This window comes from Halostella litorea (genome assembly GCF_004785955.1).
In the GTDB taxonomy this organism is placed as follows: domain Archaea; phylum Halobacteriota; class Halobacteria; order Halobacteriales; family Natronoarchaeaceae; genus Halostella; species Halostella litorea.
The window spans coordinates 212,658-265,773 of the sequence record NZ_SJER01000005.1 but is presented as its reverse complement, the minus strand read 5'-3'; the positions used below and the strand labels follow the sequence as shown (position 1 = coordinate 265,773).

Genomic DNA, 53,116 nt, shown 5'->3' with positions numbered 1-53,116 from the left:
CGTCATCGACGACGACGGCGACGGCGAGGTCACCGTCCAGTACAACACGTTCCAGGCCGGCACGGACAACGCGATCTCCGTGACGGGCGACGACGTGCTCGACTTCCAGAACGACTCTGCCCTCGATTCCGGCCTGCTCGCCACCACCACGTACGACATCTCCGTGCGTGCCGGTGACGACTACACGGCCAGTTCCGACGCACGCGCGTCGCTGAACCTCCAGAGCCGTTCGACGAACGACCTCAGCATCGGCACCGCGCCGGCTGCCGAGGACTTCTCCGAGTTCGCTGACGTCACGGACGCCGTGACCGAGGACAGCAGCATCGCGACCGACGACTACATCATCCACGAGCTTGACGCGTCCGGTCTGTCGGGTGTCGTTGAGGACCAGGGCAGTCTGTTCACCCTGATCAACAACAACGACAACGTCAGTCTGACCGTCACGCAGGACAATCCGAAGCCGAACCGTCAGGCGAAGAGCTTCACTCCGGGTCCGAACAACAGCACGGTCTACGCTGACGGCGCCAACGACACCTACTACGTCGTTGTCGACACTACTCAGCTCAACAGTGCTAGCCCGAGCGACGGTAGCTACACGACCGAGTTCCTCATCTCCGAGGACTCCGCCCTCACGGGCGACGAGGACGAGTCCGTCAGCGACTCGTTCAACCTCGTGAACAAGGAAGCGACCGTGACGCCGCCCGAGGTCGAGGCCGCCGCTGGCCAGACCATCGAGGGCACCTCGACGCAGGCCGCCGGCACCGAGCTGACGGTCCGCGTCGACAGCGCTCAGGGCGTCAGCCCGCCGTTCCTCCTGGAGGACCAGGTTACGGTTCAGGAAGGCGGCACTTGGTCCGCTGAGCTCGACTTCAGCGAGGACGCGTCCGCCGGTGACAACTTCACCGTCGACGTCCTCTACGAGGGCGAGTCCCAGCTGGACGATGCCCAGACCGGCACGGTTGGTGACGTCCAGCCGTCCCAGGTCTCCTTCAGCGGTGAGATCAGCGACGACGGTACGGTCGTGACGGTCGACGAGGTCTACCTGCCGAACGGCGGCTTCGTCACCATCCACGACTCCACCGTTGGCGACGACGCCATCGGTAGCGTGCTCGGTACGTCCGAGTACCTCGAGGCCGGCCAGCACACCGACGTGCAGGTCGAACTCGACAGCGCCGTCGAGACCGACCAGACCCTCGTTGCCATGCCGCACATGGACTCCAACGACAACCAGGAGTACGACTTCGTCTCCTCCGAGGGTGACGCCGACGGTCCGTACACGGCTGACGGTTCCGCCGTGACGGCCGGCGCCGAGGTCGACACGCCGCTCGACGACGAGGACGACACGACCACGACGACCACGACGACCACGACGACGACCACGACGACGACCACGACGACGACCACCACCACCGACGACACCACCACCACGACCACCACCACCGACGACGGTGGCGACGGCACGACGCCGTCCGACGGTGACGGTGACGGTGACGGTGACTCCGACTCCGGTGGTCAGCCCGGCTTCGGCATCAGCATCGCCATCGTGGCGCTGCTCGCCGCCGCCATGCTGGCCCTGCGTCGTCGCGACTAACGTCGCACGAACCACCGGCTAACGCCGGCTCTTGCCGATTTCATTTCTTCGCGCGCTACGCCCGATAGCGACTGCTGTCCGCGGACGCGCTCCGTAACCACACACCGCTACTACTGCAACAACAGAAGTGAAACTCAGTCCAGCAGTTCGGACGGTGCGCCGGCCAGATCCCGGAGGGCGTCGCGTTCGACGTGATGGAGTTCGCCGGGGACGACCAGTAGGTGCAGCGGGCCGCCGAAGGACTCCGACGCGAGGTCGGCAACGCGGTCGGCCCGGACAACTGGCTCGGGACTGCCTGCGCGGGCCACCACGACGGCGAGGAGTTCCGGGTACTCGCCGGCGAGATACTCGGCGGCCGTGTCGGCGGTCATGTACTCGTCGAGTTCGGCGTCGCCGGCGCGGGCGACCGCGGCCTCGTTGTCGACCTTGATGTCGAGGTAGACGAGGGTGTGGAGGCCGCGTTCGCGGTTCTCGTCTATCGTCTCCGTGACGCTGGCCGGGAGGCCGTCCGCGCCGTGGGCGTAGTCGAACGGGAGCGTCGTCGCCTTCCCGAAGCGGTAGTTCTGGAGGCCGGTCAGCGCGCTGGCGGCGGCCTGCGCGGTCGTGCCGTGGACCACCCGCGTCTCGACCCCGCGGTCGTGCGCGCGAAGGCGGAGGTCGACGTGGGTCGTCGAGATCATCGTGTCGCCGGCGGTGAGGAAGGCGACGTCCTCCGACTCGGCGGCCGCCAACACGCGCTCGGGGCGCTGTTCGACGTCCGCACGCTCCAGCACCTCGATCTCCGTGTCGTGGTACGCCTCCAGTTCGGCGACGCTCGTCCCGACGAGCGTGCTGGTGTAGAACTCCGCGAACGCGCGGTCGGCGTCCCGCAGGGCGTCCCGGCCCTCGACGGTGATCGACCGCTCGTCGTAGAGGCCGAGGCCGATGAACGTGAGCATACCCGGACTCGGCGGGCCGGGCGCTTAACGGCCGGGGTTCGGAAGCGTCAGGCTTACCCCCCGCAGGCGTCCACGTTCGCGGTATGGAAGCGCCGTGTGTGCGCGTCGCGCGGGAAGAGGGCGAGGCGACCCGCCGCGCGCTCGCGGACGACGACCTCGTCGCCGAGGACCTGGAGATCGAGTTCGAGGACGGCTTCCTCTACCTCCCGGTGACGGACGCGGCGGCCGTCCCCGGCGAGTACGACGTGGTCGTCCGCGACGTGCCCGAGCGGGAGACCCAGACGACGCCCGCGGACCTGCTCGACGACGCGCCGAGCTACGGCCGCCTCGGCGACATCGTCGTCATCGACGAGGACGACCCCGAGCGCGCGCGGACGGTCGCGGACGCCGTCGTCGAGTCGGACCTGCCCGTCGAGACGGTCGTGAATCGCGCCTCGAAGGTGCAGGGCGAGCTACGGGTCCGCGACTGGGACGTGCTCGCCGGCGACTCCACGGAGACGGTCCACCGCGAGTACGGCTGCGAGTACGCCGTCGACATCGCGGAGATGTACTTCTCGCCGCGCCTCGCCACAGAGCGCCACCGCGTCGCCGAGCAGGTGGAGTCGGGCGAGCGCTTCTTCGACATGTTCGCCGGCGTCGGCCCGTTCGTGATCCCCGCGGCGAAACGCGGTGCGACGGCCGTCGGCGTCGACCTGAACGAGCGCGCGGTCGAGTACCTCCGGGAGAACGCCGAGCGAAACGGCGTCGGCGACCGCGTGACGGCCGTCGCCGGCGACGTGCGCGACGTGGCGGCGGACTACGAGGACTGGGGCGACCGGATCGTGATGAACCTCCCCCACAGCGCCGACGACTTCCTCGACGCCGCCGTCTCGCTGGCGGGCGAGGACTGCGTCCTCCACTACTACGACATCCAGCACGAGGACGACCCGTACGGGCCGGGCGAGGCGGCGATCCGCGCGGCGGCGGAGCCGACCTACGAGGTCGCAGTCGAGACGCGCCACACCGTGCGGTCGTACGCGCCCCACGAACTGAACGTCTGTCTCGACGTGCGACTCACTCGCGAGGGCGGGTGAATTCGCAATCCTTAAACCGATTATCGCGCCTATCAGTAAATGCGCGAGGCACCGCGAACGTGCCGGTGTAGCTCAGACTGGCTAGAGCGAATCCTTCGTAAGGATTAGGCCGAGGGTTCAAATCCCTCCACCGGCTCTTTTTGCCGAACGAAGTGAGGCTGAAGAGCTCGTGGAGGGATTTGAATCAGGGAGGAGATTGCTCCGACCGTGGTTCACGATCCCCTCCACCGGCTCTCTACCGCGAACTGCTCTCAAGCTGCGGAGGCACTTTCCACTGAACGTCCTCACCCGCCGGCCAGCAGCTTCTCCTCCCAGCGCGGCACGGCCCGCCGGTAGAGGCCGACGCCGACGGCGGCGAGCGCGGCCGCCGCGACCGCTAACCCGCCGAGCAGCGACGTCGGCACCGGCGACACGACGAGCGCGACGATCAGCGTCGGGACGAGCGCGAGGGCGACGGCCGCGCCGAACGCGGCGAACAGCACGCTGTCGAAGAGGAACTCGTTGGGCTGGAAGCCGGCAAGGTACGTCGTCAGGCCGAACAGGTACAGTTCGACGCCGACGAGCAGGAGCGCGCCGACGGCGACGTGTGCGGGGTCGCCGCCGAGCCACGCCACCGCAACCGCGAGGTAGACGAGGCCGTTGGGCACGGCCAGCAGCAGGAACGCGCGGAACTTCGCGGCGAACAGGTCGGCGACGGAGACGGGGTAGGATAGGTGTTCGTCCGGGTCGTCGAACTGCGTCAGCCAGTTGTACGTGGTGAAGCCGGTCAGCCCGAGCAGCGCGCCGAAGGAGAGGCCGGTCGACGGCTCGACGCCGGTGACGGTCTCCGTGAGGCCGACCAGGGCCGCGCTGACGCCGAACAGGACGCCGCCGGAGAAGACCACCTTCCAGAGGCCGCCGCTGCTGCGGGCGACGTCGATCAGGCTCCGGGTGAGCAGGCCGTTCTCGTCGCGGAGGCGGCGACGCCACCGGCCGAACGACGCGGTGGCCGTCCGCGCGCCGCTGCGACTCGTCGGGTCGTACGCCGCGAGGCCGACGGCGGCGAGCGCGACAGACGGCAGGATCGCCGCGGCGACGGCTGTCGGGGACGGCGAGCGGTACAGCGCGTAGGGGGTGAGCGAGAGCAGGTCGAACTCCGCGGCGACGCCCAGGCCGACGGCCGCCGCGGCCGCGAGGCCGAGGATCCGCGCGGAGAGCCCGCGGGTCGACAGGCCGACCAGCGCGAACGTGACGGTCATGCCGAACAGGAACGTGAGCGTCGTCGTCGCCCACAGCACCGGGAGCCGGGCCGCCAACGCGGGGTCGCGGACGTACGCAAGCGGCGCGACCGACAGCGTCAGCGGCAGGAGGAAGGCGACGGCGTAGAACGCGAGGTCCTTCACGAGGAAGACGGCGAGCAGCCGACGGCGCGAGAGCGGGAGCGTCCGCGCCGAAAACACCAGCAGCGTCATGTCGCCCAGCAGGTTCTCCAGCGCGTCGCGCCCGACGAAGCCGACGGTTCCGGTGTGCAAGCCGAAGGCGAACGCCAGCGCGTGCAGGCCGGCGGCGACCGACGCGACGGTCACGTCCGTCAGCGAGAGGAACCACATGGTGCCTGCGCCGAGTGCCGCGATCAGGAGGGGGAAGCCGACGAAGCGCCGGCCGCCGAACAGGTCCGCGTGGAGCCGGTACTCCTCGCGGACCATCGCCCCGAACAGGGTTCGCGTCAGGCTCATGGTTCGGCCGCGACCTCCTCGCGGGCCTCCGGCGCGTCGACGTTGTCGAGGAACGTGTCGAGCAGCGACTCGTCGTCACCCAGTTCCCGCGGGTCCCGCTCGGCGAGCAGTTCGCCGTCGCCGACGATGCCGACGCGGGTACATATCTCCTCGGCCACCTCGACGTGGTGGGTCGAGAAGAACAGCGTGTTCCCGTCGGCGGCGTAGGACTCGAAGAACCGCTTCGTGCGCTCCTGGACGATGGGGTCCAAGTTCGCCAGCGGCTCGTCGATGAACACCAGGTCCGGCTCGTGGAGGAACGCGCCGGCGATCATCGCCTTCTGCTGTTGGCCCCGCGAGAGGTCCGTCGACAGCGTGTCGAGCTTCTCGGTGAAGGAGAGCCGGTCGGCCCACTCGGCGACGCGTCGCTCGCGGTCGTCGTCGTCGATCCCCCGCACCGCGCCGACGAACTCGAAGTACTCCCGCGGCGTGAGGAAGCTCGGCGGCGACTCCCGCTCCGGGAGGATGCCGACGCGCCGCCGCGTCTCGACGGGGTCGGTCGTCGGGTCCGTGCCGAGCACCGACACCTCGCCGGCGTCCGGCCGGAGCTGTCCGGTGAGCACGCCGATGGTCGTCGATTTGCCCGCGCCGTTCGGGCCGAGCAGCCCGAACAGCTCGCCGTCGTCGACCGAGAGCGTGAGGCCCGCAAGCGCCGTCAGGTCGCCGTAGGACTTCCGAAGCCCCTCGGTGCGTATCGCGGTCATCGACCCGACAGTCACGTGGCGGACACAAATTCCTGTCGCCGGACGGAGGGCTTGCCGGCACCGCCGTCGCGTGCGTCCGGGGCCCCGTAACGGCCGCTCGCCGCCGCACCTATGCCGCCGGCCCGCGTAGGGAGCCCATGGGCCTCTACGACGAACTCGCGGACCTCCCGCTCCGGGTGGAGGGGGTCGACCTCGTCCGAGCCGAGCGGGACACTTCCTCGGACTTTACGCGCGTGACGACGACCGTCGAACTCCACGGGCCGGACGCCACGGGACGCGGCGAGGACGTGACCTACGACGCCGCGGCACACGATGCGATGGACGCGGGTGACTACGACGTCGCCGGCGAGTACACGATGGAGGAGTTCTCTGCGGCGGTCGGCGACGCCGACCTGTTCCCGGCGGGCGACCCCGAGCAACAGGCGGCACGGAACTACCGCCGGTGGGCGTTCGAGAGCGCCGCCCTCGACCTCGCCCTGCGGCGGGCCGACGAGTCGCTGGCCTCGGCGCTCGGCCGGTCGTACGACCCGGTCCGCTTCGTCGTCTCCACGCGGCTGGGCGACCCGCCGACGACCGACCGGATCGAGGCGCTGCTGTTGGTCCACGACGACCTGGCGTTCAAACTCGACCCCACGTCGGCCTGGGACGACGCGCTGGTCGCCGACCTAGCGGAGATGGCGACGGTCCGCATCCTCGACCTGAAGGGCCGGTACGAGGGGACGGAGGTCGACCAGCCCCCGGACCTCGACCTGTACCGCCGCGTCGCCGAGGCGTTCCCCGAGGCCGCCATCGAGGACCCGGCGCTGACCGACGCGACGGAGCCGTTCGTCGACGACGTGGCCGACCGCGTCTCGTGGGACTACCCGATCACCGGCGTCGAGAGCGTCGAGGCGCTGCCGTTCGAGCCGAACTGGCTCAACGTCAAGCCCTCCCGCTTTGGCTCCGTCGAGGCGCTGCTCGACACGATCGAGTACGCGCTCGAACGCGACATCACGCTGTACGGCGGCGGCCAGTTCGAACTCGGCGTCGGCCGCCAACACCTCCACGCGGTCGCGTCGCTGTTCTACCCGGACTCGCCGAACGACGTCGCGCCGGGCGGCTACAACGACCCCGAGCCGTCGTCGGACCTGCCCGCCAGCCCGCTTGCCCCGCCGTCGGACCCGTCGGGGCTCTCCTGGGCGTCGCCGGACGCGAACGCCCCGCGGTAGTCGGCGGCGAAGGTCCGCAGGTCGCGGGGCGGCCGCCCGAGGACGCGCGCCACGTCGTCGGTCACGCGCCCCGCGAGCCCGAGGCGGGCCGTCGTGTAGATGCCGACCATCACGAACACGAACGGGAGCGGCGCGTCCCGGCCCAGCCACCGCCGGACGAACGCGACGACCGACGGGGCCGGATAGCGCACGTCGCGGTCGAGTTCGGCGGACAGGGCCGCTGCGACCTCCTCGTAGGTGAGCGCGGCCGGGCCGGTGAGGTCGTAGGCGCGGTACGCGTGGCCCGGCTCCGTCAGCGCGGCCGCACCGACCGCCCCGACGTCCCGCGCGTCGACGAAGCTCGTCTCCCCCTCCCCAGCGGGGACGAACAGTTCGCCGCGCTCGACGAGGTCCACGCGGTGGACCTCGACGAGGTTCTGCATGAAGAAGGAGGCCCGCAGGAACGTGTAGGGGACGCCCGACGACTCGACCCGCCGCTCGATGCGGCGGTGCGGGAGCAGCGGGTTCCGGTCCGCACCGAGCACCGAGAGGTACGCCAGCCGTTCGACCCCGACGCGGGCGAGCGCGTCGACGGCCTCCCGCATGCGGTCGACGCCGACGCCCGGCGGCCGGACGAGGAAGGCCCGCGAGACGCCGTCGAGCGCCCCGCCCCACGTCTCGGGGCGCTCGAAGTCGAACTCGACGGCGGCCACGTCGCTCCCCCACCGCTCCCGCGCGGCCGCCGGCCGCCTGACCGCCACCCGCGGCGTCGCTCCGCGCGCGACCAGTTCGTCGACCACCGCGGAGCCGACCGTGCCGGTCGCCCCCGTGACAAGCGTCGCCACCTTACGCACCCCCGATCTTCGGCAGTTCCCGGGCGTGCCGTCCCTCCTCGACGCAGTCCAGCAGGAAGTCGGCGACGTCCGCCCGCGACACCGACTCGAACCCCAGTTCGATGTCGCCGGCCCGGTACTCGCCCGTCCGGGGACCGTCCGTCAGCCGCGGCGCGCGGACGACGGTCCAGTCCGTCCCCGACGCCCTGACGAGGTCGACGTGGCGCTCGGCGTCGGCCAGCACCTCCCCCTGCAGCAGCTTCAGCAGGACGCCCATCACCCGCCCCGACAGCGGGACGGATTCGCCCTCCGTCCGGACCCCCGCGCCGGTGAGCGTGACGAACCGGTCGACCCCCTCGGCCTCCATCGCCGCGAGGATGTGCTCCCCCGCGACGGTCAGCAGGTCGTCCGGGCCGTCGTCGGTCTGCCCGAGCACGCTCACGACGGCGTCCGCGCCCGCGACGGCCTCCCGGACGCCGTCACCGCCGTAGGCTCCGCCGGCGACGAGCGTCAGGCGGTCGTCCTCGAACGGGAACCGGTCCGGGTCGCGGACGAACCCGACGACGTCGTGGCCGCGGTCTATCGCCTGCCTGACGAGGGGCACGCCGGTCCGTCCGGACGCGCCGAATACGGTGATGTTCATGCGCGCACCTACGGGCCGGACGGTGATATACGGGCCACTTCGAGAACCAGTAGTAACGGCGCTCTCCGGTAATCCTGCGCTACGCTTGCAAAACAGAAGTATTTCCCCGTGGCGGCCGAACCGACGACCATGGACGACCGGAGCTCACTCGACGCGGGCGGCGGCCGGCAGGAGGCGGCGGCGCTGCGGGAGGCGCTCGACCCGGCGGAGCGCGAGCGCGTCGAACGGACCGTCGCCGACCTGCTCGACCTGCTCGGGAAGGCACACGCCATGGCGGTGCTCAGGGAGTTCGCGTTCGCCGACGGGCCGCTCCGGTTCTCGGACCTGGAGGACGCCCTCGGCGTCTCGCCGAACACGCTGTCGGAGCGACTCGCCGCGTTCACGGAGGCCGGCCTCCTCCACCGGCGGCAGTACGACGAGATCCCGCCCCGCGTGGAGTACGAACCGACCGAGCGGGCGGAGGCGCTGTTCCCCGTGTTCGGCCACCTGCACCGCTGGGCGGTCGACTACGACCTGTAGCTACTGAATCCGTAGCGGCGACCGGTCCGGGGAGTCACACGCATTTACCGCCCGACCCCGTACGACGTGCCATGAGCGAGACGGTCGCAGACGACGCCGAACGGCCGCCCGCCGACGCGCCGCTCGCGGTCGACGTGGACGGGCTCCGACTCACCTACGGCGACGGCACCGAAGCCGTCCGCGACGTGTCGATGGCGATCCCCGAGGGGGAGTTCTTCGGGTTCCTCGGGCCGAACGGCGCGGGCAAGACCACGACGATCAAGGTGCTCGCGACGCTGCTCCGGCCGACGGGGGGCGACGTCCGCGTCAACGGCTTCGACGTCGTCCGGGAGGCGCGGGCGGTCCGGGAGTCGATCGGCTACATGGCCCAGGAGACCAGCATCGACCCCGAACTCACCGCCCGGGAGAACGTCCGGTTCGCCTGCGAGGCCTACGGCGTCCCGCGGGGCGAGCGGGGCGACCGCATCGAGGAACTGCTGGAACTGGTCGACCTGGCCGACGTCGCCGACAAGCGCGCCGACGGGTTCTCCGGCGGCATGAAAAAGCGCCTCGACGCCGCGACGGCGCTGGTCCACCGGCCGCCGCTCGTGTTCCTCGACGAGCCGACGACCGGGCTGGACCCCTCCGCGCGCAACCGGCTGTGGGAGTACTTCCGGCGGATCAACGACCGCGGGACGACCATCTTCCTGACCACGCAGTACCTGGAGGAGGCCGACCAGCTCTGTGACCGCCTCTCGGTGATCGCCGACGGGGGGATCGTCGCGGAGGGGTCGCCCGCCGAACTCAAGCGGGAGGTCGGCGGCGAGATACTCGACGTGAACGTGGCGGGCGGCGAGGACGCCCGGCGGCGGGCCGCCGAGGTGGCCCGCGAGGGCGACGTGTTCGAGGCGGCGGCCGTCGAGACGACCGCGGACGGCATCGCCGTCACCTCGCCGGCGGCGCGCCAGCGCGGCACGGACCTGCTGGTCGCCCTGCGCGACGCCGGCGTGTCGGTGACGGGGTTCAACGTCCGCGCGCCGACGCTCGACGACGTGTTCCTCGCCATCACCGGCGAGCGCGCGGACGCGGAGGAAACGGCGGCGACGGAGGCGAGCCGATGAGCGCCGACGCCGGCGACGACCGGTCGGTGCGGCGCTCCGGCAACACGTTTCTCGGGGACGCGTGGATCAACTTCAAGCGCTGGAACCTGAAGGCGGTCCGCAACCCGTTCGTGCTGGTGGTCTCGCTGGTCCAGCCGGTGATCTTCCTCGTGCTGTTCACGCAGGTGTTCGGGCAGGTGGCGACCGGCGCCGTCAACCGGGGCGGCGGGGGGATCACCTACGAGACGTATCTCGTGCCGGCCATCGCGATGCAGGTGTCGCTGGCCGCCGCCGCCACCTCGGGAATCGGCCTCGTCAACGACATCGAGGAGGGGATGTTCGAGAAGGTGATGGTGTCGCCGATGAACCGGACCGCCGTCTTCCTCGGGAAGACCGCCGCGGAGATGGTCCGGATCGTCGTCCAGATAGCGATCATCCTCGGACTGGGCGTGTTGCTCGGCGCGGAGATCGCGACCGGGGTCGTCGGCGCGCTCGGCATCGTGGCGGTCGGGATCCTCTTTTCGGTCTGGTTCGTCTCGCTGTCGAACGCGCTCGCGGTGGTCACCCGCGACCAGGAGTCGACGATCATCGGCGCGAACCTGCTCCAGTTCCCGCTGCTGTTCGTCTCGACGGCGTTCCTGCCGCTCGCGGTGCTCCCCGACTGGATCCGGACGGTCGCGACCTACAACCCCGTCACCTACGGCGTCGACGCCGCGCGGGCGCTGATCCTCGACCGCGACGTGATGACGGTCGTGGAGGTGACGGCGTTCCCGACGACCGTCGGCGGTGTCGAGTTCGGCGCGGTCTGGAACACGCTGTTCCCGGCGCTCGCGGTGCTGGTCGTACTCGACCTGGCGCTCGGGGCGGTCGCCGTCGCGGCGATCCGCCGGGCGTCGAGTTCCGACGTGCGGTAGTCACGGCTCGTCGAGGGCCGCGCCGACCTCGACCTCGTACCGGCGGAGCGACTCGCCGCCGTCGGCCAGCACGAACTCGCCGGCGAACCGCTCGCCGGCCAGCAGGTGCGGGAACCACACGCGGTCGTCGACCCACATCTCGCCGTACGGCGGGTCGTCGGCGGGGTGCCACTCCGGCACCGCCTCGGGGGTCGCCCGCGGCTCGCCGTCGACGCCGTCGGCCGCGAACACGTGGACGTACATGGAGTCGTCGTCGACCTCGCCGTCCCGGAAGTGGAAGGCGAACTCGCCGCGCTTCGCCAGGCCGACCGGGTCGACCCGCAGTTCCTCCCGCACCTCGCGCCGCGCCGCCTCGCGGGGCGTCTCCCCCTCCTCGACCTTCCCGCCCGGCCCGACGAGTTTCCCCTCGCCGACCCCGCGCTGTTTCCGGATGAGGAGCAACTCGCCGTCGACGACCGGGTGACACAGCGTCGCCTCCTGCATGCGCCGGCGTTCTCGGCAGTTCGGTATAGGTCTTCCCCGCCGGCCGCCGCGGGCGGCCCTCCGGGCGTCGCCGCCATCGCGGCCCCCGCCCGAAGCCGAAGGAATATAGCCGCCACCCGCCGTTACCGCCGGTATGAACCCGACGTTCGTCGAGCTACTGGAACGCAACGCCGACCACGCCGAGGCGTTCCGGGACCGTTTCGACGACGTGCAGGACGCCCAGCGCCCGGCGGCGGTCACGGTCTGCTGTTCCGACTCCCGCGTCCTGCAGGACCGCATGTGGGGCAACGACGAGCCGGGCGACGTCTTCACCTGCGGCAACATCGGCAACCGGGTCGTCCAGCGGACCGACGCCGGCGAGGCGGTGTCCGGCGACGTGCTGTACCCCATCGCACACACGGGGACGGAGACGGCGATCGTCGTGGGCCACACGGGCTGCGGTGCCGTGACGGCGACGTACGACGCGATCACCGGCCGCGGCGCGGGCGACGAACCCGCCGGCATCGACCACTGCATCGACCTGTTGCGGGCGCGGCTCGAACCCGGCGTCGAGGCGCTCCCCGACGGCCTGAACCGCGCGGCGGCGATAAACCGGCTCGTCGAGTACAACGTCGACCGGCAGGTCGAGTTCCTGTTGGAGAGCGACGACGTCCCCGACGAGGTGGACGCGTTCGGCGTCGTGTACGACTTCCAGGGGATCTACTCCGGGCGGCGCGGCGAGGTCCACGTGATAAACGCCGACGGCGAGACGGACGTCGGGGCGCTCCGGGAGGCGTCGCCGTCGGTCGCGGGCCGGGTCGAACGCCTCTGGACGTACTGACCGAACCTGTCGCCCACCGCCACGTCCGTGTCGGCCGGACCGACCCGTCGGCGTCCGACGACGCCGGCGCGGCAGCCGAAACTCCTTGTGTTCCCGGTGGCAAGCACGAGGCATGGCCGACCACGAGCTCGATGATATCGACCGGGAGATCCTCTATGCGCTCCAGGAGGAGGCTCGGAACCTCTCGTCCTCCGAGATCGCCGACCGCACCGAGGCGTCGTCGAGCACGGTGCGAAAGCGCATCCAGCGGCTGGAGTCCGAGGGGGTCATCAAGGGCTACAGCGCCGACGTGGACTATCAGACGTCGGGCTACCCGCTCCGGATGCTCCTCTTCTGTACGGCACCGATCCCGGAGCGGGGCGACCTCATCGACGAGATCCTCGCGATCCCGGGGGTCATCTCCGTTCAGGAGTTGGTCACCGGCGAGAAGAACCTGCTCGTGACGGCCGTCGGCGAAGCCGACGACGATATCACGCCGGTCGCACAGGAACTCCTCGAGATGGGGCTGACCGTCGCCGACGAGGTGCTCGTCCGCAGCCACGAGCGGACGCCCTTCGACGACTTCTCCTCGCGGCCGAAAGCGGACGACGAGTAGTCGCTCCGCGTCCGTCCCGGCGAACTTCTGGGGGCTACGTTGGTTCTCCCGGCGTTTCCCGCTCAGTCGTCCGAACGACGATCAGAGGGGTCCAGCCCGCAGTTCGCCAACCGGGATCCATCATGATCGACCATTCTGTTCTTCAATCTCTGGATCAAGAACGATTTGGTAATACCGAAGGCTATAATAACCGCACTGTTCGTAGAAGTGTGTAAGACCGGCCAGCTCGGTTGCAGTGTCGCCGGGGATTTCGGTGCCCCGGCGCTCCGCGCTGGCGGGTAGCGACTCGAACGATGACTGGACAATCCCACACGAACGGCCCGGCACAGCTCTCAGAGACGTCCCCGTCGTCCGCGGGGGTGCCGCGAGCGACGACGGCCGGCGTCTGGGCCCTCTTTGCGCTCAGTCTGGCGACGGTGGCGGTTTCGGACCTCGGGGGGTACGAGTGGCACCTCCCCGGCTACGTCGTCGTCGACGCGCTGACGACGGTCGTGTGGGTCGTCGTCACCTTCTTCAGCGGGATCGTCCACTCCTACTCCCGGCGCTACATGGCCGGCGACGCCGCCGTCGACCGGTTCTTCGGTCGGACGTTCGCCTTTACGCTCGCGGTGATGGCCATGGCCGCGGCCGACCACGTCGCGCTGTTCGCCGCGGCGTGGCTGGCGATGGGGCTGACGATGGCCTCCCTGATCGGCCACGTCCGCGGCTGGGACCAGGCGCGGGCCGCCGGTTCGCTCGCCCGCCGGTACTTCCTCGCGAGCGGCGGCCTGCTGGGCGGTACCCTCGCGCTGCTCGCCTGGGCGACGGAGACGACCGCCGTCTCCGGCATCGTCGCTCGGGCCGGGAGCCTCCCGGCCGACCTTGCCTGGCTCGCCATCGGGGGGCTGTTCCTCGCGGCGATGATCCAGTCGGCGCTGTTCCCGTTTCACGGCTGGCTGCTGTCGTCGATGACCGCACCGACGCCGGCGTCCGCCCTGATGCACGCCGGGTTCGTCAACGCCGGCGGCATCCTGCTGACCCGCTTCGCGCCGCTCTACGCTGACGTCCCGGCGGCGATGTCGGCGCTCGTCGTGGTCGGCGCGGCGAGCGCCCTGCTCGGCCAGGCGCTGTTGCTCGTCCGCCCCGACGTCAAACGCAAGCTCGGGGCCTCCACCGTCGCGCAGATGGGCTTCATGATCCTCCAGTGCGGGCTCGGGTTCTTCGCCGCCGCCATCGCCCACCTCGTCCTGCACGGGTTCTACAAGGCGTACCTGTTCCTCTCCGCCGGCGAGACCGTCGAACGGACGGCACCGACGGCGTCCCCCCGCTCCGACCCGGGGCTGCCGGGGCTCGCCGCCAGTTTCGGCGCCGCGCTCGCCGGCGGCGCGCTCTTCGTCGCGATCACCGGCAAGGGGGCGAAACCGGACTCCGGCGTTTTGCTCGCGCTCGTGGTGGTCCTGACGGCGCTGCAGGCGGCGCGCGACGTGCTCGCGCGGTCGGGGATCCCTGCGCGGTTCAAACTCGTCGGCCTCCCGGTCATCGTCGTCGTGCCGGTCGCCGTCTACGGGTTCCTGTTCGAAGCCGTCTCGGGGCTGCTGGCGGACGTTCCGATGACCGCCGCGCCGACCGACCTGACGGCCGTCCACCTCGCCGTCGGTGCCCTCTTCGTCGCCGCGTATCTCGCGGTCGACCGCGGCTGGCACCGGTCCAGCAAGCGCCTCTACGTCGCGTTGCTGAACCTCTCGCAGCCGGCCCCGGAAACGGTGCTGACCACGAAGGAGGACTACAATGACGCTTGAAGGCGACTACCTCACGAACAGTATCGAACGCGCTGCGGAGCACGTCGGCTCGGCCTGGCCGCTCCACTCCTTTGTCACGGCCAACCCGCTGTCCGGGTTCGAGGACCGGCCGTTCCACCGGGCGGTCGCCGAGGCCAACCAGCTGTACGGCGGGCAGGGGTACCCGTCACCCGCCACCTTCCGGGACGCCTGGGAGGCCGGGCGGATCGACCCGGAGGTGCTCTCCGCCGAACTGGAGGCCCACGGCTTCGACGAGGACCCCGAGACGTCGCTCGACGGGATGACGGCGAGCGACGCCGCCGCCTCCGACGGGACCGATCCCCGCACGGAGGGCGTCGACCGCGTCCTCTCGAAGTGGCTCACCGCCTTCCTCGACCAGGGCAACGCCAAGTGGCCGATGCCCGACCGCGAGGAGGGGTTCTACGCGGCCTGGCGGGAGGTGGCCCCCTACGACGGCGAGATACCCGGTTGCGACAGCCCGTCGGACCTCCCGGAAACGCCGCTGGCGGCGCTGGAGGGGGTTCTGGCGGACTTCCCGCAGGGGGAGTGGGAGACGATCTTCGAGCAGCAACTCGCGGCGCTCCCCGGCTGGACCGGCTTCGTCAAGCGGCGGGCCGACGACGACGACGACGCCGACGCGTGGCAGTCGACCTACCCCGTCTCGCTCACCGAGTACGTCGCGGTCCGGCTGCTGCTCGCCGACCGCCTCGGCGCCCCCATCGAACCGGTGGACCGCGCCGCCGACCCGGCCGGGACCGACGGCGCTCCGCGTCGGGAGGCCTGGCTGACCGCGTGGGAGAAGAGCCACCGCGACCGGCTGCTGGAGTCGGTGTCCGACCCTGACCCCGTCCCCGAACCCGCCGCGGACGAGTCCGGCCGGCGGGCCGCACAGCTCGTGTTCTGTATCGACACGCGCTCGGAGGTCATCCGCCGCCACATCGAGGCGGTCGGGCCGTACGAGACCCACGGCTACGCGGGGTTCTTCGGCGTCCCGATGCGCCATCAGGCCTACGACGCGGACGTCGCCGTCGACGCCTGTCCGCCGGTCGTCGACGCCCAGCACCGCATCACCGACCGCCCGGCCGGCGGCGCGGACGGCAAGCGGGAGCGCTACGACCGCTGGCACGGGGTCCTGAACGCCGGCAAGGGCGTGCTGAAGTCGCTCAAATCCAACGCGGCGACGGCGTTCAGCTTCGTCGAGCACGCCGGGCCGGGGTACGGTGCCGCGCTCGCGGCCCGGACGCTGCTCCCCGCCCGCGTCTACGACGCCGTCCACGACACCGACCGTGCGCCCGCCGAACGCGTGTTCTGCGAGCCGTCGGTCGACTACAACCCGGATGCCGTCCGCGACCTCCGGGAGGGCCTCCACCTGGAGGAGAAAGTCGAGTACGCCCGGTCGGCCTTCGAACTGATGGGCTGGGAGGAGTTCGCCCGCCTCGTCGTCTTCACAGGCCACGCCAGTCAGACGGCGAACAACCCGTTCGATTCGAGCCTCGACTGCGGGGCCTGTGCCGGCAACCCCGGCGGCCCGAACGCCCGCGTCCTCGCGGCCATCTGCAACGACGAGGACGTCAGGGCGGAACTGCGCGAGCAGGGGTTCGACGTCCCCGCCGACACCGTGTTCCTCGCCGCCGAGCACAACACGACGACCGACGAGGTCACCCTGTTCGACGGCGCGGTGCCCGAGAGCCACCGGGAGGACCTCGAACGGTTGCGCGACGACCTCGCGGAAGCCCAGGCCGGCGCGGCCGCGGAGCGGACGGACTCGATGGCGGACACGACCGCCGACGGCGTCCGCGAGACGCAGCGCCGGGCCGCCGACTGGGCGGAGACCCGTCCCGAGTGGGGACTGGCCGGCAACGCCTCGTTCGTCGTCGGCCCACGCGAGTTGACCGCGGACGAGGACCTCGGCGGGCGCACGTTCCTCCACTCCTACGACTGGCGCACCGACCCGGACGGCGACGCGCTGGAGTCCATCCTCACCGGCCCGCTCGTGGTCACCCAGTGGATCAACAACCAGTACTACTTCGCCACGGTCGACAACGCCGTCTACGGCAGCGGGTCGAAGGTGACGCAGAACCCGGTCGGCAACGTCGGCGTGTTCCAGGGCAACGGCGGCGACCTGATGACCGGCCTCCCGCTCCAGTCGCTCTACGCCGACGCCGACCGGCCACACCACCAGCCCCTGCGCCTGACGGCGCTGATCCACGCGCCCGTCGAGCAGGTCACCGGGATCCTCCGCCAGCACGAGCAACTCCTCCGGCTCCTCGACAACGGCTGGATACAGCTGACGGTGATAGACCCCGAACAGGAGAACGCGGCGCTCCACTACCAGGGTGACCTGGAGTGGGAGCCGGTCCGGTCGGAGCCGTCCGCCGCCGAGCCGCCGACCCCGACGGTTTCGAGCAGCGCGGACGACTGAGGCGGGACGCGAGTCACGTCGGTAGCATATCGTTCGACCGTCTCAGGAGAGCCCCTCCGAACAGTGTACGGCTACCTGTTCTCCCGCTGTTCGACCTTGTTTAGGTCTCAAACTGACGTTACGGACTTCGTCTACTTTGCTGCGTTTTCGGCCGAAGAAAACAGAGAACGCGACTACAGAGCACTCCAAAGGCCGAGCAGCCCGAAGCCGACGATGATTGCACCTGCCAGTTGATTCACCCGACGCATGACCGGGCGAGTGAACCGCGAACGGAAGCGGCTTACACCGATACTCAGGGCGAACCACCAGAGCGCTGAGCCAACGAAGACACCGCAAACCAACACGGCGGCATCGGTGTAGTCTCCCGTGACGCCGACCCCCAGTCCGGTGAAGATGCCGATGAAGGCGAGAATGGTCACGGGATTGGTTATCGTCAGTAGGAACGTCGAACCGTAGTCCCTGACGAGCCCCTCCACGTCCGACGGGGACACCGCCGTCTCTGCTGGCTCGGCACGGAACGACTGAGCGCCGAGGTACAGGAGAAGGAGGCCACCGCCGATACGGATAGCCGTCCGATGGTCGAGCAGGAGCGACGATAACACCGTGATACCGAACCCCGCAATCGACCCGTACACGGCGTCCGCAGACGCCGCTCCGAGGCCGCTGACGAACCCCGAGAGCCGGCCTTTAGAAAGCGTTCGCTGGATGCACAGGACTCCGATCGGGCCGACCGGGGCCGCAATCGAGAATCCGAGAACGATACCCTGAATCAGGATGCCGATTGTCGCTGTCGTTAATACGCATCACCTCACAATTAGCCGGAAGCGACTCCCGAGTATGTACTTTCCGATGGTGTGCTATTTGCTAACGACTCTCGCGCTGTTCGACCTTGTTCAACTCGATCAGCAGCCGGAAGATCGCCTTCACGAGGTTCGCGTCCACGCCGAACTGCTCGGCGTTCTCGCCGGCGCGTTCCATCACCGCCGCCTCCTGGGCCTCGTCGGTGGTCGGCAGGTCGTGCTGTTCTTTTACCTCCGCGACGGTGTCGGCGACGTAGGTGCGCCGCGCGATGAGTTCGACGAGTTCGCGGTCGATGCTCTCTATCTCCTCGCGGAGTTCGTCGAGGCTCATCTCGTCCGGCCGCCGTCCGTCCGTGTCGTCGTCAGCCATGTCGTTCCCGGTCGTGTCTCCCATTGGTCTCGTAGTTCCTCCAGTTGGTCGCGTTCGCCGACCGCCGTAAAGCTGGGGCCTGTGCCGGACAGCGACACGCCGGTCACGTCCGGCAGGGCCTCCAGCATGGGCTCCGTCGGGGCGTCGAGCGCCGCGCAGAACGCGAAGCCGTTGACGGTCATCGCCTCGCCGTAGCGCCCGTCAAGGGCCAGTTCCGCGACGAGTTCGGCGACTGGGGCGATCCGGCGGCACCGCGCGGCGTCCGCGTCCGCCGAGAAGGACTGCTCGGGCGGGGTCCAGACCAGCACGTTCCAGTCGACTTCCTCGCGGGCGAGCAGTTCGTCGGACTCGTTGTCGGTGACGGTGACGCCGCCGAGCATGCTCGCGCTGGCGTCGTCGAACGCGCCGGTGACGGTGACGCCCACGTCGCGGGCGGCCGTCACGCCGACCCGGCAGGCGGCCTCGCGGTCGACATCGTTGACCCCGAGCGCGTCCAGCGTCGCCAGCACCGTCGCGTTGGCGGCGGCGCTGGAGCTTTTCAGCCCCGAGGCCATCGGCACGTCGCTCTCGGTCCGGACGGTGCCGCCCTCGCCGTCGCCGAACTCGGCGGTCACCAGTTCGACGCAGCGCTCGATCAAGCGGGTGTCGGCGTCCGGCGCGTCGGCTATCTCGCCGCGCACGCCGTCGGCGTCCGCGTCGAGGCGCACCGTCGCGGTGGTGTCCTCGTCGATGGCGAACGCCGCGCCCGTGCCGCAGGCGAGCGCGTTCAGCACCGTCCCGGCCGCCGGAGCCGCCGCCCGACCGTCCATACGGGGAGAGAGTCAGATCACGCACTTACCGCTGGCGGTCCCCGCGGATTTGGCCGGGGCGGTCGCCGGCGTGGCGGCGGGCCGACGGCGGACCGCGCTGCGGCCGGGACCGCGAGAGCGGGCCGCTTTTGGGCGCGCCGCGCGAAACGCCGGGTATGAGCGCTCGCAACAACGTCTCGCCGTCCACCATCGGCGTCCGCCTCGTCGAGGAGGGGGTGTACGTCGAGTACGTCGACGGCCGCGAGGTCCTGTACCACGGCGTCCCGGAGAAAGTCGAGGGGGCGGTCCGAACGCCGCCCGGCAAACTCGTGCAGGTGCTCGTCACCGACCCCTCGGAGACGGAGGGGGTCATGATGTACGTCAACGACCGCAACACGCACGACGACATCCTCGAAACGACCGGCGTCGGGCGGATCTTCGTCGAGGACGAGACCGAACTGTTCCCGGGGGTCACCGCGCGGATGGACGGCCACGCTATCGTCGTCGAGGCCGACCCGGAGGTCGCCCGCGGCCGCGTGTTCGTCTTCGCCGAGGACGAGATGAGCGAACGCTCCTACGAGATCGTCTGATGGCGCTGCGCAAGCAGTGGCGGCCGCTGACCCGGGAGACCGTCGGGCGAGCGCCGGAGCGGTACGGCGTGTACGAACTCGGCGAGGACGGTGAGGTGGTCGAGGTCGGCCACGGCGTCCTCCGCGACGAACTGAAGACGGCGCTTTCCTACGGCGACGGGTCGCAGGTCCGCTGGAAGGAGACGAACACCGCCGAGCGGGCGGCGGAACTCGCGGCGGAACACCGCGGGTGACCGCGACGGGCCGTCACTGCGGCCGGTCGGCCGTCACTGGATGTACGACGGCTCCTCGGCGTCGCAGTTCTCCTCGTGTTGGCGCGCGTCGTCCCGGTCGTCGAACAGCAGGCCACAGGCCTCGCACTCGTACCAGGTCATGTCGTCGCGCTCCGTTTGTACGACCATGTGATGACTTCGAACGCCCGTCGCCATATGCGTTTCTCCGGACCGGGGCGGGGGTGACGCGCCGCCGACGGGCCGCCGCGGGCGGCGGGCGCCGGAAAAGGTCAAGGCCGTCGCCGCACTAGCCGCGGGCATGAACTCGCAGGGGTCCGCCGCCGTCGAACTCACGGTCCGGGGCGCGGAGAAGCGCGACGCCGGCCGGGGCGTCGCCAGGCTCCCCGAGGCGGCACGCCGGAAACTGGGCGTCCTCTCGGGCGACACAGTCGTCGTCCGGGGGGAGCGCACGACGGTCGCCAAGGTGTGGCCGGCGGACGGCGACGTGCCGAGCGACGCGATCCTCGTCGACGCCGACACGCGGGCAAACGCCGGGGTACAGATCGGCGACACGGTCGTCGTCGCAAAGCGCGCCGTCGAGGACGCGCTGTCGATCACGGTCGCGCCGCCGCCGTCGCTGGACGACGTCGACGCGAGCGTCGTCGAGCGGGCCGTCACCGGCGACCTCCACGACCGCCCGGTCAGCGCCGGCGAGCAGGTGCGGCTCGAACGCGTCGCCGACGCGCCGTTCCGCGTCGTCGACACGGAGCCGGACGGCCCCGTCCGCGTGACGCGGTCGACGACGGTGTTCACGGCCCCCGACCCCTACGAGCCGGACGCGCCCGGGGTGCGCGAGGAGGCCGGCGGCGACGGCGAGGCCGTCGTCACCTACGAGGACATCGGCGGGCTGGACGACGAACTGGAACTGGTCCGGGAGATGATCGAGATCCCGCTCTCTGAGCCGGAACTGTTCCGCGAACTGGGCGTCGACGCGCCGAAGGGCGTCCTGCTGTACGGGCCGCCCGGCACCGGGAAGACGCTCATCGCCAAGGCCGTCTCGAACGAGGTCGACGCCGAGTTCGTCACGGTCCACGGCCCGGAGATCATGTCGAAGTACAAGGGCGAGAGCGAGGAGCGCCTGCGCGAGGCGTTCGACCGCGCGGCCCAGAACGCGCCAGCAGTCGTGTTCTTCGACGAAATCGACTCCATCGCGGGCGACCGCGACGACAGCGACGGCGCGGAGAACCGCGTCGTCGCCCAGCTACTGAGCCTGATGGACGGGCTCGACAGCCGCGAGGACGTGGTCGTCATCGGCGCGACGAACCGGCCGGACGCCATCGACCCGGCGCTCCGGCGCGGCGGCCGCTTCGACCGCGAGATTGGGATCGGCGTCCCGGACGAGACGGGGCGGGAGGAGATACTGGCCGTCCAGACCCGGGGGATGCCGCTGGCCGAGGACGTGTCGCTGGGGAAACTCGCCGCCCGGACCCACGGCTTCGTCGGCGCGGACCTCCACGCGCTCGTGACGGAGGCGGCGATGCACGCGCTGCCGCGGTTCCGCGAGGCCGACGACGACGTGCCCCGCGAGGTGACCCGCGCGGATTTCGACGCCGCGCTGGCCGCCGTCGAGCCGTCGGCGATGCGCGAGTACGTCGCCGAGACGCCGTCGACGAGCTTCGACGAGGTGGGCGGCCTGCAGGCGGCCAAGGACACGCTCACCGAGGCCGTCGAGTGGCCCCTCGCCTACGAGCGCCTGTTCGAGGTGACCAACACCGACCCCCCTAGCGGCGTCCTGCTGTACGGCCCGCCCGGCACGGGGAAGACCCTGCTCGCCCGCGCGCTGGCCGGCGAGACGGACGTGAACTTCGTCCACGTGAACGGCCCGGAGATCATCGACAAGTACGTCGGCGAGAGCGAGAAGGCCGTCCGCGAGGTGTTCGACCGCGCCCGGCAGGCCGCGCCGAGCATCGTCTTCTTCGACGAGATAGACGCCGTCACGGCCCGCCGGGGCGAGGGCCACGAGGTGACCGAGCGCGTCGTCTCCCAGTTGCTGACCGAACTGGACGGCCTCGCGGAGAACCCCAACGTCGTCGTGCTGGCGGCGACGAACCGCCGGGACGCCATCGACCCGGCGATCCTCCGGCCCGGTCGCATCGACACGCACGTCGAGGTGCCCGAACCGGACGAGGCCGCGCGCCGGAAGATCCTCGCCGTCCACGCCCGCGGGAAGCCGCTCGCCGACGACGTGGACCTCGACGCGCTGGCCGCCGACCTGGCGGGCTACACCGGCGCTGACCTCGAAGCGGTCGTGAGAGACGCCACGATGCGGGCGATCCGCGAACTCGCGGACGAATTCGGCCCCGAGGAGGCGAACCGACGCGCCGAGGAGATAGCGGTCACGCCGGCGCACTTCGACGCGGCGGTCGAGGCGGTCGACCCGAGCGGCCGGTAACCCGGCGACGCTCAGCCCGGCTACCGCGGCTTACGGCCAGTACACGTCCGTCGCGCGGTGGCGCTCGTTGTACGCCTCCACGCCCTCGCCGAGCAGGCCGGTCACGTAGAAGTCGTCGTACAGCGTCGAGTGCGTGTAGTCGACGAACGTGACCGGGATCACGAGGTCGCCGTCCTCGCGGACGACGCTCCCGACGCCGGTGTACACGTGCTTGTGGCGCTCGTCGAGCATCTTCAGGCCGACGGCGGGGCGACGCTGTCGCCACGCCGGGACGGCGTGCAGCGCCTCCAGCGAGCGATTGGTGAACTCCCAGCAGAACATCCCCGTGCCGTCGTCCTCGCGCACCGCGTCGAAGTCCGCGGGCGTCCGGAAGTGCTGTCGGAGGTCGACGCTGCCGAACAGTACGTTGTCCTCTATCGACCCGGCGACGTACCGCGCCACGTCGTACGAGGAGTGCTCCCGGAACGCGTCCACGAGCCCGGAGAGCACCGCCCGCGGCCGCGCGGGGTCCGCGTCGGCGAACGCCCGGACCGTCTCCGGGTCGGCGTCGTCGTAGTACGGCCCGCGGAGCGCGCCGGCCGTGAACGGCCGCGGCTCGGCGGCGTCGACCCGCTCGAAGAAGGGGTCGCGCTTCGAGAAGGCGTACTCGTAGTTCCCGTCGAGCAGGTCCGAGAGGTCGGCGACGAGCTGTTCGACCGGGGCCTCCCCGAACCCGAGTTCGTCGTCGACCGCCGCGCCCTCCGACGGGTCGGCCGGGAGCGCGACCGAGGCGGCCGTCTCGTCGCCGTCCAGTACGAACAGCGTCCCGTCGTCGACGGCGCCCCGGTAGCCGCCGGGCAGCGGCGAGTCGCCAAGCGACGGGTCGAGCCGTTCGTCGACCAGCGCCGCGAGGTCCTGGGTCACGAGGTTCTCGCCGACCACGACGCCGTAGCCGATCAACACGTTGTCAGCGGCCTTGCCGGCGCCGAGCGCCCCGACGCCGCCCGCGCCGGCCAGCGCCTGCCGCCGGGTCACCTCGACCTCGCCGATCCGCTCGCGGACCGACGGGGTTTCGTCCTCGCCGCTCACGCCGGACCGCCCTCCTCGTCCGGGTCGGTTCCGGTCGGGTCGACGCCGTCCGCCTCGTCCTCGACGCCGAGCACCGTCTGGCCGCCGACCGGCGGCGTCGCGTCGCCCGAGTAGGCGATCACGCTCTCGCCGGCGGTCACCTTATCCCCCTTCTCGACGGCCAGATCCGCGCGGTCGACGTCCGGCGGCAGGAGCACGTCCGCCCGGCTACCGAAGGCGATGTGGCCGATGCGGTCGCCCCGCGAAACCGCGTCGCCCGCCTCGACGTAGGGGTGGATCCGCCGCGCGAACGCGCCGGCGATGAGGCTCACCTCGCACTCGCCGAACTCGATCCACACCCGCTCGTTCCGGTCGGACTCCTTCGAGAACGCGGGGCGGTGTGCGCCCGGGCGGTGTTCGACGGACTCGACCGTGCCGGCCATCGGCGCGCGGTTGACGTGGACGTTCCAGACGTTCATGAACACGCCGACGCGGAGGCGGTCGCCCTCCTCGCGGATCACCGACACCTTCCCGTCCGCGGGCGAGAGGACCCCGGTCGGCGGCGGCGTCCGGTCGGGGTCGCGGAAGAACGCGACGACGCCGACGGCGAGCGCGACCAGCGCGGCGCTCAGGCCGACCGAGAAGATGAGCGCGGGCACCGCGGCCAGCGCCGGCGGCACGGCGTAGCGCCAGCCGCCCGGGGCGAGAGTCATATCCGATCACGGGAGTGCCGGGAGTATGTGCGTTACGGACGCCGCGACCCGTCGTCCCGGCGGCCGCGGTCGCGTCCGTCGCGGCGCTCGGCCGGCGGCCGCTCCGAGCGCCCCCGACCCTGGCGCTGCTGACCGCCCGTGTCCCGCCGCTCGTTTCGAGGCTGGCCGCCCGCTCGTTCGTTCCGTCCGCGCGCCTGCTGGCCTCGCCGCTGTTGGCTCCGTCCCTGCTGGCCGCCGCGGGGCGTTCGCTGGTCGCCACCGGGGGCTCGCCGGCCGGCGGACGGGGCCGCCGACGCGGTCCGCCGACACGCAAGATAGCCGCCGAGCAGCCCGAAGACCAGCGGGTATGCCACGCCCATCTGGAGAACCGCAGGCAGGAGGTCGGCCCCGTAGCTGACGGCGACCGCGCTCTCGGAGGCGTCGCCGTACGTCCCGCTTTCGTTCCACGCGAACGCCACGAGCAGCGCCGCCGTCCCGACGGCGTAGCCCACCGCGACCGCGCCGCCCGCCTTCGCCGACCGGTCAGCCGGGTCCATGCGGGCGACGACGAGGTAGCCCGCCGCCGTCAGGACGAGCGGCGGGACGGCGAGCAGCCACGTCTCCACGCCGACGTTCAGCGACAGCGCGTACGTCGCGCTGCCGTCCGGCAGCGTTATTTCGATCGTGCCGCCGGGGTCGAGCCCGTGCATGCGCTGGTACAGCCACGACACGACCGTCTCGTCCCCGGGCGCGTTAACGCCGTAGAAGGCGAACGTCGACTCCACCCCCTCGGTGGGCGCGTCCGGCGTCGTGACGTTGAACTGCTCGACCCACCCGTCCGTCCCGGGGGTCTGCAGGACGGCCTCGAACATGCCACCCTCGTCCCAGGTCCGGGCTCTGGCATCCGCTATCGCGCCCGACTTGGCCAGGTACGTCGCGGCCAGGCCGGCCACCAGCGCGCCGACGCCGGCGACGACCCCCGACACGACCGGTATCGATCCACCCTCGTCCGCTCCGCCCCGCCCGTCGACAGCCATGTTCGCGTCATGTTCCCTCCCCGGTAAATAGGTGTCGGGAGGCTATCACGAACGGCCGCCCGCGCGGGCCGGTCGGCCGTCCCCGGTCAGTCCCAGAACGACTGCGTCCGGGCGTACTGGCGCTCCTGCGCGAGGATGTCGCGGTAGAACTCGTCCTCGTCCTCGCGGAGTTTGTTGATGATGCGGGCGGCGTTGTGCGGGCCGACGCCGCGGGCGGCGAGCGCTATCACCGCCCGCTTCCCGTGGCTCTGGACGAGGCTGGCCGACCGGTACGCCCGCTCGGTCTGTTTCTCCTGCTCCTCGTCTTTCTCCGGGGCGCGGACGGCCTTCACCACCTCGTCGGCCCACGGGTTGAGCGCGGCGACCCGCGTCGACCCGCACTCCGGGCATTCGGGCTGGTCGCGCACCCGCCGGACCGGCTTCTTGCGCTTCCAGTCCTGACAGTGGAGGCAGAACAGGATCACGCGGTCGTTCCGGATGCGCTCGCGGACGGTGTCGATGACGCTCGCGTCGGCGTTCTCCGGGGCGAGCAGTTCGCGCCCGCCCGAGCGGCCGCCCGTCCCGACGCTGGTGCGCCCGCCGACGGAGACGAGTTCGAGGTCGCCGTCGCGGACGGCGGCCAGCACCTCGGCCGCGCCGGCCACGTCGAGTTCCTCGTGGAACACCTCGCGGACCGCCTCGTCGTAGACGGGCGTGTCCTCCAGCGCGGCGAGCAGGCGGTCGGCCGAGAAGCCGCCCGACCCCTGCCAGCGCTTCAGCGCGCCGAACTTCGCCGCCACCTGCGAGAGCTTGAACTTCAGCGCGTCCGAGCGCTTGAGGCTCAGTTCGATGATCGCCTCGACGTGGTCCGGGTCGGTGTCCTCCAGTACCTCCACGACGTCCGGGCCGGTGACGCCGCTCGGTACCTCCAGTTCGATCCGGTAGGGGTCGACGTCGAGGCCGACCGACGACCCGGTCCGCTGGCCGACCAGCGACGAGAGGACGCGCCCGAGCGTCTCGTTGACCTGGTGGCCGAACGCGGCGTTGACGACGACGGTCCGCCCGCGGTGCTCGACGACGATCCGGTCATCGGTGGGCGTCGGCGCGTCCGCCTCGACCTGCCGCTCGACCTGTGCCAGCGCGCGCTCGGCGGTCCGCTCGTCGGTCGGATACCTGCCGGCGAACTCGCGCGCGACCCCGGCCGCGTCCGCCCCCGCCGCGAACTGGGGTGCGGCGACGCCGCGCATCTCGCCGACCTCGCCGGCCACGGCGCGGGGCACCGGTATCTCCTGGCCGACCCACGTTGGCACCTCGCCGGCGGGGTCCTCGATGGGCGTGACAAGCACCTCGCTCTCCTCGTCGTCTATCTCGGTGATCCGCCACATCTCGCCGCGCTGGATGAACACCTCGCCCGGCGCGGCGAAGTTGACGACGAACCGCTCGTCGAGCGTGCCGATGCCGCGCCCGCTGGCCACGTCCTCGACGGTGTACGTCTCCTCGTCGGGGATCATCGAGAGGTTGGCGTACACGTACTGCCAGGTGCTCCCCGAGGACTCGATCCGGTCGGCCTCCTCGTCGACCCAGACGATCCGGTTGCCCTTCAGTTCGCGGAGGACCGCCCGGAACTCCTCCCGTGTCAGGTCCCGGAACGGGTACGCGTTCGTCACCACCTCGTAGGCCCACATCGCGCCGACGCCGTCCTCGCTGGCCATCACCATCCCCGGCACCTGGTTGGCGACCACGTCGAGGCTGCCGTCGTGGATCGCCGTCGGTTCCACCTCGCCGGCCTTCGCGCGGCGGGCGATCGCCAGCGCCTCGAACGTGTCGTCCGGCCGGGTGGTGATCACCGTCCCCTCCGAGACCTGGTCCATCCGGTGGCCGGCCCGCCCGACCCGCTGGAGGAGGCGGGTCACCTGCCGTGGGCTACCGTACTGGACGACGTGGTCGATGTGACCCACGTCGATGCCCAGTTCCATCGACGACGTACAGAGCAGGGCGTCCAGTTCGCCGCCCTTGAACCGGTCCTCGACCTCGATGCGGGCGGACTTCGACAGCGACCCGTGGTGGACGCCGATCGGCAGGTCGAGTTCTTTGAACCGCGAGCCAAGCGCCTCCGCGGTCTGGCGCGTGTTGACGAAGATCAGCGTCGACTCGTTCTCGGCCACCACGTCCCGGATCGCCCGGACGTGGCTGGCCGTCGATGCGTCCGTCATCAGTTCGCCCGCGAGGCGCTCGTCCTCGTCGGTCACGGTCGGCTCGCGGACGGTCACGCTCACCTTGCTCCCCACGTCGACCGAACGCACGGTACAGCCGCGGCCGCCGGTGAGAAAGCGCCCGACATCCGCCGGGTCGCCGACCGTCGCCGAGAGGCCGACCCGCTGGAACGGGCCGGCCAGTTCGCGGAGCCGTTCGAGGCCGACCGTCAACTGGGCCCCGCGCTTGGAGGCGGCGAGTTCGTGGACCTCGTCGACGACGACGTGTTCGACGTCTTCGAGCGCGCGCCGGAGCTTCGACCCCGTGAACATCGCCTGCAGGGTCTCCGGCGTCGTCACCAGCACGTCGGGCGGGTCCTCCGCCTGCTTGCTCCGCTGGTAGTCGGTCGTGTCGCCGTGGCGCACGTCGATGTCGATGCCGAGTTCCTCGCCCCACCAGTCCAGGCGCTCGCGCATGTCGCGGTTCAGTGCGCGCAGCGGCGTGACGTACAGCGCCGACACGCCGAACCGCGGCTCCGCCCGGGCAATGGCGTCGAAGACCGGGAGCATCGCCGTCTCGGTCTTGCCAGTCCCCGTGGGTGCCACGACCAGCGTGTCCTCGCCGGCCGAAAGCGGCGGGATCGCCCGCTTCTGTGGCTCCGTCGGCGTGTGAAACCCCCGATCCGAGAGCGCCGCCCGGACCTCGTCGCCGAGTCGCGTGAACGCGGCAGAATCCGGTGCGACGCCGCTGTCGCTCATCGATCCACTCTAGCGGTTCGACCGGATTAAGCGCGTCGTCCGCGGCCGACGCGTCGAAAAATGGGTGGCCCGTCGCGTTTCCCGCGGTCGCGTCAGTCGGCTTCCGCAACTCGCCCGACTTCCAGCTCCTCCCCGTCGTCGATGTACTGCTGCTCCCACTCGCGCCGGGCCTCGATCTCGCGCTCGCCGCGTTGGGTCAGCGCGTAGTAGTTCGTCCGTCGGTCCACCTCGCCCTTGTCGACGATCCCCTTCTCGACGAGCGTGTCGAGGTTCGGGTACAGCCGACCGTGGTGGATCTCGGACTCGTAGTAGTCCTCCAGTTCGTCCTTGATCGCGAGTCCGTGCGGATCGTCTTCGCCGGCGATCACGTACAGCAGATCGCGCTGAAATCCTGTTAGGTCATACATTGGTTTCCCCCCAGATGCCCCCCGCTGAGGCGAATTCCTCTACCACGGTCACGCGGGTAAACCCTTCACCCAAACAGTTTGGTCGCGTCGCGGACAGTGTCCGCGGACGACGAAGAGGCCGCGTGTCGCGCCCGGTTCAGACCCGGTCGTACGTGCCGAGGCGAGTGCCGTCCAGCAGGTACGCCTGCCCGTCGACCAGCCCCTCCGGCAGGAACGGCGAGAGGAAGGACTGGCCGGCGACGTTCACCCACGTCCCGCCCGACAGTTCGTTGAACGCCGGGAACACGACGAGGTCCGGGGCCGTCCAGTCGAGGCCGTCGTGGCGGGCCGCGAACGGTTCGGCCGCCGCCGGCCCGCGGAGCCAGACGCGCTCGACGCGGCTCCCGCCGACCTCGTCCTCAAGCCGGACGCACGGGTGCTCGTGGGCCGTACACACCACGTCCGCCGCGAGCACGTCCGGCGAGGGCCACGTGTGGCCGTGCGCGAACCCCACGTCGCCGATCCGGACGCCGTCGCCGTCGGTCACGTCGACGCCCTCGACCCACGACTCCGCGTCGCCGTCGTGGTTCCCCTTGACAAGCGTCACCGGCAGGTCCGCGGGCAGGGACTCCAGCAGCACCTCCACCTCGCCGCGCTCCGCGCCGCCCGGATCGCCGATGGAGTGCATCAGGTCGCCGAGCACCACCAGCCGGTCGGGGTCGGTCTCGGCGAGTAACCCCCGCAGGCGCTCGCGCCGCCGCTCCGCGCGGCTGTCGATCTCGACGCCCCGCTCGTAGCGCAGTCCGGCTTCGATGCCGGCGTGGTAGTCCGCGACGACGAGCGCCCGCCCGTCGCCGTGGTCGGCCACTGCGGCGGGCGCGCCCGGGACCGGCTCGACCGCGGCCATCAGATCGGCTTCAGCGTGTCCTCGCCGGACTCGTAACACTGGCCGCCCATCAGGGCGTCCTGGATGGCGTCCTCCACGTCGCCCGGGGCCGCGCCCGTCCGGTCGACGACCGCCGCGACGAGGTCCTCGCGCGGCACGCCGTCGCCGTCGTCGAGTTCCTCCATCGTGTCGATGACCTGCGCGTCGAGGTCCACGTCGGCGGCGGGTTCCGCGTCGGCCTCACCGTCCGCGCCCGCGGAGTCGCCTGCCGGCTCGGCGGCCGCCTCGTCCGCCCCGTCGGCGGGTTCGCCTTCCGTCGGCTCGGGGTCGGCCGCCTCCTCGCCGGGTTCGACGATGTCGATGTCGGCCTCGCCGGGTTCGTCGACTTCGGTCCCGGTAGTGAACTCCGTGCCGTACTCCTCCTCTATCTGCTCGCGTTCCTCCTCGTCGAACTCGTACATCTCGTCGCCGGCGTCGGCCGTGCCCACGTCCGCCGCGGCGTCGGCCTCGGATTCGGACTCCTCGTCGGTCACAGCGTCCCCACTCGGCTCCGCGTCGGCCGTGTCGTCCCAGTCGCCGAGCGCCTCCTCGCCGTCGTCGTCCTCGACCGCGGGTTCGGCCTCCCCGTCCACCTCGGCGTCGGCGGCCGTCGCCTCGTCGACGCCCGCCTCGGACGCGGCGGGTTCGGCGGCGTCGTCGTCCGATTCGGCGTCCGTCGTGGATTCCGCGTCGGCCGTGGTGGGTTCGGTGTCCGTGGTCGATTCGGCGTCGGCCGCGGGGTCGGCCGCTTCGGCAGCCGATTCGGTCGCTTCGGCGGCCGGTTCGGTCTCCCCGGCGGCGGCCCCGGCGTCGTCCGTCGCCGGCTCCGCGGGGTCGTCGGTCGCGGTATCGCGTTCCGCGTCGGGCTCCGCCGTCGCGGTCGTCGTCCCGTCCGCCTCGCCGACCTGCGACCGCGTGAACTCGACGCCCGCCTCGTCGCCGCCCTCGCCCGGCGCGAGCGACAGCGGCCCGACCTCGTCGGCGTCTATCTCGCCGGCCACGACGCGGGCCGCGTCGACGGCCACGCCGTGGAGTTCGCCGAGGTACTCACGGGTCGTGCCGTAGTGGTCCAGCGCGATGGGGATCCCCTGTGCGAGCGCCGGGTCGACGCCGCGCTCACGCAGGGCCGCTTCGAGCGCGTCGCCGGTCTCCCCCAGATCCAGCGCGTCCGCGAACGTGCCGACGCGGTCGAGCGTCTGCTCGGCGGTGGCGACGACCCACCGGTCGCGGGTGTCGGCGTCGACCTCGTTGATGCTCTCCGGGCGGATCGAGGTGAACACGCGGTCCGAGTCGTCCGGCTGGAAGGTGTTTGCCTTGCCCGTCACCGCGACGAACGCCGGCGGGTTCATCCGCTCCAGGGCCGCCATCTCGTCGGGCTGGTACTGGCCGGCGTACACGACGAACGCGCCGGTCGGGTCGACCACGCGTGCCCGCAGCACGTCCTCGTTGACCTGCTCTATCTCCGTGAGCACGCCCACCGCGAACAGGCGGTTGACCCGCGCGCCCGTCGGCGTCACGACGTAGTTGGGGGCGCGCTCCTCGTCGCTCTCGGAGAACTCCAGTTCGGCGTCGTCGAACGCCGCGGCGAACAGGCGGTAGGCGACCTCGCGGTTGCCGGGGCCGCCGTCGTCGCTCTCGCTCATGCCGTCACCTCCTCGACGAGGTCGCGAGCGCGGTCCGCCGGCTCGTCGTCCGTGCGCTCGAACTCTGCGGCGTCCAGGTTCGCGCCGTACTCGTCGACCGAGAGGTGGCCCCGGACGCGGTACTCGCGCCCGACGACGTTCTCCCGGATGGTGTCGGCCACGACCTCCTGGTCCATCGCCTCGCGGGCCTGCTCGCGGGCGTCGTCGACGTCGCCGCCGTACACGTCCTCGGTGAGCCCTTCGTCGAGCACGGCGGTGAGCGCGCCGGTGCCGTCGTCGACGATGGCCTTCACGCGCAGGTCGTCCTCGCCGTCGACCTCGCCGTGGGTCCGGCACTGCCCCTTCTGGATGACCCGGCCACACTCCGGACAGCGCTGGATCAGGCCGGAGCCGTCACGCACCGCGATGACGTTGCCGACGACCTCCACGTCGTACACGCCGCCGGTCTCGATGGCCTCGCCGACGCCCATCCGCGGGGCGGCGGCGCTCACGTCCACCGGCCGGTCGAGCGCCTCGACCGTCGAGAACTCCGAGACGTTCACGGAGGGCACGCCGCGGTACTCGCGGACGTAGACGTTCCCGATCCGGAGGTCGGCCCCCTGCTCGATCTCGGGGTGGGGGTCCCAGTCCGTGAACGGGAGCCGCGCGGTCTCGTCGCCGAGCACGCCCGAGAGGATCTCCGTCTCGCCGTCCCGGCCGTCGATCGTGCGGGTCTCGACCTCGACGACGCGCGCCTCGACGTTGACGCCGCGGTCGCCCACGGCCACGTCGATCAGGTCGGCGTCGCCGCCGACCTCGTAGTCGACGGTCAGGTCGTCGTCCGCGCGGGCGACGGTCGTGCTCTCGCCGACGTTGAGTTCGGGTTCGCCCTCCCACTCGCGCACGCCGGCGTTGCCGAGCGTGACGGTGTCGCCGGGCTCGAACCCGACCTCGGTCCAGGCGGTGTAGTCGATGACGCCCGTTTCGTCGGCGAGCCGTCCCTCGTAGATGACGTTGTCCTCGCCCTGGTACCGGATGGAGCGTTTGCCTTTTGTCAGCACTTTGGCGGTCACCGTGACGTTTCCGTCGTCGGTCCCGATGTCGGCCACGTCGGTCTGGTTGGGCGTCCCGCCGCCCGTGCTCCCGTCGCCGTACTTCCGGCGGAGGCTCTGTTTGGCCTCGTCCATCGGCACGCTGTACGACACCAGGTTCTCAAGGTCCTCTTTGACCTCCTCTTTGTCAACACCGAGGTCGGAGGCGAGTTCCTCGGCATGATCGTCCAAGCTCATCACCGGTACTTCGGCAGGGGCCCCTAAAAACCATTCCGTGGAAACGGGGATTCGACCGCGTGCCGGCGGTCAGCGCCCCGACTCCGGGGTTCCGCCGGGCGTCTCGAACTCCAGCGCGTCGAACTCGCCGAGCGGAATCGTCGCTCGGGCGGAGGCGAAAGCGGTTACTCGCCCGCTCCGAAACGCTCCCCCATGCACGTCGTCGTCAACGCCGCGATGAGCGCCGATGGGAAACTCTCCCACCGCGGGCGCGAGCAGGTCGCCATCAGCGGGCCGGACGACTTCGACCGCGTCGACCGCGTGCGGGCCGACAGCGACGCGGTCGCGGTCGGCGTCGGCACGGTGCTCGCCGACGACCCGCACCTCACGCTTGACGACCCCGAGCGCGTCGAACGGCGGCGCGACCGCGGCGAGTCGGGCCACCCCGCCCGCGTCGTCGCGGACTCCCGGGCGCGGACGCCGACCGACGCCCGCGTTCTGGACGACGCGGCGACGACCTACGTGCTGGTGAGCGACGCCGCCCCGGCCAACAGGGTCGCCGCGCTCCGGGAGGCGGGCGCGGAACCCATCGCCGCCGGCGGCGAGCGGGTCGACCTCCCGGCGGCGTTCGACGCGCTGGCGGACCGGGGCGTCGACCGCCTCATGGTCGAGGGCGGCGGCGAACTCATCTTCTCGCTGTTCGACGCGGGGCTGGTCGACGAACTGACCGTCTTCGTCGGGCCGACGGTGATCGGCGGCCGCGACGCGCCCACGCTGGCGGACGGCGAGGGGTTCGTCGAGGAGTTCCCGGCGCTGTCGCTCGACGGCGTCGAGCGCGTCGACGACGGCGTCCTCCTGCGGTGGACGGTGGAGAAAAGCGACTGACCGCGTCAGTGGTCGTGGCCGGTCAGCTCGCCGAACGTCGCGCCGAACCGCTCCTCGAAGATCTCCATCGTGTCCTCCTCGACGGCCTGGACGGCCTCGCTCGGCTCGCCCTGACCGTGGTGGATCGCGCCGTGGATGCGCTGGGCGCAGCCGAACAGGGCGATGTCGCCGACGACCGTCGCGGCGTCCTCGCCGTCCTCCGCGAGCATGTCGACGAGGTTCTCGGGGAGTTCGATCTCGTCTGTGCCGTCGTCCGACGACTCTATCGTCACGGAAATAGTGTCCGTCATGCCGCCACCTTCGCGGGTCCGACTAATCCGTCTTTGGGTCCGTCCGTCGCCGGCGAGCCGTTTCGGGAGAAGTTAGCCGCTCAGTCGTCGGCAAACCGAGGCCGAGACTGCAGCCTCGCGATGAAACGCTCGGCCGCTCAGTCGTCGGCCTCGACCGCCGCGTCCGCGGACGCCTCCGCTCCGGCGCTGCCGAGCGTTTCGAGGTAGTCGTCGGCGTCGAGCGCCGCCTTACAGCCCATGCCGGCCGCGGTCACGGCCTGCTGGTAGTGGTAGTCGACCACGTCGCCGGCCCCGAAGATGCCGGGGACGCCCGTCCGCGTCTGGCCGCCGCCCTTGCCGCCCTCGGTCTTGATGTAGCCGGCGTCGTCCATCTCGACGTCGGTGCCCTCGAGGTACTCCGTGTTCGGCGTGTGGCCGATGGCGAGGAACACCGCGCCCACGTCCATCGTGTACTCCTCGGTCTCGGGGTCGTCGCGCTTCTCCGAGGGGTGGCCCTCGGGGTGCTCGACCAGCGTCGCCTCGTCGACGCCGTCCTCGGCGCTGCCCTCGATGCCGACGAGTTCGGTGTTTTTCAGGATCTCGACCTCGCCCTCGTCGACCTTCTCCTGGATGCGGTCGACCCAGTAGTCCTCCGCGCGGAACTCCTCGCGGCGGTGGGCGATGTACACCTTCGAGGCGAACTTGGTGAGGAAGTCGGCCTCCTCCATCGCGGCGTCGCCGCCGCCGACGACGAGCATCTCCTCGCCGCGGAAGAACGCGCCGTCGCAGGTCGCACACGTCGAGACGCCGTAGCCCATCAGCTCGTCCTCGCCGGGGACGCCGAGCGTGCGGGCGCTCGCGCCGCTGGCGGCGATGACGGCGTCGGCGGTGTACACGTCGCCGTTTTTCAGCTCCACCCGGTACGGGCGCGAGGAGTCGTCGACGCGCTCGATGACGCCGTTTATCAGATCCGACCCGAACTTCCGGGCCTGCTCTTTCATGTTGTTGATCAGCTCCGGGCCGCCGATCCCCTCGGGGAACCCGGGGTAGTTCTCCACGTCCGTCGTGAGCGTGAGCTGGCCGCCCGGTTCGTCGCCCTCGATCACGAGCGGGTCGTTGTTCGAGCGGGCGGCGTAGATGGCCGCCGTCAGCCCGGCGATGCCGGTGCCCGCGATGACGAGCTTGCGGTGCTCGACGGCGTCGTCGGCCCCGTCGTCCGCGATGCCGAGCTTCTCGTCGAGTTCGCCCGTCTCGTTCAGCGCGCTGGTGTCGTCCCAGCCCCCGATCAGCTCGTCGTCGATGAACACCTCGGGAGCGGTCTGTCGCCCGTCGGCTCGCTCGACCATCTCGTCGAACAGTTCGTCGTCGCCGGTGACGTTGTACTCCTCGTACTCGATGCCTTTCGCGTCGAACAGGTCCTTCGCCTTCTCGCAGTACGGGCAGTCCTCCTTCGTGTATATCTCCACGCGCGGCTGGTCACTCATGCCCAACAGTTCGGCTGGGCGGCGTATTTAGCTTGCGTTGTGTTCATGGATTTCCGACATCGCGGACGCGGGACGCCCGCCGAAGGGCTTACGGGCGGGTCGGCCCTCCGGCCGGCTATGGCCGCCGACATCGACGAGAAGACGGACCGCTACGAGCGCCTGCTCGCCGAGGCGCTGGACGCCGCGGAGCCGGTCGCACCCGCCGGGACGCCGCTCGACGACGCCAGCGCGGAGTGTCTGGAGATGGCCGAGTCGTACCTCGACGACGGCAGGCACTTCCGGGAGAACGACGACCTCGTCAACGCGCTCGCGGCGTTCTCGTACGGCCACGCCTGGCTGGACGCGGGCGCGCGAATCGGCCTGTTCGACGTCCCGACGGACGGACACCTGTTCACCGTCTGACCGGGGCCGCACGACGCCGTCGCCCGGCGGGGCGGGCCGCGGTTTCGTCGGGGCGAGACCGCCGGACGCCAGTCGGGTGGCTTTACAAGCGCCGCTCCCGTCCCCCTACCAAATGGAGGCCGTCCTGTGGTACGTGTTCACCGGGACCCGCGGGGGCGAGAACCGCGCCCGGATCCTCCGTGCCCTGGACGAACGACCCCGGAACGCGAACCAGTTGGCCGACGACCTCGACCTCGACTACAAGACGGTCCGGCACCACCTGGAGGTGCTTGGCGACAACGGGATCGTCGAGAACAGCGGCGACGACTACGGCGCGGTCTACTTCCCGACCGACCGCGTCCGGGACCACTGGGACGCCGTCGAGGAGATCGTCGAACACGTCGAGTGACTACGGGCGAAAGTGGGAAAGAGTATATCGTGACCCCGGCGAAAGGTGAGGGGAGATGACGCTCTGGTACGACGTGGCCCGCGTCGCCATCGCGGTCAACCTCCTCCTGTTGCTCGGCCTGGGTTACGTCTGGGCCGGCAACTACAGGCGGTTCCGCTCCAAGCACGCGCTCGGCCTGTTGCTGTTTGCCGTCATGCTGTTCCTGGAGAACGCCGTCGCGCTCTACCTCTACATGCTCGACCCGGTGATGAGCGCCTGGATGGCCGACGTGCCGGTCGCGCCCCAGCGACTGTTGACCCTCCTCCGCGTGTTCGAGGCGGTGGCGCTCGCGTTCATCGCGTGGGTGACGTGGGACTGACGCGGGCGTTCCGGCGGCCGTCCGTCCACGGCCAGTCGAGTCGCACACCCGTCCGCCGCATCTACCTTCCGGCCGCCGACCTCCGACAACCTCTTAACCGAGCACAGCACCTCATTTAAAGGTAAGGGGAAGGCTTATATGGTTTGCGGTCTAACCTATAGTTAGGAAGCACCCGGGTTCTTTTGGTTTCCCGCCCCCGGTAGCCGGTTCCGTCCCACCCCATCATGACAGACACCACGATACGAACGATACACGGCGAATCCGAGCGAGAGCGGCCCGACGAGCGCGACGAGACCGAGGTCTGCCCGGAGTGTTCGGGCTCCGTCCGCGCGGACACCGAGCGCGGCGAGACCGTCTGCGAGGACTGCGGCCTCGTCGTCGAGGAGGACGAGATCGACCACGGCCCCGAGTGGCGCGCGTTCGACGCGGGCGAGCGGGACCGCAAGAGCCGCGTCGGCGCGCCGACGACGAAGATGATGCACGACGAGGGCCTCTCGACCAACATCGGCTGGCAGGACAAGGACGCCTACGGCAACTCCCTGTCCTCGCGCCAGCGCCGGAAGATGCAGCGCCTCCGCAAGTGGAACGAGCGGTTCCGCACCCGCGACTCCCAGGAGCGCAACCTGAAGCAGGCGCTCGGCGAGATCGACCGGATGGCATCAGCGCTCGGCCTGCCCGAGAACGTCCGGGAGACCGCCAGCGTCATCTACCGCCGCGCGCTCGAGGAGGACCTGCTGCCGGGTCGCTCCATCGAGGGCGTCGCGACCAGTTCGCTGTACGCCGCCGCCCGCCAGGCCGGCACCCCGCGGAGCCTCGACGAGATAGCCGCCGTCAGCCGCGTCGACCGGATGGAACTCACCCGGACGTACCGCTACGTCGTCCGCGAACTGGGCCTTGAGGTCCAGCCCGCCGACCCCGAGAGCTTCGTCCCGCGGTTCTGCTCGGATCTGGACCTCTCGGAGGAGGTCGAGCGGCAGGCACGGACGCTCCTCGACGACGGGCGGACGACCGGGCTCCACAGCGGGAAGTCGCCGGTCGGCCTCGCGGCCGCCGCCGTCTACGCCGCCTCGCTGCTCGCCAACGAGAAGGTGACCCAGTCGGAGGTCGGCGAGGTCGCCAACGTCAGCGAGGTCACCATCCGCAACCGCTACAAGGAACTCCTCGAAGCGGCCGGGTCGACCGCCGCGACCGCCTGATCCCCGACAAAGTTTTTCACGGTCCCGCGTGACGTGCTACGGCATGGAGGAAGCGTTTGTGCAGCTGGTCTGTCCCGAGTGTGCGAAAGACTGGCAGTCGTCGCCGAGCGACCTCCCGAAACACGACGACATGTTCCACTGCCCGAACTGTCACGCGTCCCGTCGGACCGCCGAGTTCACGCGGACGAACCGCGACCTGGAGACGCTGAAGACCTTCCAGTAGCTACGAACTCGTGGCCGACCGCGCGCCGCAGGCCTCGCAGCGCAACACGAGCACGCCCTGCTCGCGTTCGAAGCGGGTATCGGGCAGTCCGCACTCGTCACAGAGGACGAACTCCTCGGTGTACTCCCCTATCGCCTCGTCGATCCGGCGCTCGCTGAACTCGCCGGTGAGCCGCGCGCGGCCGCTCTCGTCGATGTGGCCGCTCGTCCCGAGGTCGTCCTGCAGGTACTTCATCACGTGTTCGTCGTCCCGGCCGAGGCGGTCGACCGTGTCCTGGAAGTTCTCGTACACGGTGGCGTTGCCCTCCTGACGAACGTCCGGGTCCGGGACGTCGAAGCGGTCGCTCGTCCCTTCTATCTCGGGCGTCGCCTCGATCGCGCGGTCCAGTTGCTCGTCGTAGTCCATATCCGGCCAAAGCCGATCGCCGACCAAAAAAGTTCAGACTCCAACCGTCCCCTCGCTCGCCCCGCGAACCCGTGTCAATAGCTCTCACAACCCCGATATGAGGGGATGTGTGTTAACGGGACTCAAGATAATAATATAACCCTCCAGTCGTAAGAGATTGCTGTCCATGAAAAAGCAGGAGCTTATCCACCTTCACGGCCTGCTTGCAGAGATTTCCAACCACTACGAGGAGCGAAACGGCGTTCCCGTGGACCTCGACGAGTACGAGTCCCTGGGCGTACGACCCACATCGATCCACAAGTCGAAGACCGACCACAAGGCCGCGGTCTTTGCACTGGCGACCGGAATCACCTCCGAGATGGAGGACGAGGAGACGTCCGAGACGGTTCCTGCCGCCGCAGACTGAAACGGGACCTCGCGTTCTGCCGGATCTCACATTGCCCAGCCGCTGCGCCGTCGTTTCTCTCGCGTCGGAGCCGTCCCGCACCTGCCGCGGAGAAGTGAAAACTGCAGAGCGACCGCGGGCTACTCGATCAGGTCCTCGAACTCCGGGAGGACCTCGTCGTCGTCGGACTCGTCGCGGTCCGACCCGTCCTCCGTCGACTCGCCCTCGTCGGCCGACTCGTCCTCGATGTCCTCCTCCTCGACGACCTCGACTTCGAGGACCTCCAGCGGGATGTTCTCCAGCCGCTGGCCGATCTCCTTGCGGGCGATCCGGGAGGCGTGTTCCTCCCGCTCGACGTTGAACACGGTCATCTCGAGTTCGAGCGCAACGAGGCTCTCGTCGGCCGCGATGAACGCCGGGTCGAGCCCCTCGCCACAGTGGGGGCAGTGTCGCTCGCCCATGTTTATCTCGACGTAGTTGAGGTCCGGGTTCAGCATCTCGCCGGTCTTCGAGATGGCGATCCGGACCGCCTCGTCGGGGTTTTCCACGTCGTACACCGGCACCGCGGCCTCGACGACGACTCTGCAGTTCATGGCCATACTGTTCTTCGATGGCCAACAGTATGAAGCTTAGCCCCAACACGAAACGGCCATAACGCCGCCAGCCCTGCCCGGAAACGATGGAAACGGGTGCTATCGACGTGGCGTCGCTCCCCGGCGGCTTCGACCTCCAGTCGACCGTCGAGAGCGGTCAGTCGTACCTCTGGCGGCGCGAGGACGGGCGGACGTACGAGACCGACGGCCTGTACGGCGGGTCGGCGTGGTACGCGACGGTCGTCGACGGCGACGTGATCCGCGCCCGGCAGGTCGACGGGCGACTGGAGTGGGCGTCGACGACGGACGCCGAGCCGAAGCTACGGGAACTGCTCCGCCTCGACGACGACCTGCCGGCCATCGTCGACGCCTCGCCGGACGACGACCTGATCCGCGAGGCGTACGAGCGGTTCCGCGGGATGCGCCTCGTCGACGACCCGCCCTTCGGCTGCCTGGTCGCCTTCATCTGCTCGGCGCAGATGCGCGTCTCGCGCATCCACTCAATGGTGACGGCGCTCGCGGAGGCGTACGGCGACCCCGTCGAGTTCGACGGCCGGACGTACCACGCGTTTCCCCGTCCCGAACAGCTCGCGGCCGCGACCGAGGCGGAACTGCGGGACCTGGGGCTTGGCTACCGCGCGCCGTACGTCCAGCGCACCGCCGAGATGGTCGCCGACGGCGAGGCCCACCCGGCCGAGGCGCGGGATCTGCCCTACGAGGAGGCCCGAGAGTACCTGACGCGGTTCGTCGGCGTCGGCGACAAGGTGGCCGACTGCGTCCTGCTGTTCTCGCTTGACTTCCTCGAAGCCGTCCCGCTCGACACCTGGATCCGGACGACGATCGAGGACTACTACCCCGACTGCGACCGCGGCAACTACGCCGACACCTCCCGGGCCATCCGCGAGCGGTTCGGCGGCGAGTACGCGGGATACGTCCAGACGTACGTCTTTCATCACTTGCGGACCGAGTGAGGTCGCACTCCCGGCCACTGGGCGCACCGCGCGTCCCGGCCTCGCGACACCTTCTTGCCCGCGGCGGTCGATCCGCCGCACATGAGCGAGCGCACGCGTGCACACGTGTTCGTCTCCGGCCGCGTCCAGGGCGTCTACTTCCGCGCGACGACGCGGGAGACCGCCGAGGAGGCGGGCGTCGACGGCTGGGTGCGGAACCGGCAGGACGGCCGTGTCGAGGCCGTCTTCGAGGGGGCCGAAGAGGCCGTCGAGTCGATGGTCGAGTTCTGCCACGAGGGCAGCGAGATGGCGACCGTCGAGGACGTGGAGGTGGAGTACGGCGAACCGCAGGGCGAGGACGGCTTCCGGATCCGGCGGTGACCGGCCTCAGCCCTCGGACTCGCGGGCTCCGATCGCCTGCGTGACGTGGGTGAGCGTGACCAGGCCCAGTCCCCCGACGACGTTGCCGGCGGTCACGACCGCCGTCGTCACGGCCAGCGCACCGAGGCCGACCGGCGCGCCGAGGAAGAGGCCGAAGCAGACGTGCAACACGGTGACGATCACGTGGTCGAACGGGCCGAGCGCCAGCAGGACCCCCACGGCGTAGGCGACGGCGATCCGACTCCCGACGCTGTCGACGGCGTTCAGCATGAACGACAGCAGCGCCACCAGCGCGCCGCCGGTAAAGGCCCGCGAGAACTCGGCGACCGACTCCCGGCGGACGATCCCGACGGCGGTCGCGTCGAGCACCTCCACCGCCGGCGTCGGGAGCGCGCCCTTGACGGAGAGCAGGAGGACGAACGGGACCCCGCCGACGAGGTTGAACGCGAAGGTGAGCGTCCACAGCCGGAGGAGCGACGCCGCCCCGACCCCGCCCTTCTCGACCGCCGTCGCGGCCGGGTCGAAGAAGTTCTCGTTGAACAGTTCCGCCCGCCCGACGATCAGGAACACGACGCCGACGCCGAACGCGAGCGACCCGGCGACGTGGGCGAACTCGCCGAACTGGGGCGCGGCCAGCCCGTCGACGATCCCCAGCGCGATGTGGCCGAAGACGACCGTGAACCCCGCGATGACGCTCGTCGAGACCAGTTCCAGCGTCGACTGGTCGAGGCGGCGTTCGCCCTCGTCCGCCGCGCGGTGGAACACCTCCGAGGGGTCGGGCGCGATGGACACGCCGGATCGACGGCGGCGACGCTGAAAAGGCTCGGACGGCGGGAGGTTACATGTCGAGGGGCGGACGGATCGGGGTCCGCTATCAGCCGCGAGCGGCCCCAGGGATGCCGACGCCGCCCGCCGTTCCGCAACTGCAAAGGCCCGCCGCGCCCCTCGTCGGGGCATGTACGAGGCCGTCCACGCCCGCCCCGACGGCGAGAGCACGGTCGCGCGGCTGGCCAGCACCGCCGCCGACTACGGGTTCGACGGGGTGGTCGTCCGCAACGGCGGCGACGCTCGCGCCGAGTACGACGCCGAGCGCGTCCGCGAGGCGTACGGCGTCGACGTGGTCGACGGGCTGACGGTCCGCGCCGACGGCCCGGAGGCGGCGAGCGGCGCCGTCGGCAACTACCGCCGCGACGCGACGCTGCTGCTCGTCGCCGGCGGAACGCCGGAGCTGAACCGCTTCGCCGTCGAACAGCCCCGGGTGGACGTGCTGGCCCACCCGATGCGGGGCGACGGCGACTTCAACCACGTGCTGGCGAAGGCCGCCCGGGCGAACGGCGTCCGCGTGGAGTTCGACCTCTCGCCGGTCCTCCGGGAGAGCGGCGGGCAGCGCGTGCAGGCGCTGTCGAAGCTCCGGAGGCTCCGGGAAGTCGTCGACCATTACGACGCGCCGTACGTCGTCAGCGCCGACCCGTCCTCGCACCTCCAGCTCCGCGCCCCCCGCGAACTCGTCGCGGTCGGGGAGGCGGTCGGGTTCTCCGCCGAGCAGGTCCGGACGGGGCTCCGGGAGTGGGGCCGGCTCGCAAAGCGCAACCGCGAGCGCCAGTCCGAGGCGTTCATTGAGCCGGGGGTCGAACGTGGTCGGTATGAAGAAGAGCCTTGAGGAACACGCCGAGCGCTTCTCGGAGAAGGCCGACGAGTACGACGACGACGAGTCCCCGGAGTACCGCGCCTGCGCGGACCTCGTGGTCGAACACGCCGCGCCGCGCGACGGCGACACCGTTCTGGACCTCGGCACGGGCACCGGAGCCATCGCGCTCGCGCTCGCCGACGACGCCGGCCGCGTGATCGGACGCGACATCAGCGAGGGGATGCTGGAGCAGGCCGAGGCGAAAGCCGCCGAGCGAGGCCTCGACAACGTCGAGTTCGGCGAGGGGCGCTTCCGCGAGCCGAACGTCCCCGACGACGCCGACGTCGACGTGGTCACGACGAACTTCGCGCTCCACCACCTGAGCGACGACGAGAAGCGCGAGGCGATAGACGCGGTCGCCGCGCTCGACCCCCGGCGGTTCGTTGTCGGCGACGTGATGCTGTTCGACGAGCCGGACCCGGATGCGCCGTTCTACAGCCCGGAGGTCGACGACCCCGCGACCGTCGGCGTGCTCGCGGACGCGCTGACCGACGCGGGCTTTGCCCTGACCGCCGTCGAACTGGTCGACGAGCAGGTCGGCGTCCTCGCCGCCGAGCGCGGGCCGGAGCCGGCCGGCGTGACCGGGGCCGACGCCCCGGTCGACGGCGACCGCGACGAATGAAGCACCTCCCGAAGCACCTCCGGCCGCGCTGGCGCTACCTCGCGGTCACCGTCGAGAGCTGGCCGGACGCCGACGTCGACCGCGGCGCGTTCCAGCGCGAACTGTGGTACGCGGGCCAGAACCTGCTCGGGGACGCGGGCAGCGCCGACGCCGACCTCACCGTGCTCGATTTCGACTTCGCCGACGGGTACGGCGAGACGGTGGTGCGCGCCCGGCGGGGCCACGCCGACGCTGCGCGGGCGGCGGTCGCCTGCGTCGACGAGGTGAACGGCCACCCGGTCGGCGTCGCCGTCCGGGGGACGAGCGGCACCGTCCGGGCCTGTGAAGAAAAGTATTTAGGACGCCGTGGGGAACTTTTCGAGCAGAGAAAGGTCGCGTTCGAGAACGATCGGCGGGCCGCCCACGCCCGGAACGGCGACGTCGACGTGCGGCTCGACGGCTCGTTCGTCGGCGCGACGGAACTCGATTTCGAGTGATACTATGCAGGGACAAGCCCAACAGCAGGCCTACGACCGCGGGATCACGATCTTCTCGCCGGACGGCCGGCTGTACCAGGTGGAGTACGCGCGAGAGGCGGTCAAACGAGGCACGGCGAGCATCGGGGTGCGAACCAGCGACGGCGTGGTGCTTGCGGTCGACAAGCGCATCCGGTCGCCGCTGCTGGAAGGCACGAGCGTCGAGAAGCTCCACAAGGTCGACGACCACGTCGGCATCGCCAGCGCGGGCCACGTCGCCGACGCCCGCCAGCTGATCGACTTCGCCCGCCGCCGGGCGCAGGTGAACCAGGTCCGCTACGGCGAGCCGATCGGCGTCGAGACGCTGACGAAGGAGGTCACCGACCACATCCAACAGTACACGCAGGTCGGCGGCGCGCGCCCGTTCGGCGTCGCGCTCATCGTCGGCGGCATCGACAACGGCGAGCCGCGCCTGTTCGAAACCGACCCCAGCGGCACGCCCTACGAGTGGAAGGCGCTGGCCGTCGGCGCGGACCGCGGCGAGATCCAGGAGTACCTGGAGGAGAACTACGACGAGGACGCCGACCTGGACGGCGGCATCACCCTCGCGCTGGAGGCGCTCGCCTCCGTCAACGACGGCAAGCTCTCCCCGCAGGGACTGGGCCTCTCGACGGTCGACGCGGAGTCCGAGAGCTACATCCCGCTGACCGACGACGAGGTCGAGGAGTACCTCGCCGAGAACGACCTGCTGGCCGACGAGTCCGAGGCCGACGAATCCGAGGCCGACGACGCGGACGACGAGCAGAGCGAGGAGTAACCCCGCTCCCGCGGGCCGCCGCGACGGCTCCGTCCCCGCGACGGGTCAGCGCGGGAAACACCTTTTAATCGGGCCGCGTTACTGCCGGACATGATATCGCTGGAGGACGCGGTGACGGCGCGGCTCGAATCCCACGGGGCGCGCTTCGAGGTGCTCGTCGACCCCGACGCCGCCTTGGAGATAAAGCGCGACGAGTTCGAGGGCGACCTGGAGGACGTCATCGCGGCCGAGGACGTGTTCGAGAACGCCAGCCGCGGCGACCGCCCGGCCGAGAACGACCTGGAGGACGTGTTCGGCACGACCGAGCCCATAGAGATCATCCCGGAGGTCATCAAGCGCGGGGAGATCCAGATCACCGCCGAGCAGCGCCGCGAGATGCAGGAGCAAAAGCGCAAACAGCTGATCCAGCGGATCGCGCGCAACGCGGTCAACCCACAGATGGACGACGCCCCCCATCCGCCCGACCGCATCGACAACGCCCTGGAGGAGGCCGGGTTCACCGTCGACCCGATGGAGCCGGTCGAGAGCCAGGTCGACGAGGCGTTAGACGACCTCCGCCCGGTCATCCCGATCCGGTTCGACGAGGTGACCGTCGCGGTGAACGTCCCGCCGGACCACGCCGGCAGCGCGCAGGCGAAGATCCGGTCGTACGGCGACCTCGAACGCGAGGAGTGGCAGCCAGACGGCTCGTGGATCGGCGTGTTGACGTTCCCGGCCGGGCTCCAGAACGACTTCTACGACACCGTCAACGAGATCACGAGCGGCGAGGCCGAAACCCAGATCGTCCGGGACGAGGACGAGATAAGCACCCGTTAGACCGGCGCTGCTCTATCCCTTCTTGAACCCGACCAGGAACCCGCCCGTGAAGCCGACGCCGATCGACAGCGTCGAGAGTATCGGCGCGATCCAGCCGGGGTCCTGTACCTTCTCGCCGGTCTGCAACAGGCCCGCAGACAGGCGGTTCCAGTCGACCGTGAGGATGCCCTTCGATTCGAGGAACTTGAACAGCGCCAGTTCGAGCCCGACGATGACGGCCAGGAGCTTGGCGATCTTCTTCGCAGCGAAGCCGATGATGGCTCCGATGAGGGCCCCGCTCCCGAACTCGAGGCCCAGTTGCTGCGGATCGATTGCTACCATATCCGATAGGACGGGAGCTAGATGTTATGAGCTTTGTGGCATGCGCCGGGAAAGCGCGGTGCCGGCTTGCGGTCGAACGTCGCCCGAAGCAGTCTCTGAGTTGTTATGATAAGAACACCAACCAGTCTTTCGGGGCGGCTCGGGTTTAAATGGGTCGAGTGCGTAGCTGGGTGAAAGGGTGACAGCGACATCGCAAGCACCAGCATGAAAGCGATAATCGCCAAACGCGTCGACTCCGGGACGGCCGACACCGGCGAGATCCGCGACCTCGCGCGGGCCGCCGGCTACACCGTCGTCGACGAGGTGACCCAGACCAGGGAGGAAGACCCCGCGCTCGAACTGGGCGAGGGGAAAGCCGAGGAACTGGCGGGGAAGGTCTACCGGACCGACGCGGACGCCGTCGTCTTCGACAACCGGCTCGGCCCGTACCAGACGTTCAACCTCGGGCAGAAGCTCCCCGAGGGCGTCGAGGTCGTCGACCGGTTCACGCTCATCCTCGACATCTTCGGCCAGCGCGCCCAGACCCGGAAGGCCCAGCTCCAGGTCGAACTCGCGGAACTGCGCTACGAACTGCCCCGCGCCGAGGCGAAAGCCAGCCTCGCCAAGCGCGACGAGCGCCCCGGGTTCATGGGGCTTGGCGAGTACGATGAGAGCCGCGAGCAGGACATCAAGGCCCGTATCAGCCGCATCAAGGACGAACTCGACAAGATCGAGCGGACCGAGGAGCAGCGCCGCGCCCAGCGCCGCGAGTCCGGCTTCGACCTCGTCGCGCTCGCGGGTTACACCAACGCCGGCAAGTCGACGCTGATGCGCCGCCTCGCCGAGGACCTTGACGTCGACGAGAACGAGGACCTCCACCCGGACCTCGACGAGACCGCCGAGTCCGAGGACCGCCTCTTTACCACGCTGGGCACCACCACCCGGCGGATGGACATGGAGCGCCGCGACGTGTTGCTCACCGACACGGTCGGATTCATCAGCGACCTGCCCCACTGGCTCGTCGAGTCGTTCAAGTCGACGCTCGACGAGGTGTACCAGGCCGACCTCGTCCTGCTCGTCGTCGACGTGAGCGAACCCGTCGAGGCGATCCGCGAGAAGCTAGTCACCTCCCACGACACGCTGTACGAGCGCAACGAGGCGCCCATCGTCACCGTGCTGAACAAGATCGACCTCGTGGACGACGACGAACTCGCCGAGAAGCGGGAGGCGCTGTCCGCGCTCGCCCCCAACCCCATCGCGGTCAGCGGGAAGGAGGGGATCGACGTCGACCGCCTGCGGGACCGGATCGACCGCGAACTGCCGGACTGGGAGCGCGAGACGCTCGTCATGCCGATGACCGACGACACGATGAGCGTCGTCTCCTGGCTCCACGACCACGCCCGCGTCGACGACGTCACCTACGGCGACGGCGACGTCGTCGTCGAGTTCGAGGCCCGCCCCGCGGTCGTGGACCAGTCCCGGGCGAAGGCGGCCGACCTGTCGCTCGCGGAGTCGGCCTAATCCATCTCCGCCCGCTCCATCTTCCGGGCCGCCGCCAGCAACTCCTCGCCCCGCTCCGAGTCGACCGAGAGCTCCGGCACCCCCGACGGCGACCCGTCCTCGTCGACGGCGACGAAGACGAACCGCGACTCCGTGGTCTGCTGGCGTTCCCCCGTCTCGGGTTTCTCGCGGTACGCCCGGATCCGCGTCTTCACGCTCGTCTTCCCGGCGTCGTAGACGTAGGCCTCGACGACCACCGTGTCGCCGGTCGGCACCGGCCGCTGGAAGTCCATGTGGTCGATGCTGGCCGTGACGCAGGACTGCCCCGCAAAGCGGATCGCCGACATCGCGCCCACCTCGTCCATCCACTTCATCACGTTGCCCCCGTGGACCGTCCCGAGGTTGTTGGCGTGGTTCGGCTGGACGCGGTTCCGGTTCTCGATGTACGTCTCCATCAGGTTCGGCATACCGGACGTTCGCCGGGACCGCGGAAGAGTGTTGGTCCGGCCGTCGCTGCCTTCCCTCGCCCGCTCAGGTCCGGAGTTCCGAGACGCGGTCTATCGCCGCCTCCGTCTCGTCGACCAGGTCGCCGACCACGTCGGCCGCGGGCGAGACCTCGTCCGTCAGTCCCGCGCTCTGCCCCGCGAACAGCGCCATCGCGCCGACGTCGCCGTCCACGTCCGGCGTCGCGAGCGCCTCCGAGTAGCGTTCGACGGGCTCCCCGCTGCCAGTTCTCGCGACCACCTCGTCCTCGTCGGGCCGGTCGCCGGGGGTCGGCTCACCCGCCTCGCGCCACCGGTCGACGGTCCCGTTCTCGACGACGCGGTGGGGGGTCCCCGGCCACCCCTTGTCGAACAGGTCCGTGTACACCGTTGCCGTTTCGTCGGCGTCCGTCACGCGCCGGCGGTACGCGCGGTGGACGTTCGCCTCCGCCGTCGCCACGAAGCGCGTCCCGAGCCACGCCGCGTCGGCCCCGAGCGCGAGCGCCGCCGCGATCCCCCTGCCGTCCGCGATGCCCCCGGCGGCCACCACGGGGACGTCGACGGCGTCGGCGACGCGGGGCACCAGCGGCATCGTCGCCACCTCGCTCTGGACGTGGCCGCCGGCCTCCCAGCCCTGCGCGACCACCGCGTCGACGCCCGCGTCCGCGGCGTCGTGCGCCTCGGCGGCGCTCCCGACGGTCTGGAACACGACGCCGCCGGCGTCGTGGACCTGATCGACGTGGGGCGCGGCGTCGCCGAACGACAGCGAGACCACCTCCGCGCCCGCGTCGAGGCAAACCGCGAGGTGTTCCTCGGTCGGTCGTTGCGTCGTCGCGTCGTCGAGCACGACGTTGACCGCGAACGGGCGGTCGGTCAGTTCGCGCGTCCGCGCTATCGCGTCCCGCGTGTCGTCCGGGTCGCGCCACGTGACAGCGAGGTGGCCCAGTCCGCCGGCGTTCGACACCGCGGCGGCCAGTTCCGGGCACGTCGCGCTCCCGATCGGTGCCTGCACGACGGGGTGGTCGACGCCGACCAGATCCGTAAACGGCGTGTCCATACGCCGTCCGAGAACCCCCGCCGCGGAAAACGTTCTCCCTCGCCGTGGGTTTATCCCGGAAAACACGGCCAGTCCCGCCGTGCCCTGACCGCCCGCCGCGGGGCGTCAGCGGTTGCGCGACGCGCCGCCCCGCGGACCGCTAGCGTCGCCTGCTCGCCCTACTCCAGCGGCCGCTTCGTCTTCTCGACGACGCGCACCTCGCCGATCCCGGTGTCGGGGTACTCCCCGTCGGCGTCCTTCTCGGCGGCCTTCACCATGTCCCAGACGACGTTCAGCCCCGTCGTCACCCCCTCCAGCGCCTCCATCTCGCAGCCGGTCTTGCCGGTCGTCTCGACGGCGACCGTCAGGTCGATCCGGTCCTCCCGAACGTCGAACTCCGTCTCGACGTTCGTGATGGGGATCTGGTGGCACATCGGGATCGTCTCCCAGGTGTGCTTGACGGCCTGGACCGCGCCGACGCGGGCCGTCGCCAGCACGTCGCCCTTCCCGATCCCGTCCTCGCGGACGGCGTCGACCGTCGACGCTTGGAGGCGGATCGTCCCCTGTGCGACTGCCCGCCGCGCCGTGTCCGGCTTGTCGCCCACGTCGACCATCTGCACGTCCCCCTCGTCGTCGGTGTGGGTCAGGTCGTCGCTCATTCGTCGTCACCCCACATCGCCTCGGGGATGCCGTCCAGCAGGTCTGTCGCCAGCAGGCCGTACCCCTGCTCGTCGACGACCAGGTCGCCGGCGCGGCCGTTGACGTACGCCGCGATCCCCGCCGCGGTCACCGGGTCCCGGATGCTCGCCAGCGCGCCGGTGATCCCGGCGAGTACGTCGCCGGTGCCCCCGACGGTCATGCCGGGGTTGCCGGTGCGTCCCACCCGCGTCCGGTCGCCGTCCGAGACCACGTCGTAGGCGCCCTTCACCAGCAGCGTGTGGCCGAGGTCGGCGGCGAAGGACTCGACGAGGTCCATGCGTTCGCGCCAGTCGTCGGCCGTCTCGCCGCCCATCGCCAGCAGTTCTCCCTGGTGGGGCGTGCAGATCAACTCGGCGTCCGTCTTCACGTCCGGCACCTGACGGAGCGGGTCGGCGTCGACGACGCAGGTGCCGTCGAACGACGACAGGAACTCCCGCGCGGCCGCGCCCGTCTCCTCGGCGTCGCCCAGCCCCGGCCCGAACACCACGGCGTCGTGCTCGTCCGCGAGATCGAGCAGCCGGTCGACGTGTCCGGCGCGGAGGCGCTCGCCGGGCAGTTCCCGGACGATGAGGCTCTCCTCGTATCCCTGCACTTCGCGGGCGACCGTCTCGGGGCACGCGACTCGAACGAGGTCCGCGCCCGCCCGGAGCGCCGCCTGGCCGGCGAGCGCCGGCGCGCCGGTGTACGGCCCGCCGCCGACGACGAGCACCTCGCCGTGGTCGCCCTTGTGGCTCAGTGGGTCCCGCGAGAGCGACTGCAGGTCGCCGCGCTCGACGAACAGTTCGGCTGCGGGCGGGATGCCGATGTCCGCGACCCGAACGTCGGCGTCCAGTTCCGACAGCCCGGGCTTCTCGTCGTGGAACGTGACGACCCGGTCCGCCTCGACGGCGACGCCCTCGCTCCCGCCGGTGTCGGCGTCGACGCCGGAGGGGACGTCCACCGCGACGACGGCCGCGTCGGCGTCGTTGATCGCTTCGGCCGCCGTCGCCGCCGGCTCGCGGAGCGCGCCCGTGACGCCAGTGCCGAGCATCGCGTCGACGATAACGTCGCACTCGGGCAGTGCGAAGTCCGCCGAGTCCGTGACCTCGTGGGCGTCGGCCTCGGCGGCGGTCAGCGCCGCCCAGTTCTCCCGGGCGATGTCGGTGCCGATCCGCTCGGCGCGGCCGAGCAGCAGCGTCGTCACGTCGAACTCGTCGAGAAAGCGCGCGGCGACGAACGCGTCGCCGCCGTTGTTCCCGCGCCCGGCGACGACCGCCACGCGGTCGCCCGGGTCGGCGACCGCCCGGACCTCGCGGGCGACGGCGTTGCCGGACGACTCCATCAACTGCTTCCGCGGGACGCCCAGCGCCTCGGCGTTGGCGTCCACGACGGCCATCCGCTCGCTCGTGATCATGGCCGACGGTTCGGCTGCCGCGGGCGTTAACGTTGCGGGGTCACTCCCGGGTGAGCGCCTCGCGGGCGTTCTCGACGGCGGCCTCCTTCTTCGCGGGGTAGGCCTCCACCTTCGCGCGGAAGGTGATCCCCTCGCCGAGTTCGATCCGCCCGTTGAACGCCGCCTGCTTGTCGAGGTGGACGAAGAACTCGCAGTTCTCGGTGACGCGCTCGTCTAGTTCGTCGACGAGCCGGTCGATGTCTTCCAGTTCCATCACGCGGTCGAGGACGTGCCTGATCCCGTCGGCGTTCTCGACGCGGGCCGACAGCACGACGATGCGGTCGCCGTGGTGGCCCTCGCTCTGGGCGCGCTGGACGGGGAACTCCTCGGGGAGAAAGCTTCGGAGCGCCCCCTCGACGCGCTTCTCGTCCTCGGTGGCATAACAGAACGCGCGGAGGTCGACGTAGTGGAAGGGGACGCTCGCCATCGGCTCGGGTTACTCCTCGGCCGCTTCGAGCGAGTCCTCGGGGACGCCCGTCTCCTGGCCGTCCTCGAAGCTGATGGTGTAGGTGCTGTCGCCGAACATCGTGTCCATCACCTGGGTGATCGTCCCCTCCTCGCCGTCGTGCTCGCTGTGCTCGTCGTGCAGAACCACGCGGTCGTCCTCTTCGAAACTCATGCTCCCCAGTTCCGTCGGCGCGGGTAAAAATTGATCTATTCAGTCGTCCGCCGAGCGGGACGGCACCGAACTGCGCCGGCCGATCCCCCAGAGCCGATAGTTGACGCAGGCGGCCAACACGATCAGGAGCCCGTACAGCGTCACGGTCCCGACGGACAGGACGGGCGTGACCACGCGCATCACGTTCGACGTCACGACCGCGGGGACGTCGCTGACGGCGAACGCCCGCTGGATCTGCGCCGGGAGGACCGGAAACAGCATGAACAGCGTGCCGAGACAGAGCAGCCTGCGCACGCCCGGCCGCTCGATCCCGTACAGCAGCGGGAGCAGCGGCACCAGCAGGTACACCGCGTGGTGGATCATCGTGGCGGGCGTCACCAGCAGCCCCGCGGCGACCGTCGCGAGGAACGCGACGAGGCGGTCGGTGACCGTGGCGGACTGCAGGCAACAGACCGCGACGATCGGAAAGGCGGTGACGACGGCGAGGGCGACGTAGGCGAGCGGCGACAGTTCCGGGAACAGCGCCGAGAGCGGTCGGTGGAGGGTCAGCGCGGAGTAGTTGGGGTCGAGCCCGGCGGCCGCGTCCGACAGCCGGCTGCGGTCGTGCAGGATGAGGTCGAGATACGCGCGGTGGGTGTCGACGCCGAACAGGGCGAAACTGGCGGCGACCGCCGCGAGGCCGGTTCCGACGGCGGCGGCCACGGTCCGGTACGCGCGCCGGTAGAGGAGCCAGACGCCGACCACGACGGGAAAGAGCTTGATGACGGCGGCCAGCCCGAAAAGGACGCCCGGGAGGATCTCACGCTCGCGTTCGAGCGCGAGCACGCCGCCCGCGAGGCAGGCGGCGACCAGCGGGTCGACCTGTCCCTGGCCGAGGACCACCGCGGCGAACGTGTTCCCCATGACGAACAGCCACAGGAGCGTGCGGTCGAGGCTCGGGAGCCGCTCCCCGCGGACGCGCTCCGCGATTCGGACGATGAGCGCCGCTGTGAGCGCGAGCAGGCCGACGTTGACGACGGTGAAGGCGACGTACGCGCCCGTCCACGTCGGGAACGCGGCCAGGGGGGCAAACAGCACCACGACGATCGGCGGGTACACCCACTCGCCGCCGCCGACCGGCGGCTCCACGCCGACGAACGGCTCCCCGCTGACGAACAGTTCGGCGGCGTGTCGGTACGCCCGGAAGTCCCAGGCGAGCGGCGTCACGTCCGCGAGCAGGAGGTAGTACACGGGGACGAGCGTGCCGCCGACGATGCCGGCAAGCAGGACCGCCCGGACCCCGACGCGGTCGGGGAGCCGGTCCGTATCGTTCGCGATCATCGTCTCACGCCCCCGGGGAGGGGCCAAAGGAGGGGGGGACTATCAGGTCGCGCGTTCGGCGAATCCATCATCGCTACGATGGGGTAGTCGTATCATTACTATCAAAGTTGCTGGGTGTTGCTGGCTCTGAGAAAGTGCGGTTGTGGCGGTCGACGGCCGAGCTACTCGCCGTACTGCTTCCCGTCCTGCGCGTCCGCCCGCATGCGGCGCACGGCGGCGCGGGCGTTGCTGGCGTCGTAGCCGAACAGCACGGACTCGCCGTACTCCGCGGCGACGTCGGCGGCGTGGATCAGGTTGTCGATGTCGACGTCGACGGCGTACAGTTCGACGCTGAACGGGGCGTCGAGCAGGTCGGCGAAGCCGCTCGCGATGGTCTCCAGCCAGTACGTCGTCTCGTAGGCCATGTCGTACAGCGGCACGACGAACTCGTCGACGTGGGCGGCCAGCGCGTCGAGGTCCAGGCCCGCCCGCTCGTGGAGGTGGCCGGGGTACGGGTCGGGGTACAGCGTGAGGTACGTGGTCCCCGGGATCCGGTCGGCAGCGTCGGCGACGAACTCGGTGATCACGTCGGCGCGCCAGGCCGACCGGTCCTCGAACTCGCTGTCGGCGAACCGCTCGTTACAGACCTCGCAGTGGCAGTAGCCGGCCCGCGGAAAGCCCACGTCGTCGAGTCGGACGTCGGGATTCGCCGCGGCGCAGTCCTCGACCATCTCCAGCAGCCCCGCCCGGTACTGCTCCCGGGAGGGACAGACGTAGCCCCAGTCGAAGTACGGCTGGTCCCGGGTGGCCCGCTCGCCGTCCTCGCTGACGGGGACGAGTTCGGGGTCGGCCTCGCCGGCCGCCGTGTCGCCGAAACACGAGATCATGTTCACGCCGGTTTCCAGCGGCTCCGCCGCGCGGCCGGTGACGTCCTTGACCTCGTAGAACCCGCGGTCGAACTCGCCCCACTCCAGCTCCTCC

At 70.5% G+C, this 53,116-nt stretch carries 60 protein-coding genes and 1 tRNA gene (2 of these 61 only partly in view); 29 read left to right on the top strand and 32 right to left on the bottom strand.

The window, feature by feature from the left end:
* Positions 1 to 1,591: the 3' portion of a DUF7282 domain-containing protein gene (locus EYW40_RS16255; protein WP_135822708.1), read on the top strand. 836 nt of this gene lie to the left of the window's left edge; 1,591 of the gene's 2,427 nt are visible here — the last part of the coding sequence; the start codon falls outside the window, past its left edge; the stop codon is at positions 1,589 to 1,591.
* A 134-nt stretch (positions 1,592 to 1,725) separates the two neighbouring features.
* Here the strand turns inward: EYW40_RS16255 and dph5 are convergent, their stop codons facing one another.
* The gene (gene dph5 / locus EYW40_RS16250; protein ID WP_135822707.1) at positions 1,726 to 2,529 is read right to left on the bottom strand and encodes a diphthine synthase; all 804 of its coding nucleotides are present in this window, start codon (positions 2,527 to 2,529) and stop codon (positions 1,726 to 1,728) included.
* Between the two features lie 83 nt (positions 2,530 to 2,612).
* Here dph5 and EYW40_RS16245 point away from each other — a divergent pair, with 83 nt between their 5' ends.
* Together EYW40_RS16245 and EYW40_RS16240 are read left to right on the top strand one after the other, a co-directional pair.
* Positions 2,613 to 3,602 carry a class I SAM-dependent methyltransferase gene (locus EYW40_RS16245; protein ID WP_135822706.1) on the top strand — a complete coding sequence of 330 codons (990 nt, stop codon included), beginning with the start codon at positions 2,613 to 2,615 and terminating at the stop codon, positions 3,600 to 3,602.
* Between the two features lie 61 nt (positions 3,603 to 3,663).
* Positions 3,664 to 3,738 (top strand) — tRNA-Thr (locus EYW40_RS16240).
* A 148-nt stretch (positions 3,739 to 3,886) separates the two neighbouring features.
* On the opposite strand, the gene EYW40_RS16235 is transcribed toward EYW40_RS16240, so the two are convergent.
* Together EYW40_RS16235 and EYW40_RS16230 are read right to left on the bottom strand one after the other, a co-directional pair.
* The gene (locus tag EYW40_RS16235) at positions 3,887 to 5,317 is read right to left on the bottom strand and encodes a hypothetical protein (RefSeq protein ID WP_135822705.1); all 1,431 of its coding nucleotides are present in this window, start codon (positions 5,315 to 5,317) and stop codon (positions 3,887 to 3,889) included.
* Positions 5,314 to 6,060, bottom strand: coding sequence for an ABC transporter ATP-binding protein (locus tag EYW40_RS16230; RefSeq protein WP_135822704.1), 747 nt, complete (start codon positions 6,058 to 6,060; stop codon positions 5,314 to 5,316). Before EYW40_RS16230 ends, EYW40_RS16235 begins: the two co-directional genes overlap by 4 nt.
* A 137-nt stretch (positions 6,061 to 6,197) precedes the next feature.
* On the opposite strand from EYW40_RS16230, the gene EYW40_RS16225 reads away from it, so the two are divergent.
* Entirely contained in the window at positions 6,198 to 7,268 is a 1,071-nt protein-coding gene (locus tag EYW40_RS16225) for an enolase-like domain-containing protein (RefSeq protein WP_135822703.1), read from the top strand.
* Here EYW40_RS16225 and EYW40_RS16220 read toward each other — a convergent pair.
* Together EYW40_RS16220 and EYW40_RS16215 are read right to left on the bottom strand one after the other, a co-directional pair.
* Entirely contained in the window at positions 7,160 to 8,092 is a 933-nt protein-coding gene (locus tag EYW40_RS16220; protein WP_202614572.1) for an SDR family oxidoreductase, read from the bottom strand. The two genes, EYW40_RS16225 and EYW40_RS16220, sit on opposite strands and share 109 nt — an antisense overlap.
* A 1-nt stretch (position 8,093) precedes the next feature.
* Positions 8,094 to 8,723 carry an NAD(P)-dependent oxidoreductase gene (locus EYW40_RS16215; RefSeq protein ID WP_135822701.1) on the bottom strand — a complete coding sequence of 210 codons (630 nt, stop codon included), beginning with the start codon at positions 8,721 to 8,723 and terminating at the stop codon, positions 8,094 to 8,096.
* Between the two features lie 129 nt (positions 8,724 to 8,852).
* On the opposite strand from EYW40_RS16215, the gene EYW40_RS16210 reads away from it, so the two are divergent.
* From EYW40_RS16210 to EYW40_RS16200, 3 genes are all read left to right on the top strand, one after another.
* The gene (locus tag EYW40_RS16210) at positions 8,853 to 9,242 is read left to right on the top strand and encodes a winged helix-turn-helix transcriptional regulator (RefSeq protein ID WP_135822700.1); all 390 of its coding nucleotides are present in this window, start codon (positions 8,853 to 8,855) and stop codon (positions 9,240 to 9,242) included.
* Between the two features lie 71 nt (positions 9,243 to 9,313).
* Entirely contained in the window at positions 9,314 to 10,342 is a 1,029-nt protein-coding gene (locus tag EYW40_RS16205; protein WP_135822699.1) for an ABC transporter ATP-binding protein, read from the top strand.
* Entirely contained in the window at positions 10,339 to 11,235 is an 897-nt protein-coding gene (locus EYW40_RS16200) for an ABC transporter permease (RefSeq protein WP_135822698.1), read from the top strand. Before EYW40_RS16205 ends, EYW40_RS16200 begins: the two co-directional genes overlap by 4 nt.
* On the opposite strand, the gene EYW40_RS16195 is transcribed toward EYW40_RS16200, so the two are convergent.
* Entirely contained in the window at positions 11,236 to 11,718 is a 483-nt protein-coding gene (locus EYW40_RS16195) for an 8-oxo-dGTP diphosphatase (RefSeq protein WP_135822697.1), read from the bottom strand.
* 133 nt (positions 11,719 to 11,851) lie between these two features.
* Here EYW40_RS16195 and EYW40_RS16190 point away from each other — a divergent pair, with 133 nt between their 5' ends.
* The 4 genes from EYW40_RS16190 (at position 11,852) to EYW40_RS16175 (ending at position 17,333) form a co-directional block, all read left to right on the top strand.
* The gene (locus EYW40_RS16190) at positions 11,852 to 12,538 is read left to right on the top strand and encodes a carbonic anhydrase (RefSeq protein ID WP_135822696.1); all 687 of its coding nucleotides are present in this window, start codon (positions 11,852 to 11,854) and stop codon (positions 12,536 to 12,538) included.
* A gap of 112 nt (positions 12,539 to 12,650) precedes the next feature.
* Positions 12,651 to 13,133 (top strand): Lrp/AsnC family transcriptional regulator, encoded by a 483-nt coding sequence (locus EYW40_RS16185; protein ID WP_135822695.1) that lies wholly within the window; start codon positions 12,651 to 12,653, stop codon positions 13,131 to 13,133.
* 293 nt (positions 13,134 to 13,426) lie between these two features.
* Positions 13,427 to 14,911 (top strand): proton-conducting transporter transmembrane domain-containing protein, encoded by a 1,485-nt coding sequence (locus tag EYW40_RS16180; protein ID WP_135822694.1) that lies wholly within the window; start codon positions 13,427 to 13,429, stop codon positions 14,909 to 14,911.
* On the top strand, positions 14,901 to 17,333 hold the full coding sequence (locus EYW40_RS16175) for a DUF2309 domain-containing protein (protein WP_135822693.1): 2,433 nt from the start codon (positions 14,901 to 14,903) through the stop codon (positions 17,331 to 17,333). The genes EYW40_RS16180 and EYW40_RS16175 overlap by 11 nt, the downstream gene beginning before the upstream one ends.
* 173 nt (positions 17,334 to 17,506) lie before the next feature.
* Here the strand turns inward: EYW40_RS16175 and EYW40_RS16170 are convergent, their stop codons facing one another.
* From EYW40_RS16170 to EYW40_RS16160, 3 genes are all read right to left on the bottom strand, one after another.
* The gene (locus EYW40_RS16170) at positions 17,507 to 18,040 is read right to left on the bottom strand and encodes a LysE family translocator (protein WP_237560626.1); all 534 of its coding nucleotides are present in this window, start codon (positions 18,038 to 18,040) and stop codon (positions 17,507 to 17,509) included.
* A gap of 157 nt (positions 18,041 to 18,197) precedes the next feature.
* Positions 18,198 to 18,503 (bottom strand): chorismate mutase, encoded by a 306-nt coding sequence (locus EYW40_RS16165; protein WP_135822691.1) that lies wholly within the window; start codon positions 18,501 to 18,503, stop codon positions 18,198 to 18,200.
* Positions 18,461 to 19,312 (bottom strand): shikimate kinase, encoded by an 852-nt coding sequence (locus EYW40_RS16160; RefSeq protein WP_135822690.1) that lies wholly within the window; start codon positions 19,310 to 19,312, stop codon positions 18,461 to 18,463. Before EYW40_RS16160 ends, EYW40_RS16165 begins: the two co-directional genes overlap by 43 nt.
* A gap of 155 nt (positions 19,313 to 19,467) precedes the next feature.
* On the opposite strand from EYW40_RS16160, the gene EYW40_RS16155 reads away from it, so the two are divergent.
* The gene (locus tag EYW40_RS16155) at positions 19,468 to 19,881 is read left to right on the top strand and encodes a DUF5796 family protein (protein WP_135822689.1); all 414 of its coding nucleotides are present in this window, start codon (positions 19,468 to 19,470) and stop codon (positions 19,879 to 19,881) included.
* Positions 19,881 to 20,114, top strand: a complete 234-nt coding sequence (locus EYW40_RS16150; protein ID WP_135822688.1) for a DUF7508 domain-containing protein — start codon at positions 19,881 to 19,883, stop codon at positions 20,112 to 20,114. The genes EYW40_RS16155 and EYW40_RS16150 overlap by 1 nt, the downstream gene beginning before the upstream one ends.
* Before the next feature lie 33 nt (positions 20,115 to 20,147).
* Here the strand turns inward: EYW40_RS16150 and EYW40_RS20340 are convergent, their stop codons facing one another.
* The gene (locus tag EYW40_RS20340) at positions 20,148 to 20,282 is read right to left on the bottom strand and encodes a DUF7128 family protein (protein WP_259370033.1); all 135 of its coding nucleotides are present in this window, start codon (positions 20,280 to 20,282) and stop codon (positions 20,148 to 20,150) included.
* A gap of 130 nt (positions 20,283 to 20,412) precedes the next feature.
* Between EYW40_RS20340 and EYW40_RS16145 the strand changes: the two genes are divergently transcribed.
* On the top strand, positions 20,413 to 22,545 hold the full coding sequence (locus EYW40_RS16145; RefSeq protein WP_135822687.1) for an AAA family ATPase: 2,133 nt from the start codon (positions 20,413 to 20,415) through the stop codon (positions 22,543 to 22,545).
* A gap of 30 nt (positions 22,546 to 22,575) precedes the next feature.
* Here the strand turns inward: EYW40_RS16145 and EYW40_RS16140 are convergent, their stop codons facing one another.
* The 8 genes from EYW40_RS16140 to EYW40_RS16105 form a co-directional block, all read right to left on the bottom strand.
* The gene (locus tag EYW40_RS16140; protein ID WP_135822686.1) at positions 22,576 to 23,613 is read right to left on the bottom strand and encodes a hypothetical protein; all 1,038 of its coding nucleotides are present in this window, start codon (positions 23,611 to 23,613) and stop codon (positions 22,576 to 22,578) included.
* On the bottom strand, positions 23,610 to 24,305 hold the full coding sequence (locus EYW40_RS16135) for a protein sorting system archaetidylserine decarboxylase (protein ID WP_135822685.1): 696 nt from the start codon (positions 24,303 to 24,305) through the stop codon (positions 23,610 to 23,612). Before EYW40_RS16135 ends, EYW40_RS16140 begins: the two co-directional genes overlap by 4 nt.
* A 32-nt stretch (positions 24,306 to 24,337) precedes the next feature.
* The gene (locus EYW40_RS16130) at positions 24,338 to 25,321 is read right to left on the bottom strand and encodes a DUF7978 family protein (protein ID WP_135822684.1); all 984 of its coding nucleotides are present in this window, start codon (positions 25,319 to 25,321) and stop codon (positions 24,338 to 24,340) included.
* 86 nt (positions 25,322 to 25,407) lie between these two features.
* Entirely contained in the window at positions 25,408 to 28,251 is a 2,844-nt protein-coding gene (locus EYW40_RS16125) for a DEAD/DEAH box helicase (RefSeq protein ID WP_135822683.1), read from the bottom strand.
* A gap of 92 nt (positions 28,252 to 28,343) precedes the next feature.
* A complete protein-coding gene (locus tag EYW40_RS16120; protein WP_135822682.1) occupies positions 28,344 to 28,658 on the bottom strand; it encodes a PadR family transcriptional regulator in 315 nt (104 codons plus the stop codon).
* Between the two features lie 136 nt (positions 28,659 to 28,794).
* Positions 28,795 to 29,544 carry a metallophosphoesterase gene (locus tag EYW40_RS16115; protein WP_135822681.1) on the bottom strand — a complete coding sequence of 250 codons (750 nt, stop codon included), beginning with the start codon at positions 29,542 to 29,544 and terminating at the stop codon, positions 28,795 to 28,797.
* Positions 29,544 to 31,205, bottom strand: coding sequence for an RPA family protein (locus tag EYW40_RS16110; protein WP_135822680.1), 1,662 nt, complete (start codon positions 31,203 to 31,205; stop codon positions 29,544 to 29,546). Before EYW40_RS16110 ends, EYW40_RS16115 begins: the two co-directional genes overlap by 1 nt.
* Positions 31,202 to 32,473 carry a Single-stranded DNA binding protein gene (locus tag EYW40_RS16105; RefSeq protein ID WP_135822679.1) on the bottom strand — a complete coding sequence of 424 codons (1,272 nt, stop codon included), beginning with the start codon at positions 32,471 to 32,473 and terminating at the stop codon, positions 31,202 to 31,204. Before EYW40_RS16105 ends, EYW40_RS16110 begins: the two co-directional genes overlap by 4 nt.
* 192 nt (positions 32,474 to 32,665) lie before the next feature.
* On the opposite strand from EYW40_RS16105, the gene EYW40_RS16100 reads away from it, so the two are divergent.
* Positions 32,666 to 33,337 carry a 2,5-diamino-6-(ribosylamino)-4(3H)-pyrimidinone 5'-phosphate reductase gene (locus tag EYW40_RS16100; RefSeq protein WP_135822678.1) on the top strand — a complete coding sequence of 224 codons (672 nt, stop codon included), beginning with the start codon at positions 32,666 to 32,668 and terminating at the stop codon, positions 33,335 to 33,337.
* 5 nt (positions 33,338 to 33,342) lie between these two features.
* Here the strand turns inward: EYW40_RS16100 and EYW40_RS16095 are convergent, their stop codons facing one another.
* Both EYW40_RS16095 and grxC read right to left on the bottom strand, forming a co-directional pair.
* Entirely contained in the window at positions 33,343 to 33,627 is a 285-nt protein-coding gene (locus EYW40_RS16095) for a DUF7545 family protein (RefSeq protein ID WP_135822677.1), read from the bottom strand.
* Positions 33,628 to 33,764: 137 nt separating this feature from the next.
* Positions 33,765 to 35,090 carry a glutaredoxin 3 gene (grxC, locus tag EYW40_RS16090; RefSeq protein WP_135822676.1) on the bottom strand — a complete coding sequence of 442 codons (1,326 nt, stop codon included), beginning with the start codon at positions 35,088 to 35,090 and terminating at the stop codon, positions 33,765 to 33,767.
* A gap of 117 nt (positions 35,091 to 35,207) precedes the next feature.
* Here grxC and EYW40_RS16085 point away from each other — a divergent pair, with 117 nt between their 5' ends.
* The 5 genes from EYW40_RS16085 to EYW40_RS16065 all read left to right on the top strand — a co-directional run bounded on the left by EYW40_RS16085 (position 35,208) and on the right by EYW40_RS16065 (position 37,657).
* Positions 35,208 to 35,492, top strand: coding sequence for a DUF357 domain-containing protein (locus EYW40_RS16085; protein ID WP_135822675.1), 285 nt, complete (start codon positions 35,208 to 35,210; stop codon positions 35,490 to 35,492).
* A gap of 112 nt (positions 35,493 to 35,604) precedes the next feature.
* Positions 35,605 to 35,880, top strand: coding sequence for an ArsR/SmtB family transcription factor (locus EYW40_RS16080; RefSeq protein WP_135822674.1), 276 nt, complete (start codon positions 35,605 to 35,607; stop codon positions 35,878 to 35,880).
* A gap of 55 nt (positions 35,881 to 35,935) precedes the next feature.
* Positions 35,936 to 36,238 carry a DUF8036 family membrane protein gene (locus EYW40_RS16075; protein WP_135822673.1) on the top strand — a complete coding sequence of 101 codons (303 nt, stop codon included), beginning with the start codon at positions 35,936 to 35,938 and terminating at the stop codon, positions 36,236 to 36,238.
* Positions 36,239 to 36,462: 224 nt separating this feature from the next.
* Positions 36,463 to 37,434: a transcription initiation factor IIB gene (locus tag EYW40_RS16070; RefSeq protein ID WP_135822672.1), complete on the top strand. Its 972-nt coding sequence runs from the start codon at positions 36,463 to 36,465 to the stop codon at positions 37,432 to 37,434.
* A gap of 43 nt (positions 37,435 to 37,477) precedes the next feature.
* Positions 37,478 to 37,657, top strand: a complete 180-nt coding sequence (locus tag EYW40_RS16065) for a DUF7836 family putative zinc-binding protein (protein WP_135822671.1) — start codon at positions 37,478 to 37,480, stop codon at positions 37,655 to 37,657.
* On the opposite strand, the gene EYW40_RS16060 is transcribed toward EYW40_RS16065, so the two are convergent.
* Positions 37,658 to 38,062, bottom strand: a complete 405-nt coding sequence (locus EYW40_RS16060) for a translation initiation factor IF-2 subunit beta (RefSeq protein ID WP_135822670.1) — start codon at positions 38,060 to 38,062, stop codon at positions 37,658 to 37,660. It abuts the gene before it with no gap.
* A 166-nt stretch (positions 38,063 to 38,228) separates the two neighbouring features.
* Here EYW40_RS16060 and EYW40_RS16055 point away from each other — a divergent pair, with 166 nt between their 5' ends.
* Positions 38,229 to 38,468, top strand: coding sequence for a UPF0058 family protein (locus tag EYW40_RS16055; RefSeq protein WP_121821469.1), 240 nt, complete (start codon positions 38,229 to 38,231; stop codon positions 38,466 to 38,468).
* A gap of 119 nt (positions 38,469 to 38,587) precedes the next feature.
* Here EYW40_RS16055 and EYW40_RS16050 read toward each other — a convergent pair whose 3' ends face one another.
* Complete coding sequence (locus EYW40_RS16050; RefSeq protein WP_135822669.1) at positions 38,588 to 39,040, bottom strand: DUF555 domain-containing protein; 453 nt, start codon at positions 39,038 to 39,040, stop codon at positions 38,588 to 38,590.
* Between the two features lie 86 nt (positions 39,041 to 39,126).
* Between EYW40_RS16050 and EYW40_RS16045 the strand changes: the two genes are divergently transcribed.
* Both EYW40_RS16045 and EYW40_RS16040 read left to right on the top strand, forming a co-directional pair.
* The gene (locus EYW40_RS16045) at positions 39,127 to 40,011 is read left to right on the top strand and encodes a DNA-3-methyladenine glycosylase family protein (RefSeq protein WP_135822668.1); all 885 of its coding nucleotides are present in this window, start codon (positions 39,127 to 39,129) and stop codon (positions 40,009 to 40,011) included.
* A gap of 81 nt (positions 40,012 to 40,092) precedes the next feature.
* The gene (locus EYW40_RS16040) at positions 40,093 to 40,371 is read left to right on the top strand and encodes an acylphosphatase (RefSeq protein ID WP_135822667.1); all 279 of its coding nucleotides are present in this window, start codon (positions 40,093 to 40,095) and stop codon (positions 40,369 to 40,371) included.
* Positions 40,372 to 40,377: 6 nt separating this feature from the next.
* Here EYW40_RS16040 and EYW40_RS16035 read toward each other — a convergent pair whose 3' ends face one another.
* The gene (locus EYW40_RS16035) at positions 40,378 to 41,163 is read right to left on the bottom strand and encodes a formate/nitrite transporter family protein (RefSeq protein WP_135822666.1); all 786 of its coding nucleotides are present in this window, start codon (positions 41,161 to 41,163) and stop codon (positions 40,378 to 40,380) included.
* A 163-nt stretch (positions 41,164 to 41,326) separates the two neighbouring features.
* On the opposite strand from EYW40_RS16035, the gene EYW40_RS16030 reads away from it, so the two are divergent.
* The 5 genes from EYW40_RS16030 to EYW40_RS16010 all read left to right on the top strand — a co-directional run bounded on the left by EYW40_RS16030 (position 41,327) and on the right by EYW40_RS16010 (position 44,768).
* Entirely contained in the window at positions 41,327 to 42,031 is a 705-nt protein-coding gene (locus EYW40_RS16030) for an RNase P subunit p30 family protein (RefSeq protein WP_135822665.1), read from the top strand.
* Positions 42,015 to 42,680 carry a class I SAM-dependent methyltransferase gene (locus tag EYW40_RS16025; protein WP_135822664.1) on the top strand — a complete coding sequence of 222 codons (666 nt, stop codon included), beginning with the start codon at positions 42,015 to 42,017 and terminating at the stop codon, positions 42,678 to 42,680. Before EYW40_RS16030 ends, EYW40_RS16025 begins: the two co-directional genes overlap by 17 nt.
* A complete protein-coding gene (locus EYW40_RS16020) occupies positions 42,677 to 43,156 on the top strand; it encodes an Rpp14/Pop5 family protein (protein WP_135822663.1) in 480 nt (159 codons plus the stop codon). The genes EYW40_RS16025 and EYW40_RS16020 overlap by 4 nt, the downstream gene beginning before the upstream one ends.
* A gap of 4 nt (positions 43,157 to 43,160) precedes the next feature.
* Positions 43,161 to 43,952, top strand: a complete 792-nt coding sequence (gene psmA / locus EYW40_RS16015) for an archaeal proteasome endopeptidase complex subunit alpha (RefSeq protein WP_135822662.1) — start codon at positions 43,161 to 43,163, stop codon at positions 43,950 to 43,952.
* A gap of 90 nt (positions 43,953 to 44,042) precedes the next feature.
* On the top strand, positions 44,043 to 44,768 hold the full coding sequence (locus EYW40_RS16010; protein ID WP_135822661.1) for a ribosome assembly factor SBDS: 726 nt from the start codon (positions 44,043 to 44,045) through the stop codon (positions 44,766 to 44,768).
* Positions 44,769 to 44,780: 12 nt separating this feature from the next.
* Here the strand turns inward: EYW40_RS16010 and EYW40_RS16005 are convergent, their stop codons facing one another.
* Complete coding sequence (locus EYW40_RS16005; protein WP_135822660.1) at positions 44,781 to 45,089, bottom strand: FUN14 domain-containing protein; 309 nt, start codon at positions 45,087 to 45,089, stop codon at positions 44,781 to 44,783.
* A gap of 204 nt (positions 45,090 to 45,293) precedes the next feature.
* Between EYW40_RS16005 and hflX the strand changes: the two genes are divergently transcribed.
* Positions 45,294 to 46,589 (top strand): GTPase HflX, encoded by a 1,296-nt coding sequence (hflX, locus tag EYW40_RS16000; protein ID WP_135822659.1) that lies wholly within the window; start codon positions 45,294 to 45,296, stop codon positions 46,587 to 46,589.
* Here the strand turns inward: hflX and EYW40_RS15995 are convergent.
* The 8 genes from EYW40_RS15995 to EYW40_RS15960 all read right to left on the bottom strand — a co-directional run.
* Positions 46,586 to 47,035, bottom strand: a complete 450-nt coding sequence (locus EYW40_RS15995; protein WP_135822658.1) for an acyl-CoA thioesterase — start codon at positions 47,033 to 47,035, stop codon at positions 46,586 to 46,588. The genes hflX and EYW40_RS15995 overlap by 4 nt on opposite strands.
* A gap of 64 nt (positions 47,036 to 47,099) precedes the next feature.
* Positions 47,100 to 48,107, bottom strand: a complete 1,008-nt coding sequence (locus EYW40_RS15990; RefSeq protein WP_135822657.1) for an NAD(P)H-dependent flavin oxidoreductase — start codon at positions 48,105 to 48,107, stop codon at positions 47,100 to 47,102.
* Between the two features lie 158 nt (positions 48,108 to 48,265).
* Entirely contained in the window at positions 48,266 to 48,745 is a 480-nt protein-coding gene (gene moaC / locus EYW40_RS15985) for a cyclic pyranopterin monophosphate synthase MoaC (RefSeq protein ID WP_135822656.1), read from the bottom strand.
* Positions 48,742 to 50,178, bottom strand: a complete 1,437-nt coding sequence (locus EYW40_RS15980; RefSeq protein ID WP_135822655.1) for an NAD(P)H-hydrate dehydratase — start codon at positions 50,176 to 50,178, stop codon at positions 48,742 to 48,744. The genes moaC and EYW40_RS15980 overlap by 4 nt, the downstream gene beginning before the upstream one ends.
* A gap of 40 nt (positions 50,179 to 50,218) precedes the next feature.
* Positions 50,219 to 50,644: an RNA-binding protein gene (locus EYW40_RS15975; protein ID WP_135822654.1), complete on the bottom strand. Its 426-nt coding sequence runs from the start codon at positions 50,642 to 50,644 to the stop codon at positions 50,219 to 50,221.
* A 9-nt stretch (positions 50,645 to 50,653) separates the two neighbouring features.
* Complete coding sequence (locus EYW40_RS15970) at positions 50,654 to 50,836, bottom strand: DUF1918 domain-containing protein (RefSeq protein ID WP_135822653.1); 183 nt, start codon at positions 50,834 to 50,836, stop codon at positions 50,654 to 50,656.
* 39 nt (positions 50,837 to 50,875) lie between these two features.
* Positions 50,876 to 52,156 carry a glycosyltransferase family 87 protein gene (locus EYW40_RS15965; RefSeq protein WP_135822652.1) on the bottom strand — a complete coding sequence of 427 codons (1,281 nt, stop codon included), beginning with the start codon at positions 52,154 to 52,156 and terminating at the stop codon, positions 50,876 to 50,878.
* Positions 52,157 to 52,317: 161 nt separating this feature from the next.
* Positions 52,318 to 53,116 carry the 3' portion of a hypothetical protein gene (locus tag EYW40_RS15960; RefSeq protein ID WP_135822651.1) on the bottom strand. Its footprint extends 26 nt past the window's final position, so the window shows 799 of its 825 coding nt (coding positions 27–825); its start codon lies off the right edge, out of view; the stop codon is at positions 52,318 to 52,320.

Bases quoted from the DNA above. Each gene is read 5' to 3' on its own strand.
- dph5 (WP_135822707.1), bottom strand. From the start codon at position 2,529: ATGCTCACGTTCATCGGCCTCGGCCTCTACGACGAGCGGTCGATCACC.
- EYW40_RS16245 (WP_135822706.1), top strand. From the start codon at position 2,613: ATGGAAGCGCCGTGTGTGCGCGTCGCGCGGGAAGAGGGCGAGGCGACC.
- EYW40_RS16235 (WP_135822705.1), bottom strand. From the start codon at position 5,317: ATGAGCCTGACGCGAACCCTGTTCGGGGCGATGGTCCGCGAGGAGTAC.
- EYW40_RS16230 (WP_135822704.1), bottom strand. From the start codon at position 6,060: ATGACCGCGATACGCACCGAGGGGCTTCGGAAGTCCTACGGCGACCTG.
- EYW40_RS16225 (WP_135822703.1), top strand. From the start codon at position 6,198: ATGGGCCTCTACGACGAACTCGCGGACCTCCCGCTCCGGGTGGAGGGG.
- EYW40_RS16215 (WP_135822701.1), bottom strand. From the start codon at position 8,723: ATGAACATCACCGTATTCGGCGCGTCCGGACGGACCGGCGTGCCCCTC.
- EYW40_RS16210 (WP_135822700.1), top strand. From the start codon at position 8,853: ATGGACGACCGGAGCTCACTCGACGCGGGCGGCGGCCGGCAGGAGGCG.
- EYW40_RS16205 (WP_135822699.1), top strand. From the start codon at position 9,314: ATGAGCGAGACGGTCGCAGACGACGCCGAACGGCCGCCCGCCGACGCG.
- EYW40_RS16200 (WP_135822698.1), top strand. From the start codon at position 10,339: ATGAGCGCCGACGCCGGCGACGACCGGTCGGTGCGGCGCTCCGGCAAC.
- EYW40_RS16195 (WP_135822697.1), bottom strand. From the start codon at position 11,718: ATGCAGGAGGCGACGCTGTGTCACCCGGTCGTCGACGGCGAGTTGCTC.
- EYW40_RS16190 (WP_135822696.1), top strand. From the start codon at position 11,852: ATGAACCCGACGTTCGTCGAGCTACTGGAACGCAACGCCGACCACGCC.
- EYW40_RS16185 (WP_135822695.1), top strand. From the start codon at position 12,651: ATGGCCGACCACGAGCTCGATGATATCGACCGGGAGATCCTCTATGCG.
- EYW40_RS16180 (WP_135822694.1), top strand. From the start codon at position 13,427: ATGACTGGACAATCCCACACGAACGGCCCGGCACAGCTCTCAGAGACG.
- EYW40_RS16175 (WP_135822693.1), top strand. From the start codon at position 14,901: ATGACGCTTGAAGGCGACTACCTCACGAACAGTATCGAACGCGCTGCG.
- EYW40_RS16165 (WP_135822691.1), bottom strand. From the start codon at position 18,503: ATGGCTGACGACGACACGGACGGACGGCGGCCGGACGAGATGAGCCTC.
- EYW40_RS16160 (WP_135822690.1), bottom strand. From the start codon at position 19,312: ATGGACGGTCGGGCGGCGGCTCCGGCGGCCGGGACGGTGCTGAACGCG.
- EYW40_RS16155 (WP_135822689.1), top strand. From the start codon at position 19,468: ATGAGCGCTCGCAACAACGTCTCGCCGTCCACCATCGGCGTCCGCCTC.
- EYW40_RS16150 (WP_135822688.1), top strand. From the start codon at position 19,881: ATGGCGCTGCGCAAGCAGTGGCGGCCGCTGACCCGGGAGACCGTCGGG.
- EYW40_RS20340 (WP_259370033.1), bottom strand. From the start codon at position 20,282: ATGGTCGTACAAACGGAGCGCGACGACATGACCTGGTACGAGTGCGAG.
- EYW40_RS16145 (WP_135822687.1), top strand. From the start codon at position 20,413: ATGAACTCGCAGGGGTCCGCCGCCGTCGAACTCACGGTCCGGGGCGCG.
- EYW40_RS16135 (WP_135822685.1), bottom strand. From the start codon at position 24,305: ATGACTCTCGCCCCGGGCGGCTGGCGCTACGCCGTGCCGCCGGCGCTG.
- EYW40_RS16130 (WP_135822684.1), bottom strand. From the start codon at position 25,321: ATGGCTGTCGACGGGCGGGGCGGAGCGGACGAGGGTGGATCGATACCG.
- EYW40_RS16125 (WP_135822683.1), bottom strand. From the start codon at position 28,251: ATGAGCGACAGCGGCGTCGCACCGGATTCTGCCGCGTTCACGCGACTC.
- EYW40_RS16120 (WP_135822682.1), bottom strand. From the start codon at position 28,658: ATGTATGACCTAACAGGATTTCAGCGCGATCTGCTGTACGTGATCGCC.
- EYW40_RS16115 (WP_135822681.1), bottom strand. From the start codon at position 29,544: ATGGCCGCGGTCGAGCCGGTCCCGGGCGCGCCCGCCGCAGTGGCCGAC.
- EYW40_RS16110 (WP_135822680.1), bottom strand. From the start codon at position 31,205: ATGAGCGAGAGCGACGACGGCGGCCCCGGCAACCGCGAGGTCGCCTAC.
- EYW40_RS16105 (WP_135822679.1), bottom strand. From the start codon at position 32,473: ATGAGCTTGGACGATCATGCCGAGGAACTCGCCTCCGACCTCGGTGTT.
- EYW40_RS16100 (WP_135822678.1), top strand. From the start codon at position 32,666: ATGCACGTCGTCGTCAACGCCGCGATGAGCGCCGATGGGAAACTCTCC.
- EYW40_RS16095 (WP_135822677.1), bottom strand. From the start codon at position 33,627: ATGACGGACACTATTTCCGTGACGATAGAGTCGTCGGACGACGGCACA.
- grxC (WP_135822676.1), bottom strand. From the start codon at position 35,090: ATGAGTGACCAGCCGCGCGTGGAGATATACACGAAGGAGGACTGCCCG.
- EYW40_RS16085 (WP_135822675.1), top strand. From the start codon at position 35,208: ATGGCCGCCGACATCGACGAGAAGACGGACCGCTACGAGCGCCTGCTC.
- EYW40_RS16080 (WP_135822674.1), top strand. From the start codon at position 35,605: ATGGAGGCCGTCCTGTGGTACGTGTTCACCGGGACCCGCGGGGGCGAG.
- EYW40_RS16075 (WP_135822673.1), top strand. From the start codon at position 35,936: ATGACGCTCTGGTACGACGTGGCCCGCGTCGCCATCGCGGTCAACCTC.
- EYW40_RS16070 (WP_135822672.1), top strand. From the start codon at position 36,463: ATGACAGACACCACGATACGAACGATACACGGCGAATCCGAGCGAGAG.
- EYW40_RS16065 (WP_135822671.1), top strand. From the start codon at position 37,478: ATGGAGGAAGCGTTTGTGCAGCTGGTCTGTCCCGAGTGTGCGAAAGAC.
- EYW40_RS16060 (WP_135822670.1), bottom strand. From the start codon at position 38,062: ATGGACTACGACGAGCAACTGGACCGCGCGATCGAGGCGACGCCCGAG.
- EYW40_RS16055 (WP_121821469.1), top strand. From the start codon at position 38,229: ATGAAAAAGCAGGAGCTTATCCACCTTCACGGCCTGCTTGCAGAGATT.
- EYW40_RS16050 (WP_135822669.1), bottom strand. From the start codon at position 39,040: ATGAACTGCAGAGTCGTCGTCGAGGCCGCGGTGCCGGTGTACGACGTG.
- EYW40_RS16045 (WP_135822668.1), top strand. From the start codon at position 39,127: ATGGAAACGGGTGCTATCGACGTGGCGTCGCTCCCCGGCGGCTTCGAC.
- EYW40_RS16040 (WP_135822667.1), top strand. From the start codon at position 40,093: ATGAGCGAGCGCACGCGTGCACACGTGTTCGTCTCCGGCCGCGTCCAG.
- EYW40_RS16030 (WP_135822665.1), top strand. From the start codon at position 41,327: ATGTACGAGGCCGTCCACGCCCGCCCCGACGGCGAGAGCACGGTCGCG.
- EYW40_RS16025 (WP_135822664.1), top strand. From the start codon at position 42,015: ATGAAGAAGAGCCTTGAGGAACACGCCGAGCGCTTCTCGGAGAAGGCC.
- EYW40_RS16020 (WP_135822663.1), top strand. From the start codon at position 42,677: ATGAAGCACCTCCCGAAGCACCTCCGGCCGCGCTGGCGCTACCTCGCG.
- psmA (WP_135822662.1), top strand. From the start codon at position 43,161: ATGCAGGGACAAGCCCAACAGCAGGCCTACGACCGCGGGATCACGATC.
- EYW40_RS16010 (WP_135822661.1), top strand. From the start codon at position 44,043: ATGATATCGCTGGAGGACGCGGTGACGGCGCGGCTCGAATCCCACGGG.
- EYW40_RS16005 (WP_135822660.1), bottom strand. From the start codon at position 45,089: ATGGTAGCAATCGATCCGCAGCAACTGGGCCTCGAGTTCGGGAGCGGG.
- hflX (WP_135822659.1), top strand. From the start codon at position 45,294: ATGAAAGCGATAATCGCCAAACGCGTCGACTCCGGGACGGCCGACACC.
- EYW40_RS15995 (WP_135822658.1), bottom strand. From the start codon at position 47,035: ATGCCGAACCTGATGGAGACGTACATCGAGAACCGGAACCGCGTCCAG.
- EYW40_RS15990 (WP_135822657.1), bottom strand. From the start codon at position 48,107: ATGGACACGCCGTTTACGGATCTGGTCGGCGTCGACCACCCCGTCGTG.
- moaC (WP_135822656.1), bottom strand. From the start codon at position 48,745: ATGAGCGACGACCTGACCCACACCGACGACGAGGGGGACGTGCAGATG.
- EYW40_RS15980 (WP_135822655.1), bottom strand. From the start codon at position 50,178: ATGATCACGAGCGAGCGGATGGCCGTCGTGGACGCCAACGCCGAGGCG.
- EYW40_RS15975 (WP_135822654.1), bottom strand. From the start codon at position 50,644: ATGGCGAGCGTCCCCTTCCACTACGTCGACCTCCGCGCGTTCTGTTAT.
- EYW40_RS15970 (WP_135822653.1), bottom strand. From the start codon at position 50,836: ATGAGTTTCGAAGAGGACGACCGCGTGGTTCTGCACGACGAGCACAGC.
- EYW40_RS15965 (WP_135822652.1), bottom strand. From the start codon at position 52,156: ATGATCGCGAACGATACGGACCGGCTCCCCGACCGCGTCGGGGTCCGG.